A 57,671-nucleotide genomic window follows, 5' to 3' on the forward strand; every position below is an offset into this window, starting at 1 on the left:
AAAATCTAATCTAACTACTAAAAGCTAATCGCTGAATACTAATCATTAAAATGTAACAACCTCTGCCTCGTCAATAGCTTCTTCATTTACCTTATCATAGATGCTCAAAAGAGGCACTGTTGGGTGGAAAGCAAATTTTCTTGTAGTACTTCTATTAAAAATCACATCAAAAAATGTATGATGGCGAGATAACATTACCAATAAATCGGCTCTATGAAACTCCAAAAACTCTTTGATTCCTTTTTCAACATCTTCATTTTTAATATAAAAATCTTCAGTTTCAATATTATCAAAGTAATTATGATACTCAAATTTTGCTAAACCATCCAATTGCTCGGGTGTTTGAGTGTTTTTCAAAACCGTTAAAAAAGTAAGTTTAGCATCCTTACGAGTAAGCAACTCTTTTAGATTTTTAAATACCGCAAACTCGCTCACTTGTCCATAATCAACTGCTAAAACAACATTTTTCACAGTATTTATCATCGCATTTGATGGAATGACAAGTGTATTAGTTTGAACATTTCTTATCACATCAGTAGCCACACTTCCAAAAAACAAGTTATTCCCAATACCGCTGGCACCAATTACAACCAAATCATAATGGTTGGTTTGATTCAAAATTTCAATCGCACTCGCTGGCGAAACAGGCATAAACTCAGTTTTATAAGTATGGATTGATTCATTGTCAAACTGCTTAATTCCTTGCAAAAAACCTTTCATTAAATTTTCTGCATTGACTCTCAGATCATCTAAAACATACAGAGCAATTTCAGGTTGAGCAGTGGTGCCGTAAGTATTAAGAAATGTAAATTCACAAGCTGTATCACTAAATAATGCTAAAGCATAATGAATCGCTTTTTCAGATGCTTTAGAAAAATCGGTCGGAAGCAGAATCTTTTTCATTGGAAATGTTTGATTAATTAATGAAACAAATGTAGAAACCCCAATGCCAAGAAAGAATGACAAACGATTGATTACAATATGAGAGAAGTCAGATTATTGATAAACAGTGTTCGAGGTGTGGTAAAAAATAGGCAATTATTTAAAAATACGCTTAGCTATTTCGGGTTTTAAGGTAGGTAAGATTTCTTCAGCGGAAAATTCAAGTTTTAGACCTTTATTTACACCAACTACATCTTCAAGTAAATAAACAACCAGATATAAAATACCACTTTGTTTTCGCTCCAATCCAATTTGTCGGTCGAATGCTTTCCAATCTGGCACAAGTTTTAAGTGTTTTTGTTCAACTCTATTTGCAATTAAGCTAAATAATGTATTTTGAGATTTTGTATCTTGTTTGAAAATATCCGCTTCTAATAAAAATCTTTTTTGTTTCAAGTCATATAATTCCCAGTCTTGATTTTCGCAACATGGCTTGTCATCATTTTTACAATTACCTGTTTTCAGAAAAAAGCCGAATAAATCGTTCTGAACATAGGTTACATAAGTCATTTTATAAAAATAATGAAATGAAGCAATATCAAAACATTCTTTATCACCATCACAAGTACCAAAAAAGGTCATTCCTGATAACCAATCATTGATATAGTTTTGTGCAGTTGTATCTTTTATACCACCTACGACTGCGTGAGTTGTTTCCCATTTGCAATCATATTCTTTATAATACTCTGTATATTTTACATTTTTGACTGTGATGATGTCATTTTTATTCTTAAAAAATTGAATTTCAGGGACATTCAAAAATGCACTTGGTTGAGCTTGAGTTCTACTTGAAAAAAGAAAATTAGAAAGAATTAATATTACAGATGTTTTAAGTATAAGACATCTTTTCTTCGTTTGTTTCATAAAATTGGCTTAATTTTGAAACAAAGTAAATTTAAATGGCAAGAAATTTATCTGACTGTGAGCAATTCAAAACATGATTTTAAACATCTTTTGAGCCAACTTCTTTTTCCTTTGGCGTATGATCAAATAACATTCTAACAGATGGTGTGTATGTATCATCATATTGACCATCCTTTGTTGCCCAAATAAACGCTCCTAAAAAACCTCCTGCTACAGTTATGGCAGCTATGGCTAAAAACAATATGATATTCATAAATTATTTGTTTTGTAGAACAAGTTTCCAACTTGTTCACTATATTGAAAAAATATATACTGATTATGGAACAAGTTTGAAATCGGACCGCCGACTCTGTTGTTCTACTATTATAATTTTCTAAAATAAGCAAATAAATGCGTTAAACCAACAGCAAAAAGTACTACTGAAAGCGAACTCAAAGGCATAAAAATGGCAGCTAAAACAGGTGAGAGTTGCCCCGTGACTGCCCACCCAATACCGATAAAATTATAAACTAAAGACAAAATAAAACTGGCTTTTACTATATTGAGTGAGGTTTTGCTAAATTTCAAAAAATCTGATAATTGACTAAATTTTGAAGCATCCAAAATAGCATCGCAAGCAGGTGAAAATACTTTAATATCTTCACTAATAGCAATCCCAACATCACTTTGTCGTAAAGCTCCAGCATCATTCAAGCCATCGCCAATCATCAAAACATGGTTTCCTGCTTTCTGTTCTTTGCTAATAAAATTAAGTTTATCTTGTGGTTTTTGCTTAAAGAATAGGGAGTTTTTTTGAAAATAAGGAGCCAATTTTTCTCTATCTGCATCATTATCTCCAGATAGTAAAAACAATCGAAATTGTTTATTCAATTTTGTCAAGGTATTTTGCCAATTCGTGCGGTAAGCAGTTTGTATAACAAAATATCCAATATAAAGTCCATTAATTTCAATTAAAGCATGCGTATGATTGATTTCTTGCAACTTATTAGCTGATTGAATAAATCCTCTTTTCCCAATTCTAACTAAATTTCCGTCAATACTTGCTTCAATACCTTCTCCTTGAAATTCTTGGAAATAATCAATTCTAAGAGGTGAAAAATCTTGTAAAGTGATAGATTTTGCAATCATTTTACTCAAAGGGTGCATTGATTGAGAGCAAAGTGTTTTTACTAATTTTTGTTCAAATTCACTAAGATTAGCTGTGCCAACGAATTGGATTTTTTCTGAATTACTTTCAGTTAAAGTGCCTGTTTTATCAAAAACAATTTCATTTACTTCATTCAATAATTGAATCACACCTTGATTTTTTACATAAAATTTATTCCTTCCAAAGATTGCCATTGTAGCCGACATTGTAAATGGCATTGAAAGTGTCAATGCACAAGGGCATGCTACCATTAAAACAGCTGTCACCGAATTCCAAAATAGACTTGGTTCAACAAATGCCCAATAAATACCAGCAAATGAAGCAATCAGAAACGTAATGATTGTAAAGTATTTACTAAATAGGTTCGCTAATTCGGTCGTTGGCATTACTTTTTCTTTGAGGAAAGCTTCATTGTTCCAAAGTTGAGTTAAATAACTTTGCGAAACAGGTTTTTGTACCACCAGTTCGATTCCCTCCCCTATTTGTCGTCCACCTGCATAAATCATTTCGCCTACTTTTTTGCTCACAGGATCGGTTTCGCCTGTGACAAAACTGTAGTCAATCATGGCTTTACCTTTACTAATGAGAGCATCTGCAGGAATTAATTCTTGGTGATGGATGAAAATTGTGTCACCTTTTTTAAGCTCCATTACATTCAAAAAACGCTCAGATTGGTCTCTCAAAACTTTTACAGCTAAAGGAAAGTATGATTTGTAGTTTCGTTCAAAAGAAAGATAATTATAGGTTATTTGCTGCATCCATTTTCCAACCAAAAGGAAAAAAATTAAACCTGCTAAACTATCATAATAACCAGAAGAATGGTTGATAAAAGTTTCGTAAATGCTTCTTCCATAAAGTGTTATAATAGCTACTGCAATCGGAATATCAACACTAAAAACATTGGTTGTTTTGTTAATGTTTTCACGAATCGAAATGTAAGCTCCATTCAAATAGTCATAAGCTCCATAGAAAAAAACTGGTAAGGAAAGAACAAAATTGAAGTATAAAAAGAACTTTTGATACGTTGCGTCTATGTTGTTTTTGAGATCAAGATGAAAATACTCTGGAAAACTCATCATCATGATATTTCCCATACAGAATCCTACAACACCAATTTTTAAAATAAGAGAACGTTGCTGAGCATTAACTTTTTGTGGTTTTGTTGTACTTTCTAAATTAAGTAATGGTTCATATCCAAGCGTTGCCAAAAGTTCAACAATTTCTTGAAGACCGACTTCGGCTGGATTATAACTGAGTGACAATTCTTTTTTCAAAAAATTCAAACGTGAAGTAATAACACCTTTTCTAATTTTATTGAAATTTTCTAATAACCAAACACACGAACTGCAATGTACAGCAGGAATATAAAATGTCACTTTCGATAAGTTATCCGACTGATAATCAAGCAATTGAGAAACAATAACATTATCATTTAGGTAACTATACTTACCTTCAAAGTTCTTTGCTTTTAGGCTTATTCCAGCATTTGAGTTCAGATCATAATAGCCACAAAGGTTATTATCTTGTAAAATTTCATAGACAGTTTGGCAACCATGACAACAAAAATGTTTATCTTCAACCGTAATTGACTCATCGGCACATTCATCGCCACAGTGATAACAAAGTAGTTTTTCTTCAATCTCTATTGTATGATTCATATTACCATTCTTTTAGTCTCAATATTCATAAAATCATTCATTTCTTTACCTAAACCGTTTTGTCTTTCGAGCGACCAATAATTTGTAAAGGATGATTCGAGCCATGTTTTACCAGATTTTCTGAATATTGATATTTGTAAACCCATATTTTCCCAAAACAACTCTTCCACTTGTATTACCTTCATTTCTGGGGTAATAAAAAAATTCTCCACTATTTTTTTATTGACTATATCCTTCAATAGACGTCGGTTATTAACCGCACCCATTTCTTCACCTTTATAATAAATTTCGAGGCGTAAAAATGGATAAATACTATTGAATTGTTTTATCAAGTCTGATGCTGTCATGTTGACATCTACAAATAGTTCCATAGGATATACTTTTAAAAAATCAAACGACAGCTAAAATTGGAATCTCATCATTGAAAGCTAGACGCTCGGTATTACTTTCGGTAAAAATTCTTTCAAAGAAATTGTGCTTTTTAGGAAATGTAATGATCAAATCAGCATGGTTATCTTTGGCAAATTTTAAAGCTAACTTCTTAAAATTATCACCCTCAATTACCGAAAATGTGTGAGGCACATTCTTTAACATTTCTCTCACTTTCAGTCCATTAGCTTTTGCTTCAGCAGATTCTTCAGCAATCGTAATGATATTCACTGCCGCATCAAAATCTCGCAATAAACTGACAGCTTTCTGCAAGCTTTGTGTATTAAGTTCATAGAAAAAATCAAGTCCTAAAACAGCATTACTAAAAAAGGAATACTTAGTTTTGGGTGGTACCAATAAAATTGGGGTTTTGGTTTGATGAATCATTGCAGTGGCAATACTACCAAAATACTTAGCTCCTACAGGAGCATCACCCACACTACCCATTACTAATAAATCAGCTTGGGATTCTTCCAACATTTGCTTCAAAACATCAATGACCAAACCTTCTTTTACTTGTAATTCAATATCTAATTTTTCAGAAAACTTTTTAAGCAATCTTGTTTTCAGACGTTTCATTACAAACAAACTATGTTTTTGTAATTCCTTCGAAGTAATAGATACTTCACTCAACTCAGATTCATAAGGTAAAATGTATCTAAAGGCATGAAAAATTACTAACTTTGCCTTAGCTTTGATAGCAATTTGAGCAGCTGTTAAAGCTGCTTTTCGTGATCCTTTCGAAAAATCAGTTGCAAAGACTATAGTTTTCATTGAAATATTGATTTTTGTGTTCATTTTCAACCGTACAAATTTTGCCTATTTTGAGGTTGATTATTATGACTTTTGTCATATATTGATATGATATTGAACGAGTGAAGCATTTTAAAAATCATATTCACGCTTCTTTATCAACTTATTTTGAAAATCCTGATTAATGTCATATTTTAGCTTATCATCATTTTACTAACTTGCCCAATGATTGTAACCAATATTTCAATTGCTGAAAATGACATGCTGAATCAAGTAGAGGCGATATTTCAATATGCCACTGAAGCTATTCTTATCACCGATAATCAGGGTAAAATTATTAGAGTAAATCCAAGTACAGAAGTGATGTTTGGATATAATGCAAGCGAGTTTATTAATCAAACCATCGAGATGTTGATTCCTAATCGTTTGAAGGAAAGGCATATGAATCATCGAACAAGCTTTCAAAGCAACCCTCACGCTCGATCGATGGGGGCAAATTTTGATTTATTTGCCAAACGAAAAGACAATAGTGAATTCCCGGTTGAAGTGAGTTTAAGTCCATATACCAATAGTCAAGGAAGTTTTGTTATTGCTTTTATCATTGACATTAGTATCAGAAAAAAAGCAGAAAACCAATTGATTGCGTATAAATCAGAGCTTGAAAGAGAAGTTGAGGAACGCACGATGATTTTGAAAGAAGCGATTCAAAAATTAGAACAAACCAAAGATGAACTTGATAATTCATTGAAAAGAGAGCGTGAAGTTAATTCGATGAAATCAAGATTTATTTCGATTGCTTCACATGAGTTTCGCACACCTTTGGCAACGGTATTATCTTCGCTTTCTTTAGTTGAAAAATATTCTGACCTAAAAGAAGACGAAAAACGCAACAAACATATCAATCGAATAAAATCATCGGTTAGAAACCTGACTGAAATTTTGAATGATTTTCTTTCTTTGAATAAACTCGAAGAGGGTAAAGTTATGCTCAATATCGAACAATTTAATTTGCATGACTTGATTGATGGAATCAGGCAAGAATTACAAGGTATTGCCAAAAAGAGTCAAAGAATCGAACTTTCATGTGCCGATAATGGCAACTGTATGGTGACTCTTGATAAAACATTAATCCGAAACATTCTCATCAATTTGGTTTCCAATGCCATAAAATTTTCGCCAGAGGAAAGTACCATCAATATTGATGTAAAATTAGACGAAAATACATTAATTATCAGTGTAAAAGATCGAGGGATAGGCATTCCTGAAGCAGATCAAAAACATTTATTTGAACGTTTTTTTAGGTCGAGAAACGCTGGTGAAATTCAAGGAACTGGACTTGGTTTAAGTATTGTTGCACATTATATAAATTTACTCAAAGGTACCATTCAATTTGAAAGTAAGGAAAATGAAGGTACCACATTTTATATCCATTTACACCGAAATTTTTAAGAATAATGAAGAAAATATTACTTATAGAAGATAATACAGAAATTCGTGAAAATACCGCTGAAATACTTGATTTGGCTGATTATGAGGTAATTACTGCCGAAAATGGAAGAGTCGGTGTAGAAAAAGCCCATCTTGAAAAACCTGATTTAATCATTTGCGACATCATGATGCCGATTATGGATGGCTATAGTGTGCTTCATTTGCTCTCAAAAACGCCCGATACTGCCAATATTCCATTTATTTTCCTAACAGCTAAAGCCGACCGTTCTGATTTTAGAAAAGGAATGGAAATGGGAGCAGATGATTATATCACGAAGCCTTTTGATGATGTTGAACTACTCAATGCCATTGAAAGTCGTCTAAAAAAAGTTGAATTATTACAAAAAAACTATTCGAAAGACTTAACTGGTCTTGATGAGCTAATTAGTGATGCAGGTGGTGACCAAGAGCTAAAAAAACTACTTGAAAGCCGTGAAGTAAGAAATTATAAAAAGAAAAGTGAGATTTATCGTGAAGGAGATTATCCACTCTATTTGTTTTGTGTGGTAAAAGGAAAAATCAAAACTTTCAAAACAAATGATGATGGAAAAGAATTGATTATCAATATTTACGATAAAAACGATTATCTTGGATATGTTGATTTATTGCAAGAAAGCAATTATAATGAATCGGCAGCGGCAATGGAAGATTGTGAAATATGCTTGATTCCAAAGAATGATTTTTATAATTTGGTGCTTCGTAATCGCCAAGTTGCACAAAAATTCATTCAATTACTTTCAAAAAATATCAAAACCAACGAAGACCAATTATTAAAGTTAGCATATAATTCGGTAAGAAAACGTATTTCTGAGGCATTACTAAAATTCTATAGCCATTTAACCAAAGAAGGTACGCCTACAAATCAAATGAAGATAAGCCGTGAAGATTTATCGAATGTGGCAGGAACTTCACTCGAAACAGCCATCCGTACCCTTTCTGACTTTAAAGATGAAAAATTAATCGAAATCGAGTCTGGGAAAATTACAATTTTAGATTTGGACAAATTAAAAAGATTGAAGAATTAAATAAAATTGAAGGAATGATGATTTTATTATCTTTCCTTCAAAAGTTTATTGTCTTTTTAAAAGTTTGAAGCCAATCTCACGGCCTTGTCCTTGAAACATTGCCAAGTTAATCCAAAAGAAAGCAAACTGTTCCATCAATTGAAATTTATCATTTCCACCAATGCTATAACAATTGGCAAAGCCTGCATCTAATGCCAATTGTTGGGCAATTTTCTTGCCTTTTTCTGAATCTCCTGCCACAAAAGCATCAATGGCAATATCTCCATAATTGGGTTCGAGCATATTATTGAAACCCGTTGTATTAAAACATTTTACAACATCTCTTGAATTTGTATTTGCCAAAATAGCATCGGTTGTATTTGAAAATCCAAGAGGGCCACGCCCCATCACAATATTCATGCTATCAATAATTACTTTATCAGTGGTGTCGCCCAAAGATTTTACGACTTCCACCGCCAAAGGAGCTGGTGTTGCGATTAAAACCACATCCGATTGAATGACAGCCTCTTGAATTGTATAAACTGAAGTATTCGGATTAATGAGCAATTCCTTGCCCTTAAAGTTTTGTACATCTCGCACTCCCAATAAAATTTGATGACCTGCATTGGCCCATTTAGTTGCCAAAGCTCCGCCTACATTGCCCGTCCCAATAATTGCTATTTTCATTTTCTCATTTGATTGATTCAATACTTCTAAAACGCCTAAAAATGTGCATTAGTTTCTGGCTTAACAAGGAAAGTCATTGAATTAAATAATTATTTTGGCTATTAATGGAAAAAGGATAAATTAATAGATTTGACAATTGGTATCCTGAAATTTTTTGACGGTATTTTGGGAATTCAAAACTTAGTTTAGTCCACATATTGCTAAGTGAATTAAAAAAAATTACTCTTTAACTGTCAATAGAGCATCTAATTGTTTTCTATCCATTAATTTCCCATGTACAACTAAAGCATGAATTTGTTGAGTTGCCGAAATATTGAGAAGTGGATTTTCATTCAAAATCAAAATATCTGCTTTTTTACCAATAGAAATACTTCCGTATTGATCAGATTTATTCAAAAACTCAGGGCCATTAATGATTGAAGCTTGTAATGCTTGCAAAGGTGTAAGTCCATTCTTGACCATTAATTCCAATTCTTGGTGTAATCCTAAACCTGGATAATCAAAACTATTCAAATAACCAGCATCAGTTCCTGCCAAAATTTTCACACCCGAACGCCACAACAATGGCAGTAAAGAAGCTGCTTTTTCGATGGTTCTATGACGAATTTCAATTGCTTCTTTTGTGTCTTTAGCGGCTCTTTGTACTCTCCAATCATAAGTTTTACGTAAACCAGGCCCAATATATTTCAAAAAAGCATCATTTTTATGATCATTTACATCCAAAAATGCAGTAGCATAACTTATTGATAATGTGGGAGTTACGGCAGTTTTGTTTTTGGCTAAAATTTTGAATGTCGCTTCCGCAGTGGCTTCATCAAATTCATTGATTGCTTTTAATGACAATTCACGAGCAGGGAGTATGCCATTAGCAACTTGTTCGGTTAATTCTTTTTCATTTTTTAAACCTGCTCTTAATAAATAAGAAATATGTTCGATGCTACTCAAGCCCGCTTCACTCACCTGTCCAATCGTAAAAACTGGAGGAATATGAGCTGAAGTTTTATAACCTCTTCTACCTGCTTCTTTGATACTTCCCAAATATATTTCGGGCTTGATTGTATTATCGGTAATTTTTACAAAATCAACTTTAATTTTTTGTAATGAATCCAGAGCTTTATTTACTTCATCCATTGTCCCCACTTCAATATCGCCTTGCCAAATAGATTTATAACCCTCCAACTTAGGGCCAGAAGTAAAAATCGTTGGCCCTAAAAGTTTGCCTTCGTTCACTCCTTTTCGCCATTCCAATACACTTGGTGTAATATCGGCCGCAGCATCTCGCACCGCAGTAATTCCATTGGCGATATAAAGATTGAGTAAATCTTTATTTTCTTGAATCAAACTATCTCCTCCACCAAAATGTACGTGCATATCCCATAATGCTGGCATAACAAATTTACCTTTGGCAGAAATCGTTTGTTTTGCTTTATATTTTGATAATGTATTTGCCGTGCCAACATTAATAATTTCTCCATTTTTTACTGCAATTACCTGATTATCAGCAACTTTTCCTGTGCTAATATTGATAATACTTGCATCTTTTATAAGTAAATCAACTGTATTTGTTTGAGCAAATGCGGTAGCTTGTAAAAGCGTTATTATCAGTGCTGTGAATGTATATTTTCTCATAAGACTTTTATTGTAGATTCACAAATATGTATGAAAAATTAGCAAAATCAAACAAAAGATTGCTTACAAATTCCATTCTTTGTATTAAAGTAAAAATTTAGTTGCACCCATTCATTTCAGCAGTGAATACTGCATTATTCTCAACTTTAAAGCCCGGTTCTAATAATATAGATTTACCTCCTTTGTATCTGATATTTATATTCTGGTCAATCCTTGCATTGCTTCTAATTTCATACGCTTTAAATATCCTATTTTCGTTATGTATCAAGCTAAATTGTTTTATTTGAGGACAATTCAAAGTTACATTTAAACTACCTGAAGAACTACCCACACAAAATTTATCACGAATACTACTGATGGAATAACTAAAATCTTGTACGGGTGTAAATACAGTTTGTAATGAGTTGTTCAATAAATTTATGATAGTCTGACCATTATTATAGGTAATATTAAATGGAGGAACTCCTGTTAAGTTTGCATTTAGTGTAACAGTTTCTCCTTCATTAATTCTATATGAACCCAAAAGATGTACATTTGGCCGAGCTTTTACTACTATATTTGAAACACTTGATGCACCATATTCAACAGGTGATGTCGAGCGAAACCTAATCCTATAACCTTCACCTGTTGGTAGATTTTCAGGAAGTATTATTGTAAAATTATTGCCACTTTGGGTATAAGCCAAATCAGTAAAATTTAACCCCGTAGAATCTGACAATTGTGGAATAAATTGATTATCAGGGTAGAAATAACCTTGTGAAGTCAAAGAAACTGGAAGAGTCTCAGCACCTACACATTTTATAGGCAAATTGCCATTATTTATATTAATGTTAGCATAAATTCTATTTGAATATCCTGTCAAATAATTCACTTTTAATTTCCCTTCTAAAATTTGATTTGAGCAGCTTCCCGCAAGCGTTCTTAAAGATGTTATAAATACTTCCGAAGGGGCTTGATTTGACACTAAGCTACCAAGTTTAAAACCATCTTCATTAATTGTTATTTTTCTATAATCATATACTGGGAATGAGATATAGTCAGATATATTGAGTGTAATATCATAAAAATTATATCCGTCTTTAAGTTCAAACGGAACATAAAAGGGGTCGTTATAATATTTATCAATAGTGCCACTAATAATTCTTGCCTTACCTGTATCTCCATATTCAAGACCCCAATATATAGTCTTAGTAAATACCCCATCAGCCGATTCATAACCCAAGCTATATGTCCCAAGCGGAATATTTATAGGCAAAATAGTAGAAAACCAGCCATCAAGTTGATTTACTTGTCCAATGTAATATTTATTTGTACTATTAAAAATATAAAATTTTATGACTGTACCAACTGGAAAAGAATTCAAAACTTCATACGTAAAACTTAGAGGATTCTGATTGTTTTTACACGGAGGGGTATTTATATGTGTTGAAATCAATTGTGGAACAAATTTAACCTTAACGGTATCTGTTACATTGACAAAACCACAGTCTGAATAAGCATTTGTAACTGTGAAAACTTCGTCTTTGTACAATGTCATTGTCTGATTCAATATTCCATAAGGATTATAAAAATTATAAAAAAAATTGGGTGATTCTGGAGTTGTGGTTAAAGTTAAGTAAAAGGGGTATGTAGCTGCCGAAACATTATTACCAAGTGAAGTTGTGAGTCTATAGTTTTCTTCATATTTTTTTATGAGTTCTGTAAAGTTCCTACTCAAAATATCAGTCACTCGATTTTGTTCATCAATTTTTACAAGTCTGATATAACAATACGTACCATTTACACTTGCTGAATTTAACTCGGCCCAAATCTCATCAGAGTATTGAGCCTTTGTCGTAAGAGTTGTCCAAGTACCACTACCTGGATTTGAGAATTGAACCGCTAAATTTATTGGCAATGAATAGTCTCCATAGAAAAAATACTTTAAACGTATCAATGTTTTACCTTTATTACAGCTTGCTTGAATATCATTAACATAACATAAATAGGGTCGATAATTTATTTTGAGTGTTTTATTGAAAACTTGATTAACACAGCCATTAGATACTTGTGCAATAGTGATGACTGTATCCTTTGTGAAAGAGATTGGCACATCTAATGGAATTATTTGATTAGAAGTATTTTTAAAAGTGCCTCCATGTCCATAAAAAACTACAGGAGAATAGCTATTCACAGTTACTGTATCAAACGAAACGTTGTAAGCTCCATATTGCACATTTTTCATGCTTATATTTGCCAAAATAGGTTTTTCTTGAACGCCTAAATCTCTCCATAAAGAATAGATTTCAGGAGAAGTTGATTTTATTCTAATTAGCGGACTATTTATTACCGAACTTAAGGTTGAAATAATAAACCGTTGATTGGCCGAAATTTCTATACTTGGGATGTAAGGCTCAGAAAATTCTATAAAAAACTTATTATTTGCATTAAAAACTCCATTTTTTATCCAATCAAGCCAAATGGTATCTCCAACACAATAATATTTTTTCTTCAATGGAGCAAACAATATTGCTACTCCTGATGGATTGGTATTACTAACATTATAACTTCCTGCCACTGTCCCATTACCACATTGATTCCAAGATTTTATTGGAAAATATGTTCCACTTTGATAAGCCATCGAACGGATAAATCCAACATTTTCTCGGCCAGTTTCAATATTTTCTTCAAGTGGATATGTCCTACCATCTGACATCTCAACCCACCCAATATGTGAATTTGTGGTGTAGTTGGCCACATAAGATGTTGGTGAAATCACATAGGTTGAATTGACAAAACTGACATTGGGAGGTTCTAAAATCCGAATAGGGTTTGGATAGATAATGCCTTCAGTATTGGGGTTATCTATCACAACTGAAATATAATACGCTGGCTTAGTATTTAAAGTTGCATTTACTGGTACTGTGAATTTGATTGTGTTTTCCGACACCCATGTAGCGTTTAATTCCTCAAAAGTTGAATAATAATACTTCCTATTTGAAAATGATTCAGTTGTAGCATATTTCCCCAATCTCACTTTATAATTGTATGATGAAGAAAGTACTTGATTTGAACTTAGCTTCAGAATAAAATCTTGTCCTCTACATAAAACTTCATTTGAAATTGATTCGATTTTTATGCTTGGTTTCACATTTACTTGTATTCCTCCTGTCATTTTGCTTACACATGATGTAGATAAGTCGGCACTAAAAGCACCTGATAAATAATACATCCCAGACTCCTTTGGAAAATTATATTTTAGTTCTCGTTGTTGATTAATTTCTAACTTAACTTTACTGTTTAAGTATAAATTTAAATATTCATAATTAAAATTATTCTGAAATGGGGCATTAAAACCTGTAATCAAGAAACTTTCCCCGTATTTTACGTCATACGTTCCAGTTATAGAATATGTGGGCGTATCTTTAATTTTTATCGGTATGGTTGCTAAAAGTTCACTTTCAACAACTCTTACCTGTAAAGTATAATCACCAGCTTGTTGATACTCAGGAATATCAATAATTAATTGCTGCTTATTTCTTGAAAAATTGAGTCCACTACTTTGCCCATTCGTATTTGTTAAATCTACTAAGAAACTTATCCCTGTTTCGGGCAAGGTATTGTCGGTTTGTAAGTCAACCACAAACTTATTGCCAGTGCACACATATTCTGTTTGTTCAGTTTTGTGAAGTTTAAAACGTTCGCTATTAACTTTTAAGCTATACCCAAATAAAATATTAGTTGTGCCACAAAAATTGGAGGCCTTCTTAATTCCATAAACACCAGTAGTATTCATTATTTCGCGATAGCTGTAAATTCGAGTACCTCCTCCCCCAGCACTTAAAAGCTTCATCCCAGATGTAGTTTCAATATTAACATCTGTATTCGTATAAATCCTAAAGGGTAATTCTACGATATCATTTTTATTAAAAATCCCACTTTCAATCGCTGTTTTTTGCTCATAAAGATAGGCATAACTGGGTTTGCTATAAATCGGCAAATCGCCCACATATCGGGTATTTGCAGGATTTGTTGAACGCATCTTTACAGTCACATAATTATGATATTGATACACACTCATTGGATAGGTAAAACTTATTTTTTTGTTCACGACCTGCACCGCTTGAGAATAAACCAATCTATTGGAGCCATCAATACTGTAAAATTCAATAAAAAACTGATTATCATTGGCAAATTCGCCTTCGATAGTTGTAGAAACTGTTTTAATGGAATCAACACAAGTGGAAAAGATTTCACTACCTAAGTATATATTTTGACTTTGTACTTTTGAAGATAGAAGAGATAAAAAAATAATTAAAAAAGCGTAGTGTATATGTTTTTTCATCGAATAATATAAGTTGTTTGATTCTGCTTTTTTATTTGCTAAAATAATATGACTTTACTTAAATTATTTACTGAGCCACCACTAAAAAACTTTCATTTTTAACCACAATTACTTGATTATCAGCAACTTTATCTTTATAGATATTGATGATACTTGCAACTTTTATAAGTAAATCAACTGATTTTGTTTGTACAAAAAAGATAACTTGTAAAAGCGTAATTAACAGTGCGGTTAATGTAAATTTCTTCATGATCAACTTTCAAGTAGATTCGCAAATATGTATGAAAAAATATAAAAATCAAACAAAAAATTACTTACAAATTGAAATTAGCTTGCTGAATATGGCGTTCATTGTGCATTACCAAAAACTGTAAAGCATCGCCCAAATGTAATTTCAAAAATTGAGCAATTGAAATCGGAATCTTGATTTTTTGAACATCTTTTGATCGAGCAATTCGTAAAATTTTCAATAATCTTTCTTGCTGATTGATAAATTCACTTACCACAGCTTTGGCATCCAAATTACTTGCAGGAATATGTCCTTTGAAAGCTTTAAATTTTTTCTTACTTTTAGATAAGTCCATGGAATCAATGGCTTTTGTACCTAACCATGAACTTTTGATAATTTTATTTCCTAAATTTTCTGAGCTTCCTGCTAAACCACTTTCAAATAAAGGCAAATAATATTGTCCATAAGAATTAAGATGTTCAAGGCATTGAGCAATGCTCCAACCTCCTGACAATGAAGGTTTTAACAAATTTTCATCTGAAAGATTTTGAAAAATTCGAATGGTTATTTGTAAATGTTTTTCTACTTGATTTTCTAAATTTTCAAGTAAGGAGAGTTTATCGATTGTCTGCATTTGTTATATTTTTTTAAGAGTTAAATAACAATTTCGATTGCAAAATTGATCGATAAAATTTTAGAAAATCTTGGTAAAAACCAATCTTTATATCTTGATATTATTTATAAGTTTGCTAAAATTACTTGCATCAATGCCGATATAATTTGCCAAATATTTATGCGGAACAAGTTGCAAAATATGCGGACTACGAAATAACAATTGCTTGAATTTTTCTTCAGAAGAATAGCATTGCAGCTCAATTATTCTTTCTAAAACACCTGAAAATGCACTTGTAAGACCTTTTCTTAACAAAAGTTCGATGGCAGGATTGGTTTGGGTCAAAACCTCAATTTGCTGAAATGAAGCACGCAAAAAATTGGAAGGGCTGAGAGTTTCGTAGTAAAATCTTGAAGGTTTTTGATTCATCATTGAATCTAAAACACCTGCAAAGTTACCTGTATATGAAAACAACAAGGTAGCTTCACGGTTTTGCTCATCTGAATAATACATTCTTTGTAAACCATCAACTACAAAGTATAAATATTTTTCTGTCGTTCCTATGTGAGTCAAAATTTCTTTTCTTTTTGCAGAAAAAGGCTTAAATAAAGCATAAAATGCCTCAAAATCTTTTTCATTTAATGGATGAATGTGATTGATGGTTTTTTGGAGGAGAAGTTTGGAAGCTGTCATATTAAATACCAATTTTCCTCAATAACAATTTAAACATCAAAGAAAATGAACTATCATTATTAGCAAATTGAAGTAATTTCTCTTTTTCGTCAATAGTCAAAGAACTTCTTTTCTGCTTAATTTGTAAGTCTTTAATTTTGAGAAGAACATTGTAAAAATCAGTTAGTTTTCTTGAACGTAATAGGTCTAATTGAATTGTATCTAACTTATATTTCTGAATGGTTTTTGCCCCAATATTACTATTACCTCTCGCCTTTATGCACTCTTTTTCAAAATACAAGTGTTTTTCAATTACTTCATCAGCATCAAAACAAGCATCCAAAGCATCTTTAACTGAAATACTTTTATTGGGTAGTTTATTATTACAATTAGTACAAGAAAGATACAAATTATCCCAATTATAAGCCAATTCTCTTCTTTCGTCAACTTCAATAAAATGGTCAATTTCACTTGGAACACCCTTTAACTTTTGCTCACAATAAAAGCATTTATGAAAACTCATCGAATTTAAAGTAGCGAGTATATCAGGATGCCTGTATTTTGAACTGTCAGGTCTTTTATTGGTAGATGAGAGAAATTGAGAAGTCCAATGCTGCTCCTTCTCTACTAATATTTGTGGTTTTGGTAGCCTATTTATATATCTCATCTTTATCCCGCAATACTTTCCAAGAGTTTATTAACATCAAAATATGAAAAATATTCGGGGTTTATCTCCTTTAATTTTTCTTCAAGTTTATGAGATTTTTCTAAATCCCCAGCTTCAATTGCTATCTTTCTTTCTTCAATTAATTTAGAAATTGTTTCGTTAAATGAAAGTGTTTCAAAAATCGGTGAACTTAGAATTTCTTCAATTGGCATATTTGCATACAAATCAGTTTCATCAACAACTACAGAGTGGTCTTTCATTGATTTACAAACATACACTCTTGCATTTTCAACCGAGGAAACAATAAAGGGAGAGTGAGTTGTAACAATAATTTGCAAATTAGGGAAGATTTCTAATATTGATTTAAGAAAAGTCTTCTGCCATTTCGGGTGTAAATGATTTTCGGCTTCGTCAATTAGGAGTAAACCTGGCGTTATAAGCATTTCTTCTAATTTCAAATTATTCAGTGTGTAAACCGAATACATCTGACCCAAAAGAGTAACTAATCTTTGAATAAGATACAAATTACCACTACTTAATTTATCTAAAGAAACCTCAAATCCATTTTGAGAAACAATTGGCATTAAAGTTTTTCGTTCAACATATCTAAACTCTCCTTCAAATAAACTTAGTTTGATTATCTTTTTGAGTGTTTCAAATAAGAACTCGCCTTCTTTTTTTTCTTTAGGATTATCACTACTTTTTAAATAATCAAAGTAGGTTATTATTTTTAATACTTCAACATTAGATTGTTCTCCATCTAATGAACCTATTAAATAATTCTTAGGGTCTAAAGCTGTTAAACTTTTCAATTCTAATTTTTCATTACTTATTTTTGAAGTCCAATAGTTTGTAATCCAAATATCCTTCCCTTTATTTGTATCACTAAACTTAAATCCAAAATCATCACCAAATATAGTATTCCTATTTCTTCTTGCTGAAATTTCGTTTTGTTTAAATTTTGTATCGTCTGAAGTGATTGTATCTGAAAATAGTCTAATGGGGAGTTGACCATTATTCAAAAATAAATCAATTTGAAAGTCTTCTTTTTCTCTAACAATATTTCTTTGAAGTTTACTAGATAATCCCAATATTATTGCCCTAATAGCATCCAAAACAATAGTCTTTCCAGTCCCATTTTCACCAGTAATAATTGTTACAGGAGTTTTATCACTGCTTCCTATAAAATCAAGATTTGCTTCTAAAAATGGTCCAATATTTTTTAAATAAAGACTTTCTATTCTCATAATTTCAAAATTTTTATAAGCAAAACTAATAATAAATAAGTAAATTAGATTAAAAACAAAAAAATAGTTAGCCCATAATTCATTATGAACTAACCATTTTATGTAAAAGCGAAGTTTTATCTTAAAGCTTCAGCTCCATTCTTAATATCTTCTACTACACTTGGATCAAGAAGCGTTGATGTATCACCTAAGCTTGAAGTTTCGCCTTCGGCAATTTTACGCAATATACGTCGCATGATTTTGCCAGAACGAGTTTTTGGTAGACCAGTAACGAACTGAATTTTATCAGGTTTTGCAATTGGTCCAATTACACGAGATACTGTTGCCAAAATATCTCGGCGAGTCAATTCTTCATCGTGAACAAAACTTTCGCAAATTACGTAGGCATAAATTCCTTGACCTTTGATGTCGTGCGGATAGCCAACTATGGCACTTTCTACCACACCTGTGTGCATATTGATGGCATTTTCAACTTCGGCAGTACCAATTCTATGACCCGAAACATTTAAGACATCATCTACCCGACCAGTGATTCGGTAGAAACCATTTTCATCACGCATGGCACCATCACCTGTGAAATAAAGGTTTGGATATGCTGAAAAATAATTGGTTCTACAACGCTCATGGTCGCCCCAAGTAGTACGCAAAATGGATGGCCAAGGGAATTTGATACAGAGGTTTCCGCTAACATCTCCACCCAAAATCTCATGCCCATTTTCATCTACTAACATCATTTGTACGCCAGGAAGCGGTAATGACGCCCAAGCAGGTTTTAAAGGAGTAATACCCGCCAAAGCTGAAATCATTATTCCACCCGTTTCAGTTTGCCACCATGTATCAACTACTGGGCATTTATCTTTACCGATATTTTTAGAATACCATTGCCAAGCCTCCTCATTGATTGGTTCCCCTACCGAACCTAATACTTTGAGAGAGCTTAGGTCTTTTCCTTCCACATATTCCAAGCCAAAACCCATCAAAGAACGAATGGCTGTTGGAGCAGTGTAAAGAATATTCACTTTATGTTTTTCTACAATATCCCAAAAACGACCCGCATCAGGATAAGTTGGTACACCTTCAAACAATACAGAAATCGCTCCTGAAGCCAGTGGACCATAAACTATATATGAATGTCCAGTTATCCAACCAATATCAGCTGTACAGAAATGTATCATACCAGGCTTATATTGGAATACATTTTGGAATGTGTAGGCAGAATAAACCATATAACCACCGCAAGTTTGAACAACTCCCTTAGGTTTACCAGTTGACCCTGAAGTATAAAGGATAAAAAGTGGATCTTCAGAGTCCATTTCTTCGGCAGGACAATCGCTTGTCACGTGCTTTTCTTCTTCTTCCCACCAAACATCACGACCTTTAATCATACTTACTGCTGTACGAGTACGAGTGGCAACAATTGTTTTTTTCACTGACGGACAGCCAATGAGTGCATCATCCACAGTATCTTTCATCGGAATCGCTTTATTTCCACGTACTGCACCGTCAGTTGTAACCACAGCAACACATTGTGAGTCATTGATACGATCGGCAATAGAAGAAGCAGAAAAGCCACCAAAAACAACTGAATGAATAGCACCAATTCTTGCACATGCCAATACAGCAATTGATAACTCAGGAATCATTGGCATATAGATACAAACTCTTTCGCCCTTTTTAACACCATTACGTTTTAAAACATTGGCAAAACGACAAACACGTTCAAATAATTGACGGTAAGTAAGTGTAATACTTTCTTCATTTGGGTCGTTTGGTTCCCAAATAATGGCAGGTTGATTTGGTTTGTCTTTTACATGACGGTCAAGACAGTTTTCAGTAATATTAAGTTTTCCGCCTACAAACCACTCAATTTTGGGTTCGCTAAAATTCCAGTTTAATACCTTTCTCCATGGTTTTCTCCATTCAAAATTGTTAGCTGCAATTTCGCCCCAAAAATCTTCGGGACTTTCTACACTTTTCTTGTACGCTTCTTCGTATTCTTGGAAAGAGTTGATTTTCATTTGGTTAAATATAATGAGTGAATGAATGAATTTTTGAATGAGTGAATATTATTATAATTCAACTCAAGTGTATTAATAGATTATTGTTTTTACTTATTGAAAAGCATTCCCTACTTTTCGATTGATTAAAGTATGGGTAATTTCTGTTAAAATCATGGGATCGTCAATGGTTGAAGGTATTGTATATTGCTCACCATCAGCTATTTGGCGAATTGTTTTACGTAAAATTTTACCTGAACGAGTTTTTGGTAAACGCTTTACTACAATGGCATTACGAAAAAAAGCGACTGCTCCAATTTGGTCACGAATAAGGCTAACTAATTCACTTTCCATGTCATCTTCGGTGTATGCAATACCATCCTTTAATACAACCAAACCAATGGGTCTCTGTCCACGTAATTCATCAGAAATTCCTACAACTGCACATTCTGCGACTGCTTCATGTGAACCAACAATTTCTTCCATTTCTCCTGTCGAAAGTCGATGTCCTGCAACATTTATTACATCATCAATCCTGCCCATGATAAAAACATAACCATCCTCATCAATGTAGCCTCCATCACCAGTAAGATAATATCCTTCAAACTTGTTGAGATATGAACTTCTAAAACGTTCATCATCATTCCAAAGAGTTGGCAAGCAACTGGGTGGTAAAGGCAATTTTAAGCATACATAACCTTCTTCATTAGCTCCTAATTTTTGACCATTTTCTCCTAATATCTGTACATCAAATCCACAAACTGGCTTAGTTGCAGAACCTGCCTTTACTGTAAACTGCTCCACTCCCATCATATTTGCTACAATTCCCCAGCCACTTTCTGTTTGCCACCAATGGTCGATGATGGGTATTTTTGTAATATTTTGTAACCATTCTAAAGTTGGCGGGTCACATCTTTCGCCTGCCACAAAGATAGATTTCAAACTATTAAGGTCATACTTTTCTTTTAGTTTTGCTTCTGCATCTTCTTTCTTTATGGCTCTAAAAGCTGTCGGAGCAGTAAAGAAAACATTAACTCTATGGTCATCAATTACTCTCCAAAAAGTTCCTGCATCGGGGTTTCTGACGGGTTTTCCTTCAAAAAACACCGTAGTACAACCATAAATCAAAGGGGCATAAACTATATATGAATGTCCAACAACCCAACCAACATCAGAAGCAGCCCAAAAAACATCCGCAGGATTCAAATCATAAATATATTTCATTGAAAAGTTAAGAGCCACCGCATGTCCACCATTATCTCTTACGATTCCTTTGGGCTTACCAGTAGTTCCAGAGGTATAAAGCACATAAAGTGGGTCAGTTGCATCGACATATACACAATCAGCAGGTATGGCATTTTTCACATAAGAAGCAAAATCAATGTCTCTCCCTTCTACCATACTTGCAAGTTTCATTGGACGTTGCAAGAGCAAACAATGCGAGATTTTATGATTAGCCAAATGAATAGCCTCATCGAGCAAAGGTTTATAAGGAATAACTTTATCAAATTCGATTCCACACGAAGCTGAAATGATAACTTGTGGTTTGGCATCATCAATTCTGATCGCCAATTCATGCGGAGCAAATCCACCAAAAACAACCGAATGAACAGCCCCTATTCTGGCACACGCAAGCATTGAAAAAGCAGCTTCTGGCACCATAGGCATATAAATCACCACGGTATCACCTTTATTCACGCCTAAAGATTTCAAAGCACCAGCGATTTTAGATACCTCTTCTTTTATCTCTAAAAATGTATATTTTTTGACTGATTTGGTGGCTGCTGAATCATAAATTAAAGCAGTTTGTTCGCCTCTGCCTTGCTCAATATGGTAATCAACAGCTAAATAGCAAGTATTCATTTTACCACCCTTAAACCAACGATAAAAGCCATTTTCATCTAAAGATAATGCCGTTGAAGGCTTTTCAAACCATGCAATTTTTTCTGCTTGTTCCGCCCAAAATTCTTCTGGATGGTCAATGCTTCGCCTATAAAATGAGTCATAATTCATTGATTTATTATAGTTTTGTTGTACAAGTTCAATCTTTTCGGTGCCATTTAGGCGACAACCCCCGCAGCCATCATGTTTATTTTTTTTACTAAATCACGAGTTGAAAAGGGCTTTGGTATGTATAAATCCGCCCCAACACTATAACCTTTTTCAATATCTACCTCCTTGCTCTTCGCACTCAAAAAAACCACTTTCGTTTGTTTTGTATCATTATTCTGCTTGATAAATTTACAAACTTCATAACCATCCACTTTCGGCATCATGATATCCAATAAAACAATTTTTGGATGCTCTCGTTTAATTATATCAAATGCTTCTTCTCCATCACGGGCAATAAAAACGATAAAGCCTTCTTTTTTCATTAAAAACTCTAATGAAAGCAATATATTTGGCTCATCATCAACGATGAGTACTTTAATGTTTTTTTGAATATTCATGGTCTTAATTATTTGTTGTAATAGATTTTATGCCAATTAGTTCTATTTTTTAATTAATTAAAAGGAATTAAAAATGAAAATTCAGAACCTTTCCCTACTTCGCTTTCTACCCAAATTTTTCCTTGATGTAACTCAATTATTCGTTTTGAAATTGCCAGCCCAAGGCCACTCCCTTTTGGTTTTTTAATCGTTTGATCATGGGCTTGATAGAATTTATCAAATATCAATTCTTGGTACTCTTTTGCAATGCCTGCCCCATCGTCTTTCACACTAACGCATAAATAATTGTCATTTTTAATTGCTGAAACAACAATCATTCCTCTGTCTATTTCAGTAAATTTGAGTGCGTTTGAAAGTAAATTCACCATCACTTGCATCATTCGGTCTCTATCGCCTTGAAAAGTTGGTAGTTTTTTCTCAATATGCTTCTTAATTTTAATTCCTTTCTCTTTTGCCAATTGCTCTATTGTTTCAATCGCATCTTCAATGATTTCTTCAATTACAATTGTTTCAGTCATAATCCGCACTTTGCCAGATTCAAATTTCTCTAAATCTAATACTTGATTGATGAGTCGAGTCAATCGGTCAGATTCTTTGATAATTGTATTCAAAAAATGTTGCCTTTCTGTATGTTCAATATCTTCATTATCAAATAATATTTCGGACAAAGCCTTGATTGATGTCAAAGGCGTACGAATTTCATGTGTTACAGTTGACAAAAAATCATCTTTTAGTTTATCTGTTAATAATAATTGCTCATTAGCTGCCTGTAATTGCTCTGTGAGTAATTTCAATTCTTGCGATTTTTGCTCCAATTCTTTATTGACAGCCATCAACTCTTGTGATTTTTTCAGAATTTCAACTACTTCATCTAATGAAATCTCCTCTTCTTTGGCAACAGATGAAACCATCATACGAGCCGAGGCGGTTCCCACAATACCAGCCAAAAGCTTTTCAGAATAATTCACAAAACGAGGGTCAGCATAACGTGTTTGAATATTAACATTATTCCTGGCAGCAAACATCCTGATGATTCTTTCAGTACGATTGATCCCTAAAAAGCTTTCTAAAAGAGATTTTATATCGCTAACCAATGCTTTTCCTCTCCAAACAACTGAGTTTTCGATTGCTTTTGAATACTGAAAAACATCGACAAAAAGAACTGCTTGGTTATGCTCAATCGAAGTTTGTTTGGTACACAATGAACCCAAAAAATAGAGCGTTGTATTAAAAAACAAAGACCAAAATGTCGCATGGGAAATATTATCCATTCCTGTCATGCCAAATAATTCATAAGGTTTTAATAGCTCATTTCCCCATAAACCTTTAAGCATAATTGACTCATCGAGTACTCCCGAACTAACCAAAGAAGGAATGATTAGCGTAAAAAACCAAATGATTGTTCCACCAAGCAAGCCAGCCATTGCTCCTTTTTGCGTGCCTCTTTTCCAAAAAATTCCACATAAAGCCGAAGGAGCAAATTGTGCAACTACTACGAATGCTGTCATTCCAATCGAAACCAATGAATATTTTTCAGTGATAAATTTGAAATAAAAATACCCCAAGAAAATAATAATTGCGATGGCCAATCGTCGTATATTTTGAACAAAAGCACTCGGATTTCTATTAATGATTGATTTTGATTGGGAAATTCCTAAAAAAATGGGCATTAATAAATTATTACTTACCATCACACTAATGGCGATTGTTTCAACGATAATCATTCCTGTTGCCGCAGAAAATCCTCCGATATAGGTAATAATGGCCAACAATTCATTGGAAAAATGCAATGGAATTGACAAAACAAACATGTCAGAATTATACGTTTTTCCACTAAAAATTATTTCTCCAGCAAGCGTAATTGGCAAAACAAAAATATTGATGAGCAGCATATATAATGGAAACAACCACATTGCTCGATTTATATATTTTTCATCAACATTTTCGACTACTGCCACCTGAAACTGTCGAGGAAGAAATATAAATGCCATCATCGCCAAAAAAGTGTGCCAAAACCACATCGACATACCATTAATAGGCTCTATCTTAAAGTTTTTATTGATAGATTCAAGAACATTAGCTTTTGAAAAAATATCTTGAAATCCATCAAAAAGCCAATAGGTCACAAAAATTCCAATGGCAAAAAATGCAATTAATTTAATGATAGACTCAGTGGCAATTGCTGCTACCATTCCCTCATGCCGTTCGGTTGCTTCTACATTGCGGGTACCAAAAAGTATCGTAAAAACTATCAATAATATAACAATATAGAAGGTATGATCGGTTAATACATTAGGGTTTCTAAGACTATTTGTCAAAATACCAAAGCTATTTGAAATCGCCTTTAATTGCAAAGCAATGTACGGAATGCCCGAAAGCAAACAGATGATTGTCACTAAAACGCCCAAAGAACGATTTTTTCCATACCTCGATGAAATAAAGTCTGCGATACTTGTCAAACGTTGCGTTTTGCAAATTCGGATAATCTTTAAAAGTATCGGAAATGCCAAAAACATCACTAATGTTGGCCCAATATAGACAGCCAAAAAATCTATGCCATCAGTAGTCGCTCGTCCTACACTCCCGTAAAAAGTCCATGCTGTACAATAAACTGCCAATGAAAGCGAATAAATATTGGCATTGCTTACCACACTTTTATCTGCTTTGGTTCTTTGCTCAGCTTGATAAGCCACAAAAAACAAAAAAGCCAGATAATAAATTGAAATAATGCCCAATATTATGCTATTCATGCTCGGTTGTATCTTCTACATTCTTAGATTCAGCAATGACTGCCACAACAATAATTCCAACCAACCAAACCGTAAATACATAGACGTAAATTATCGGAATCCCTAAAATAAAATTGGCCTTATTAAATAACGATAAGATTGGAAAATTGAACAAGCAGGTCAAAAATATCGTAATGGCTATCAGTCTTTGTTGTTTCATAGTTGATTTACAATCATTGCACTAAGCTACGGCAAGTATGGTATTTTTCCAAGACAATATTAGCTATTTTTGCTAATTAAATATAGACAATTCAACCTATAAACTAAGAATGTATGCCAGTGGGCATTTTGCCTCTCCTGACATACATTGCTCTTAAACCCTAAGCCTTAATTATGATATTTTAATCTTATCTTTGATAAAACTGGCTTTTTGATAGTTGAATCAAAATAAGCCAATCATTAGTCTAAAGAGTCAAACTCTCCTTGCAGGGCGTATTTCCCAAAAATAATCATTCCTAAAGTAATAATTGGAGCCAAAACAAAAGTATAGATAATGGCAGGTACTAAATCATTTCCACCTTTCACCCACAACGGAACTGCTTGATTAATGATCAAATAATATCCAGCAGCAATGCCAATCAAAATTGCTAACAGTCCGATAACTTTTTTTAATATATTCATTTTCTTAATAATTGAAGATTAATAATTGATAATTAACTGATTGTTAGTCATTTACGCTTTTATCCTTACCATTGATAAATACTAAACCAATCACAAAACAAACTCCTGCGATGAGCATTGGGTAATTTAAACCTTCCAAATAAGGCTTAGCATAAGTAGCAGCTTGACCTAATTCTTCAGCTTTCTTGTTTGCATCACCTGCTTGTGTCACCAAAAATGTAGCAATAGCTGGGAGCAATCCACCAAAGATACCGTTACCTACGTGGTAAGGTAATGACATTGATGTATATCGGATTTTGGTTGGGAACATTTCAACCAAGAAAGCTGCAATTGGACCATAGGCCATTGTTACAAACACTACCAAGCAAAAAACCATCAATACTAAAGTCCATTTATCGCTATCGGTAATGGTAATCGTTTTCTTTACGTCAGGTTTCGGCGATTCTTTTGATTTATCGGCCAAAGTTGTTACTTTTTTAACTTCCTTGAATTTTGTACCATCAGCATATTCACGAGTTGTTGTGGTGGTTGTAAGCGAATCTACCGTTGAATTTGGTACTAAGCTTTTGGCAATATCAATTTTTTCTGAACCCGCCACTACTTCTTTATTTTTCACATTGACGGTTTGGTAAATTTTATCAAAAATTGGTCGATAACAGATAACTGCCAATAACATACCTGCCAACATAATACCTTTTCTACCAATTTTATCAGAAAGTGAACCAAAAATTATAAATAATGGTGTACCTAACAATAAACCCCACATCATAATGGTATTGGCTTGGATGTCATCAATATTACAAATTTTCAGTAAAAATGTTTGTGCATAAAACTGCCCAGTGTACCATACAACTCCTTGTCCCATTGTTGCACCGAAGAGTGCTAATAACACAAATTTAAAGTTGTATTTATTTCCAAATGATTCTTTTAGAGGGTTAGAAGAAGTTTTTCCTTCGGCTTTTGCTTTGGCAAAAAGAGGCGATTCTGCCATATTTCTACGAATCAAGAAAGAGACAAAAACCATGACACTTGATAACAAAAATGGAATTCTCCAACCATATTCATCAAATGCTTCTTTGCTCATTGATGCACGAGTAAGCATGATTACGCCAAGTGAAATAAACAAACCTACCGTAGCTGTTGTCTGAATCCATGAGGTCCAATAACCTCTTTTTTCGGCTGGTGAATGTTCTGCAACATAAGTTGCTGCACCACCGTATTCTCCACCCAAAGCCAAGCCTTGCAATAAACGCAATATCAAAACCAAGAGAGGTGCTAAATAACCAATTGTCTCATAACTCGGAATCAAACCAATGGCGAATGTTGCTCCACCCATTAGCATTAGTGTTACCATGAAGGTATATTTACGGCCAATTAAGTCACCTAATCGTCCAAAGAATAATGCTCCAAATGGACGAACGACAAAACCTGCGGCGAAAGTTGCCAATGTATTTAAAAATGCGGCTGCTTGATTATCACTTGGAAAAAACTTAGTTGCTAAAACTGTAGCCAAACTTCCAAAGATGTAAAAATCGTACCATTCGATAAGCGTACCAACCGAAGATGCTCCGATGATATAACCAAGACTTTGTTTTTTTTCAGACATAAACTTTAATTGTTAGAAGGTTGTAAAATAAATTTTAGGGTTGATAATTTTAATGAATATTTGATAAATGATTCGTTTTATTAAAAGTTAAAAGCGGTTGAAAATAAAAATCTCACATTGCCTACATTTGTCAGTGTACCTGTTACTTTACCCGATTTGTCAGATGTACCCCAATTGGCTCCTGTGTATTCCAATTCTGGAGAGAATCTCATCTTTCCTGATTTAAAATCAATTCTACCAGCTGCCCTGACAACATCTTTAACTGTGCGTTTTTCTACAGTCAATCCTCTTGCATACGGCGTTTTTCCTTGCACATCAGCACCGTTATTGATCGTATATCCTACAAATAAAGCAGGAGCAACTTTTGCATGATTGCTCATTATTTCAAACCAAAAGGCATTTGTTTTGGTAGGTTTGTATATTTCTGTAACCGGGTCAGTTGTTGAATTATAACCTAAATAACCTCCCAACATCACCAAGTGTGTAACATTTTGCCCTAAAATACCATAAACTTTCAAAGTTGCTTTTTTACCAGTATATTTAGCATAAGCATTAATAGTAACACTATTTACTTTTCCTGGATTTTCAACTGTCACTGCTGGTGTACCAGTTGAAATTGTCATTCTTGGTCTGAGTGAACGGTATTCAGCTCCAATCCCCATCAATATTTTTGCATTTTTGAATTGTAAATTTCCATGAATGGTTGGTAAGACACTATTTGATGAAGCCTCATTGTTTATACCAGTAGCTGAGACTGCTCCAAATTCCCGGTCTTTGTAAATTGAAAGAGCAAAACTTGTGTTGTTACTAAGCGAGCGAGTCAAACGTGCTTGGGTAGCCCAACCAAATGGATTAAATAAAATACCTGTACTAAAATTAGCAACTCCTGGAAAACATTCAGGAATAAATTGTGGATACCAAGTTTGTCCTAAAGTAAGTTTTGTTTTCGCCCAATCTAAACTTGCATTGGCATGTCTTAAACGAAATAAAGCGATACTTCCTTCAAAATTCCCAAAAAAATCTCCTTCTAAAAAAGCTGAAGTTTTTGCTCCAAAAGCATCAGGACCAGTGATTTTCAAATTCATTCTAGTGGTTATCGACAAAAAATTTGATTGAGGCACTGCGTTCAAATCTTTTCCACTGGCATCTTTTGCAACATCAAGTGGATAAAGATTTAAGTTATCCTCTCTTACTTGAGCACTTTTTCTTGAATCCCAAATGTAGTCTGTTCTGACAAATCCACCAATTACTGCACCAAAAGCTGGTTGTGGTTTTGCTACTGGAGCAGTTGTTTCCGATTTTTTTTCTTCTACTTTTTTCTCTTGTGCAATCGCTTGATTGAGCAACAAGCCACTCAGCATTAAAGGGTAAATTACTTTTTTCATGTCAATAGGTCTTTTATTATGGTTTTGTTGTACGTTTTACGACACAAAACTTTTAATAAATCCTATGCTAAACTAATTCTTGATATAGCTTTGGTAAAAACCGATAGATATAATTGCACTTTAAATTTTCTTAAAAAATAGAACATAAGTAAACATATTGCACAAAAATAAAAACAATATTTTGTTATTTTATTAAATTCAAAATTATATTTTGAATTTAATAACTACATGATTGCTATTACAGTATTTCTTCCAATAGATAGAATTGATAGAGTATTTTGCTATTAGATTGTACTTTTCCAATATTTATCCTACTTTCCCAGCTAAAAAAGTAAAATTTTGATTTACTTTTTAAATCTTTCCCATTTGATAAGCATAAATTTATCTCCCAGCTCCGTGACTATCATTCCAGCACCTTTTAGGTTCTCACGATTGGCATAAAATTCGGCCAATTCTTTATGATTCATGACTTTATAAGTCGGATGATAAAGTGTTTGCTTTGGAATCTTAACTTGATACTTTTTGACCCAATTCATCACTGAAACGTGGCTAACACCTAATATTCGCTCGATTTCACGATAACTTACACCCTCAATATACAGTTGTAAAGCTTTTATCACATAATAACTTTCAATACTTTTACCAATTTTTTCAACCGTAAAATTATAGCCACAATCTTTACACTTGAAGCGTTGACGCTCTTTGATTATACCGTTTCTGGAGATGTTATCAGAGTTGCATTGAGGGCAGTTTGGTAGGTTCATGTTATCTATATTTTTTTAGCAAAGATATACTTTCTTAGCAAAGATAGATTATTTCAAGATTTTTTTTTATTTTTTCTTGAAATAAATTTGATATTTTGAAACAAAATGGCTTTAGTTTTTTTCAAATAAAAGTTTGAATTTTTGAATAGCTTAAACAAAAAAAGCTATCAAAACTTAGATGTTTGATAGCTTTTTTTTATTTATGAAAATAAATCAGTGCATTACTTCTGAAAGTTCTTTTTTAGGTAAATCATACCTATAAACTTCTTCGATTGCATTCAAATCATCAGGCAAAATCTCCATGATGGTCTTGATAAGACCCGTGTTCAAGTCAAGAACCCAACCGTGTAGATGTGGATAATCTCCAGCCGCCCATGCTTTCTGAATAATGGTTGTTTTTGCCAAGTTCCTTACTTGTTCTGTCACATTTAGTTCTACCAATCGGTCAAATTTCTGATGCTCATCACTAATCGTATCAAGCTCAGATTGATGCTTTACATACACATCTTTGATATTTCTAAGCCATTTATTGATCAATCCATAATCTTTATTATCCATTGAAGCCTTTACACCACCACAATTATAATGACCTACCACCAATACATGCTTAACTTTCAGTACCTCAACGGCATATTGCAGCACACTCAACATATTAATATCGGTATGCACTACTAAATTGGCTACATTGCGATGCACAAATATCTCGCCTGGTTGTGTACCTGTCACTTGGTCGGCAGGTACACGGCTATCTGCACAGCCAATCCATAAAAATTCAGGATTTTGATGCGAGGCTAAATCCTCAAAATAAGATTCATCAATTCTTAATTTTTCAGCAGCCCAAGCTTTATTTGCTAACAGGAGCTTTTGATACGATTGCATTATTTTTTTCATAATTTAGTTGTTTACGTGAAATTCCTTTAAATTCTACATCAATATTTCTTGCTTTTACCTCACGTTGAAATTCCTCTAACGTGATATAAATATCATGGTCGATAAATGAGGCTTTTACCCCATCAATAAATACATTATCTCCTTCTTGTAAAGAGGCTAACTTTTGCTTCAATTCTGATTTATTGAAGTAAAAAATATCTTTATTAAATTGAATCAATACATTGTTGCCATCTCTCATAAATGACATTGACCCTTTATAATTGGTATAAAGAATATAAATCATAGCCACAAAAACACCGATACCAATGCCTTTTAGTAAATCAGTAAACACAACAGCAACAACAGTTATGGCAAACGGAACAAATTGATCTTGTCCTTCTTTAAAAACTTGTTTAAAAATGCTGGGTTTTGCTAATTTATACCCTACCATAATCAATACAATTGCCAGTGAAGCCAACGGAATTTGATTGAGTATGCTTGGAATCGCCAAAGTACAAATCAGTAAGATAAATCCATGAAATACAGTAGCAAGATTTGTTTTTCCGCCAGCTTGGATATTTGCAGAACTTCTCACAATAACCTGTGTTAATGGTAAACCACCAAAAAGTCCTGAAACAATATTACCAGTCCCTTGTGCAAGCAATTCTCGATTGGTCGGCGTAATTCTTGAATCTGGGTCAAGTTTATCAGTAGCTTCAACACTAAGCAATGTTTCAAGGCTTGCAATTATAGCTATTACACCCGCCGTTTTCCAAATAATTGGATTTGAAATGGCCGAAAAATTAGGTAATTGAATTAAATTTGAAAAGTCTGAAAGTGAATTGGTTATGGGTAAAGTTACCAAATGGCTACTTTCGAGATGAAAGAATGAAGGCAAGATTGTAAGTCCGTTATTCAGAATAATACCAATAACAACCACCAACAAAGGAGCGGGAATCATATTTAAGACCTTATTTTTTTTAACAAATGATTGTTCCCATAAAATCATAATTCCTAAGGAAACCAATCCAATAATTAAAGCTCCTTCATTAAAAAGTTCACGCACACGCATTAATTCGGTAAATGTATTTTGACCATCTTTTTGAAAAAAATCTTCATCTCCTTCATAGTCTAAATCTATGCCCATTGCATGGGGTATTTGTTTCAAAATAATAATAATCCCGATAGCTGTTAGCATTCCTTTGATTACTGAAGAGGGGAAATAGTAGCCTATTACTCCAGCTTTTACAGCCCCTAAAACTATTTGAAAAAAGCCAGCCAAAACAACCGCTAATAAGAACGAGTCGTAAGCTCCAATTTCGGTAATGGCATTTAGCACGATTACAGTAAGGCCTGCCGCTGGGCCACTAACACCTAGCTGTGAACCACTGAGAGTTCCAACTAAAATACCACCTACCACGCCAGCAATGACACCAGAAATAAGTGGAGCTCCAGAAGCCAATGCTACACCTAAACAAAGTGGCAAAGCGACCAAAAAGACTACTAAACCAGAGGGTAAGTCCGATTTAATATGTTTAAAATTCAATAAGGATTTCATGATTATCTTTTAGTTTTTAATAGCAAAACTTTCCATATTGGTTGAATAAACAATATGGCTTACAGCAAAACTTATATAATGCCGTAAGTAAAGTTTAGAGAATAATGGAAATCGAGTGTTTGACACACCAATCCATGATTGCCTGTTTTTAAACAAAAAGAATTTGAGGAGGTGGAGAGTCTATCGACTTAAAGGGATTGGATATGATTGAAATCACATCATCACATACAGTATTTTTAATCATTACTTCCATTATAGAAAAATGGAATATGGTTTTTTCAACAAAAAACTTATCTATGATTTCTTTTGAAAAATCTTCGCTTTCATTCTGATCTTCAATATCATTTACTTCAACATTTTCTTTAAAGTCACTAAAATATTCTTTGATAGTCGAAAATTCGACTGACATCAATAGAATAATGACTAAGATGCGTTGAAGCATAGAGGAAGGATGAAAAGAAATAATATTAAGACGAAATTTATTAAACGATAATTAAAAATAAAAGGTTTCACATTGATAATTTTACTTGGATTGTATTAAAGTCCATTAACCATTGATTTTCTTGATAGCATACCTATATCAAACTTACAATTATAAATAATATTGTAGATTATATGTGTATTTGAATTTCTTTTGCTAATTTTTCTGCCAAAGTTGGAGCCAAAGCTACACCCATACCATTCATTCTTACACTCAATGAAATTTGTGGGTTGAGGCATTTACTTATTGGTGTTTTTGTTTGGTCAAAGGCCATGATTCCACTCCAGCGTTGGTCAATTTTTATACTTTTATATTTAGGAATAATATTTTCATATAATAATTTCTCAAGCATATTTTGAACCAAATCTGTCAAGCCAAACTCATTTGTATTTTCTATTTCAAAATTAAGATTTCTTCCTCCTCCGAATAAAACACGATTTTGATAATTTCTGAAATAATAATAACCCTTATCAAAATGAAATGTACCTTTCCAGTTTAAACCATCAATAGGTTCGGTAATAAAAACCTGCCCACGACCTGGATATAAATCTACTTCGGGCAACAATTTCTTGGTGAAAGCATTAGTAGCAATAGATAAATGTCGTGCTTTAAATTCAAGTCCATTCTCAGCAAAAACTCTCACACTATCATTGACAACTTCATAATTTTTGACAGCTACTCCAAAGAAAATTCTCACTTTCATCGCATAAAGAGTTTCCTGCAAAGCATTGATCAATTTCCCACTATGAATAGAACCCTCAGCAGTATTTGAAATAGCGTTGGAGAAACCTTGAAACCCACATGAGCTAATGACTTCATCGTTTTCATAAAAATGCTCTGTCTTACCAGTAATTTCTTTCAAATGATGATTTAATATAGAAATTTGGTCTTTTGTTTCTTTAAATATTGCTTGGTCATCAAAAAGCTCTGTTCCACCACATGGCTCATAATCAATTTCTGAGCCAAAATGTTGATGAATTATACCAATACCTTTGAATCGCTCTTCAGCCCAAAACATTGCTGCATCATTGCCCATTGTTTTAATATTTTCAAGTAATTCAGTCGGGCTTCCAAAACAGGAAAAACCTGCATTTTTAGTACTAGCCCCAGTAGGTAAAATACCCGAATCAAGGATACATATTTCGAGGTTGGGCTTTGCTTTTTTCAAAAAATAGGCTAGCCACAGTCCCGAAAATCCAGCACCGATGATAATTATGTCGTATTTCTTTAAAAAAATATCTTTTTCCCAAAAACTTAGCATAATTTTGAATTGATGAAATGCAAATTTATACAAATTAATTAAAGAAATGTGCCACATCTTTGAGATGTGACACATTTGAATTTAAAAATCTCAATGGATTTAGAAAGGCTTATTAAAGCAAGTCAAATTGCGAAAGACATACAAACAACTAATATTCAAGCATTTATTTTAAAAAATCAAAAAAAATATGATGCTTCGCTACTTCCATTAATTGCCGACCAGTGGCTCGCCAAACAAAAATCAAAAGACAAATTGCCGACTTGGTCTGTTAATGAAAATGTCATCTTCCCCCCTATTCTTTCAGTTGAACAAGCTTCTTCCGAAACGACTTCAAACTACAAAGCAAAGGTATTCTTTAATTTTATTAATGAAGTAAAAGCTAAAAAATGTATCGACCTTACAGGTGGAATGGGCTTGGATTCGTATGCTTTAGCACAAGTTTTCGAATCAGTAACTTATATTGAACAAAACTCACTCTTGGCTCAAATTGCTGAGTACAATTTTGAGGTTTTAGGTCAAAAAAACATTGAAACTATTAATGAAAATTCGGTTTCATTCACTCATTCAAATAGTCATTCATTCACAAATTATTACCTTGATCCCCATCGCCGAGATGCTTCAAAAAATAAAGTTTTCAAGATTGAAGAATGCGAACCTAATATACTGCAAATCAAGCACTTATTTGAAAATTACATGGTAAAATTTTCACCCATGCTTGATATAAAATTGGCTTTAGAGCAATTACAAAATATTTCAGAAGTACATATTGTTGCCGTTGAAAATGAAGTGAAAGAATTGCTGTTTCTTGGAAAAAAAACGATTGAAAAAGTATCTATTCATTGCATCAATTTTCTTTCAAATGGTCAAAAACAAGTATTTGAATTGGATTATGATTCTGAACAAAACGCCAAAATCATTTACTCAAAACCACAAAAATACATTTATGAGCCAAATGCGTCAATTCTGAAAGCAGGAGCTTTTAAAAGCATTGCTAACAAGCTCAATATCAACAAATTAGCACCAAGTAGCCATCTTTATACATCTGAAACTTTGCTTGAAAACTTCCCAGGTAGGAGTTTTATTTGCGAAGCCATAAGCAAGTTTGATAAAAAAGAAATTTTAGCAAAATTAACTGATAATAAGGCAAATATCAGTACCCGAAATTTCCCCATGAAGCCTGAAGAGATAAAAAAGAAATTGGGCTTACGAGATGGCGGAGATTATTATTTGTTTGCTACAGAGAACCACGAAAAACAGAAAATCGTTTTGATTTGTAAGAAAATAGTCATTGAAAATTAAAATTTTGTGTAAATGCAAAATATTAAATCATAAATTTTTTAAGTATATTACGTTACAAATAAAAATTCTAACCGTCCAATATTATAAAAAACATTACATCTTATGAAAAAATCATTTATTTTGATTGCTCTACTCATTTTCTGTCAGTGTAGCTTTGCCCAAACCATACTAAGTGGTTCGGAAGTTTTTGGAAAAGACCGTAAAGAAGGTTTTTATATGACCCTCAGCATTGATAAAAAATATATAGAAAAAGACTGGTCGCTATTTATTTCAAAATTTGGTGGTGTTTCACAGAGCCGTGAGGTATATAATATTGCTGCGGCCAATCTTCCTGAGATTTCAGCTGATCCCATTAATTTAATGACCAAGGTTACATCGGAGCAAAAACAAAAAACTAAAGTATTTGCCTCATTTGATACTGGTGGAGGCAATATGGTATCTCAAAACAGCAAAAATTATGATGGAGTAGAAAAACTTTTAAAGGATTTTTATGCGTTTGCCATGCAAAATGAAGATGTTCGTTTGGCAGACCGTGATGCAGAAGAATCACAAAAAAATCTTGACCGAGTTAACAAAACGGGAGATAAGATTGCTCGTGATATTGAGAAAAATAAGCGAGAAAAAGAAAAATTATTAAAAGAAATTGAAGAAAATAGAGTTGAACTTGAAAAACTCCTAAAAGACCAAATTTCTAACAAACAAGACCAAGAAAATGCAAAAATAGCCCTTGAGGAAAAAATTAAAGCAGCAAGTGTAGTAAAAACAAGAATAAAATAGAGATTCAAAGTTTGTTAAATATTTTATGTAAAATAGATAATGTAATAAATTATATCGTCTATCTTTTTTTAGAACTATTTCAACAACTTTTATCACTATTATAAGTGATTCGTGTTTATGCCTTTTCTCCTTTATATTTTTTTATATTTTTGCAAATACCACAATAAATAATTGAGGAAATGACGGAAATACAAGAGAAAATTCGGTTAAACCAAAGAAAAGACAACAAAGGCTGGAAAAAATGGGGACCTTACCTATCAGAACGGCAGTGGGGAACAGTAAGAGAAGACTATAGCGTTTATGGCAATGCGTGGGATTATATTCCTCATGATATGGCTCGCTCACGTGCTTATCGTTGGGGAGAAGATGGCATTGGCGGGATTTCGGATAATAAACAACATATTTGCTTGGCATTTTCATTTTGGAATCACCAAGATAAAATATTAAAAGAACGTTTATATGGATTAGCAGGTTCAGAAGGAAATCATGGCGAGGATGTGAAAGAATTGTACTATTATTTGGATAGTACTCCTACACACTCATACATGAAAATGCTATATAAATACCCTCAAAATGAATTTCCATATAAACAAATCATTGAAGAGAATCAAAAGCGTAATAGAAAAGACCCTGAATTTGAAATCAATGAGACGGGAATTTTTGATAATAATGAGTATTTTGATATTTTCATCGAATATGCAAAAGCTGATGAAAATGACATTCTCATAAAAATAACTGCTCATAATCGTCATAAAAAAGCAGCCCCGCTTACTATTTTACCAACATTATGGTTTCGTAATACTTGGTCTTGGGGTTATGATGCCTATAAAAAAAGCCCAATGTTGACAGGTATTGCCAAAAGCCAAATAGAAGTCAATCATCAACTTTTGGGTAAATACAAACTGTATGTTGAAGGGGCTGATGAATTGCTTTTTTGCGAAAATGAAACGAATATAGAGCGAGTATTTGGCAAGCCAAATACATCTATGTATGTAAAAGATGGAATTAATAATTATATAGTTGGTGGCAAGCAAAATGTATTGAATCCTAATAGAATTGGTACAAAAGCTGCTGCTAAATATACTAAAAAAATTGCAGGTGGTGAGAGTTTTACTATTCGCTTGAGATTTAGTCAAAATACTCATAATAATAATCCTTTTGTTGATTTTGATGACATATTTGCACTTAGACTAAAGGAAGCAGATGATTTTTATACAGATTTACAAAAAGAAATAAAAACTGAAGAATTAAAAAACATCCAAAGGCAAGCATTTGCTGGAATGATGTGGAACAAGCAGTTTTATTATTATAATATCAATGAATGGCTCAAAGGAGACCCAAAAATGCCTTTTGAGTTTAAAGGCAGGGCTTTCCCAAGAAATAGCACATGGAGACATGCCTACATGGCCAATATCCTTTCAATGCCTGATAAGTGGGAATACCCTTGGTTTGCTGCTTGGGATTTGGCTTTTCATACCCTTACTTTAGCACGCATTGACGCTGATTTTGCCAAAAGACAATTGGCTGTAGTTTTGCGTGAATATTATATGCACCCCAATGGTCAAATTCCTGCCTATGAATGGAATTTCTCAGATGTAAATCCTCCTGTACACGCTTGGGCCACTTGGAAAGTGTATGAAATTGATAAAAATGCAAATAATGGTAAAGGTGATTTAGCTTTTTTAGAGAAAGTTTTTCATAAACTTTTGATCAATTTTACATGGTGGGTCAATCAGAAAGATGAAGAAGGAAATAATATTTTTGGCGGTGGATTTTTAGGATTGGATAATATAGGCGTTTTTGATAGAAATGCCCAAATTCCTGGAGTAAAACTTGAACAAGCCGATGCCACAGGTTGGATGGCAATGTACACACTCAATATGCTACGTATTGCGTGTGAAATTTCTCTCGAAAAACCTGTTTACCAAGACATGGCTTCTAAGTTTTTTGAGCATTTCTTGCATATTGCCGCCGCCATAAACAAACCAATTAAAGGAAATGATTTGGGGCTTTGGGACGAAGCAGACCAGTTTTATTATGACAAGCTACACGCTCCAAATGGTGAAACGATTTTTATGAAAATTCGCTCTTACGTGGGCTTAATTCCTTTGTTTGCGGTAGAAATTATTGATGATGAAATGTTATCAAAACTACCTGATTTTAAACGAAGGTTAGAATGGGTATTAAATAATAGACCTGATTTGGCTTCATTAATTTCACGATGGAATGAACCAGGTAAAGGTGAAACCCATCTTTTATCACTTCTTCGTGGACATCGTATGAAAATGGTGGTGAAAAGGATGTTTGATGAAGCTGAGTTTCTATCGGATTATGGTATTCGTTCTTTATCAAAATTCCATAAAGATAATCCTTATAGATTTAATCTTCACGGCGAAATATTGAGTGTAAATTATACACCTGCCGAGTCTGATTTGAGCATTATGGGTGGTAATTCCAATTGGCGTGGACCAATCTGGTTTCCAATCAACTTTTTATTGATTGATTCTTTATTAAAATTTTATGCCTATTACGGTGATGATTTTGAAATAGAATATCCAACCGATTCAGGTCATATTATGTCTATCAAAGAAGCTGCTTTATTGGTGGCTGAAAGGCTTATTAATATTTTCAAGTTAAATGAAGCTAACAAACGACCAGTGATGAGTAATATTGAAAAGTTTGATGCTGACCCTCATTTCAAAGATTTGCATTTATTCTACGAATATTTCAATGGTGATACAGGTGGAGGCATGGGTGCAGCACATCAATGTGGCTGGACTGGATTAGTTGCAGACTTGATAGGATACATAAGTGAGAAATAGATCTCAATTTTGAGTTCTGAGTAAAAACTTTGAAATGGAAAAGAAATTAGCATTTATCAAAAAACTTAGAACTCAAAACTATCTTAACCCTTTCCATCTTTTACGCTGTTGGTGTTTAATGAAAATATTCCTTAAATTTTGTCTTAATGAAGTTTTTTGTTCTACATAGCAGTCGTTCGGCGAATCAGGTAGTTTTCTAAAAATAGGTAGAAATAATCCAAAATAAGTACTAATTCCTTTCGGATTTGCAATATTTAATACACCGCCTAAATTATCTGTTCCGATAAATAAAGGGCCAAATCTACCCATTAATCCAACCGTAAAATTTCGATAATTATTAATTAAAGCAATTGGAAGTGATACTTCTAAATGTTTTGATTCAAAACGAGGAGTAATAGCCAATAGCGATGGTTGTGACATCCCGATGGTTTTTGAATTCCGTAAACCCTGAACCAAAATTGCATTCACATATATTTTTTCCTTCAATTTATAATCAATATTTACCGAAAAAGCCATAGGTAATGATGAAACAAAAGAATTGTGGTAATTTGATTCGGTTAATCCAAATGCAGCGTTCATTTGATTATAGAGTCTATTTTGTGAATCTATTTTATTAAATGTACCTGGAGCAACCAAAGTATTACTGGCTGCAATGTTTGTTTCATAAACGTATTTCGGATTTACAAAATTCATTTGACCAATATCTAACAAAGAAACACCAATTCGATACAGGTATTTATTTTTAGACCCATCCGTTAACCATTTTCCTTTGAATCTTACATCATATTTATCAAAATCAGGGCGAAATTCATAGACTGCTCCAATGTCAAATCCATAGCCTGTACCCGCAGCCAAGTCTCCAAAAAGCCATTGGGTTGAAAATTTAGCACTCCTCAATGCTTCAATTTTTGTTATCCCAAAAATACCCTCTGCATTCTTTAAAAACACATCTTGGCGGTTTGGCCTTTGAGTATTTTGGGTAATCGTAAAATCAATATCATTAGCTAATGCGTGAATATTGATTAAAGCATTGACTCGTTTCACAGTCAAGCCTACTTTCAAAAAAGTTTGGTCTTGTTCTCTAATGACCGCACCTAATGTTAATCCTAATTCAGAATATGCATTCAAATTCAATGCAAAATGATTATTATTTTGCTCCTGTCCATACAAATTAGGCAAAACAGTACCACTTACAATTACATGAGCAATATCGGCAGAAACATTGTTTAAATTGGCTAGAGTCCGCACTCTTGAACTCAGCCCTATAGCCAACTTTGCCTTTTCAAAGGTATAAATCATTGACGGACCTCGAATATCTGCACCTGCGAAAGCACTTGAATTTGGCTTACCTAAATTTTCTTGGAAATAGCTATTTTTAAAAATTATTAAACCGCTTGTTCCTCTATATTTATCCGCAACTGTATTGGACGAAAGAGCTAAAAATGAATATGGAGCTGCCCACGAAGCATAGTTATTTATCATTTCAGCATTTACACCTGCAATGTTTAAGAAAAACTTGTATCGGGAATCAGCAACGTTTGCAGGATTGGAATAAATGGAATAAGTTCCTGCATAATTGCTTGATGAAATGCCAAGCCATTGCTGAGCATAAGTAGCATAAGTAAGAAGAAAAAGGCAAAAAAATAATCGCATTTTTGAGTTTTAAAACTAAATTCACTCACCTTAAATTAGATTGTTGAACTTAGTAAGTTTGGACAAAATTAAATATTTATAAATAAATACCTTTGAATTTTAGCAGAATAATAATATTTTGGACTTTCATTTACACAAATACCAAAGAAACCTTATGAATTACGATTTCAACAACTACAAAACCGAGAAGTTTTTCGATGAAATGGTTACTGAGAACGGTACGCCTCGTGCAGGGAATCAGTTTTTGAAAGATAAAATTGAACACCTCGCTTTTAACGAACTTGCAAAAAAGCAAAAAGCTGCCGAACGCTCAATGGTTTCAGCTGGCATCACTTTTAATGTTTATTCGGAAGAAGGTGGCACAGAACGAATCATTCCCATTGATGTTATACCAAGAATTATCGATTCTTCCGAATGGGACAATTTAGAAAAAGGTTTAGTACAGCGAATAACTGCTTTAAATCTTTTTTTGCAAGACATTTATAATGAGCAGAAAATTATCAAAGATGGCATTATTCCTCGTGAAATAATCGAATCAAGTAAAGGTTTCTTACCTGAATGTATAGGTCTTACACCACCCAAGAAAGTTTGGATTCATATTACAGGGACTGATTTAATTAGAGACAATAATGGCGTATTTACAGTCTTAGAAGATAATTTACGTTGTCCCTCAGGTGTTTCTTATATGCTCGAAAACCGTGAGTTATCGAAACAAACTTTTCCTGATGTACTCTCACAATCAAATGTCCGTTCAATTTCTGAATATCCTGCCAAGTTACTTGAAGTTTTAAGTTATATCTCTGGTCGTCCTGATCCAACTGTGGCTGTTTTGACTCCAGGGATTTATAATTCTGCTTATTTTGAACATTCATATTTAGCTCAACAAATGGGTGTAGAATTGGTAGATTACAGAGATTTAGTCGTTGTTGGAGATTACTTAAAAATGCGAACAACCACAGGGTTCAAAACCGTTGATGTACTTTATCGCAGAATAGATGATACTTTCTTAGACCCACTCACATTTAATCCTCATTCATTAATAGGTATTCCTGGTTTATTTGATGTGTATAAAAAAGGGAATATTGGATTAGCCAATGCTCCAGGCACAGGCGTTGCTGATGACAAAGTGGTTTATGCTTATGTTCCACGCATCATTAAATATTATCTTGGAGAAGATGCTCTTATTCCAAATGTGGACACATATCTTTGTGGTGAGCCCGATTCAATGAAATATGTCTTAGAGAATATCGAAAAATTGGTTGTGAAAGAAGCCAATGAGGCCGGTGGATATGGCATGTTGATTGGACCAAAAGCTGACAAAGCTGAACATGATCTATTTAGAGAACGAATCAAGGCAAATCCAAGAAATTATATTGCACAACCTACCATTTCACTCTCCCGTAGCCCTTGTTTAGTGGAAGATGGTTTAGAAGGTCGTCATATTGACTTACGACCTTATATTTTATATGGCAATGGTATTCATGTAACACCTGGTGGATTGACAAGAGTTGCCTTAAAAAAAGGTTCTTTGGTAGTAAACTCTTCACAAGGTGGAGGCAGTAAGGATACTTGGGTACTAAAATAGTTATATGTTATGAGCTTTTTTTAGTCCTGAATTATGAGTTCTGAGTTCTGAGTTGTATTTTTGTATCACTGAAACAAGTTTGTTTTCAATTCAGAACTCAGAACTTAGAATTCAGAACTCTTTCACATGAATATTACACGATTTTCGACATTAGTGGCAATCATTGTTTTGGCAGCATTGTCAAGATTTTTGCCACATCCGTTTAATTTTACGCCTATCGCAGCAATCGCACTATTTGGTGGAGCATATTTTACCAATCGTTGGCAAGCGATAATGTTACCAATGGCAGCAATGCTTTTAAGTGATACCATTCTTGAAATTACAACTGGTTACGGATTTCATTCAGGCATGCTTATAATTTATGCAGCTTTTACTTTGGTTGCTGTTCTTGGAATGAATTTACTGAAAACAGTTAACCCTGTTCGAGTAATTTCGGCTTCAGTGGCAAGTTCATTGATTTTCTTTTTGATTACAAACTTTGCATTTTTATATCCAGAAGCGGCAATTCCTGACCCAAATTTGGGAAATTACCCACATAATTTAACAGGAATCATTGCTTCTTACACAGCAGGAATTCCTTTCTTGAAAAATCAAATCTTAGGAGATTTATTCTTTTCAAGTATCCTTTTTGGTGGATTTGCTTTGTTACAACGCCGTTTTGAAGTTTTGAAAACGGCTTAGAATTTTGTTATAATTTAGACAATAAAAAAAGAGAGTTATGATCATAACTCTCTTTTTTTGTACACTTTAAAGATATTTCATCAATCATAATTCAATACAGGAGCAAGCCATCGCTCAATTTCCTCCAATTCCATATTTTTACGTTTGGCATAATCTACAACTTGGTCTTTACCAATTTTTCCGATAGTAAAATATTTGCTTTCTGGATGAGAAAAATACCAACCACTCACCGAACTTGCTGGATACATAGCAAAACTTTCAGTCAATTCGATACCTATTCTATTGGCTTGTAGTAATTCAAATAAAGCTGTTTTTTCGGTATGGTCTGGGCAAGCAGGATAACCTGGTGCTGGACGAATACCTTGGTATTTTTCAGAAATTAATTCTTCATTCGTGAAAGTTTCATTTGAAACATAGCCCCAAAATTCGGTACGCACTCGCTCGTGCATCAATTCGGTAAATGCTTCTGCCAAACGGTCAGCAATGGCTTTGAGCATAATAGAATTGTAATCATCATTATCTTTTTCGTATTGTTCAAGCAGAGCCTCAATTCCTAAACCAGCAGTAACAGCAAATCCGCCAATGTAATCATCACTACCAGCTCCTAAAGGTGAGATATAATCACTCAAACACAAATTGGGTAAGTTTTGAGCTTTTAAGTTTTGTTGGCGAAGTTGGTGTAAGATTGCTAAGGGTGAATTTTCAATCAAATCACCATTTTCTGAAACTGCTGTTTCACCCAAAACTCTATAACCTGTACCTTTTAATGCACCTTGACCTGCAGCATTATACTCATACGATTCAAAATTGTGCAATATAATATCATCACCTACTGAATTGGCAGGATAAAAACCAATCACCGCTTTTGCTTGCAAAGATTTTTCATTAATAACTTTTTTGAGCATTGCTTGAGCATCATTATAAAGTTTCTTTGCTTCATTTCCCACTACCGCATCATCAAAAATCTTAGGATATTTTCCAGATAATTGCCATGTTTGAAAAAATGGTGTCCAGTCTATATACTTTGCAATTTCAGCCAAATCATAATCTTCAAAAACTTTCGTTCCTAAAAACTTAGGTTTTGTGGCTTTATAATTTGACCAATCAATTTTCACATGATTCTCTCTTGCTTTTTCAATCGAAATAAAGTTTTTATCTTTTTGACGACTGGCGTGGTCAACTCTCAATTGTGCATATTGTGTCTTGATTTCATCAAAAATTTCTTGATTAGTTTGCTCATTTTGCATCAAACGTCCAGCCACAGGTACACTTTTCGAAGCATCCAACACATGAATTACAGGACCAGAATAGTGAGGGTCTATTTTCACTGCGGTATGAATACGTGAGGTGGTTGCTCCTCCAATCAACAAAGGGACTTTGAAACCTTGACGCTCCATTTCTTTGGCAACCCCAACCATTTCATCCAAACTTGGTGTAATCAAACCACTTAAACCAATGATGTCAACATTGTGTTTTTTGGCTTCTTCCAAAATTTTATTGGTAGGAACCATTACACCCAAATCTATGATTTCATAATTATTACAAGCCAATACTACCCCAACAATGTTTTTACCAATATCATGTACATCACCTTTTACTGTTGCGAGCAAAATTTTACCTGCATTTGATGAAGTTTCAGCTTCACCTTCCACCTTATTTAGTAATTTTTCTTCTTCAATAAACGGCAATAAATAAGCGACAGCTTTTTTCATTACCCTTGCCGATTTTACTACTTGCGGTAAGAACATTTTCCCTTCACCAAACAAATCACCAACCACATTCATTCCATCCATTAATGGCCCTTCGATTACATGAAGTGGTTTCTCACAACCTTGACGTGCTTCTTCAACATCTTCATCAATAAATTCGGTCAAGCCTTTAATCAAAGCATGTTCTAAGCGTTTACCAACTGGTAATTCTCGCCAAGCATTGTCAACAACTTGCTCTTTCCCTTTAGATTTGACAGTTTCTGCAAAAGTTACCAATCGCTCGGTAGCATCAGGGCGACGGTTCAAAAGTACATCTTCACAAAGTTCCAACATATCTTTCGGAATATCGTCATAAACGCCCAATTGACCTGCATTCACAATTCCCATATCCATTCCTGCTTTGATAGCATGGTATAAAAATATGGTGTGCATGGCTTCACGAACGGGTTCATTTCCTCTAAAACTGAACGAAATATTAGAAACTCCGCCAGAAACTTTAGCATAAGGCAGATTTTCTTTTATCCAACGAGTTGCATTGATAAAGTCAACGGCATAATTATTATGTTCTTCCAAACCAGTGGCAACTGTCAAAATATTTGGATCGAAAATAATATCTTGCGGAGGAAAATTAACTTGATTGACCAAAATATCGTAAGCTCTTTTACAAATTTCAATGCGTCGCTCATACGAATCTGCTTGTCCATCTTCATCAAAAGCCATTACGACTGTTGATGCTCCATAACGTTTCACTTTTTGAGCAGATTCTATAAATTTTGCTTCACCCTCTTTCAAAGAAATCGAATTTACAATTGATTTTCCTTGTACACATTTCAAACCTGCTTCTATCACTTCCCATTTAGATGAGTCAATCATCAAAGGTAATCTTGAAATATCAGGTTCGGCAGCAATCAAATTCAAGAAAGTTGTCATTGCCTCTACCCCATCAATCATTCCTTCATCAAGGTTTACATCAATGATTTGAGCTCCATTTTCAGCTTGATTTCTTGCAACTGAAAGAGCATCATCATATTTTCCTTCTCGAATCAATCTTGCGAAAGCCTTTGAACCAGTTACATTACAACGCTCACCAACATTCACAAAATTAGTTTCCTTCGTCATTTTCAAAGGTTCTAATCCTGATACTTTTTGAATTGGTTCAAAAGTTGGTACAACACGTGGCTTGTATTTTGCCGAAACTTCGGCAATGGCTTTTATGTGAGCAGGCGTTGTTCCGCAACAGCCTCCGATGATATTCATAAAACTATTTTGCAAGAAATCTTCCACGATCACTGCCATTTCTGCTGGCGATTGGTCGTATTCTCCCATTTCGTTTGGCAAGCCTGCATTTGGGTGAGCCGATACCATGAATGGTGCTTCATTAGCCAAAATCTGTACATAAGGACGCATTAAATCTGCTCCTAAAGCACAGTTTAAACCAATAGACAATAAATCTATGTGTGAAACCGAAGTCAAAAATGCCTCGGTTGTTTGTCCAGAAAGTGTTCGTCCAGAAGCATCGGTGATAGTTCCTGAAACCATTACTGGAATATTACTTTCGACGAAATTTAACAAATTTTCTCTTGTTTGCTTTGCCATTGACCCACTTTTCAATGGTTTCACTGTATTGTGTTTTACATCAAAAGCAAATAAATCAATGGCAAAAAGAGCAGCTTTAGCATTGAGCGTATCAAAGATAGTTTCGACTAAAAGTACATCAGCACCTCCATCAACCAAACCTTGAATTTGCTCATAGTAAGCCTCAACCAATTCATCAAATGTGATAGCACGAAAACCTGGGTCATTCACATCAGGTGATAACGAAAGCGTACGATTCGTTGGGCCAATCGAACCTGCTACAAAACGAGGCTTATTGGGATTTTTTGCAGTAAATTCGTCAGCTACCTCACGAGCAATTTTGGCAGATTGATAATTCAATTCATACACATAATCTTCCATGTGATAATCGGCCATTGCGATTGACGTTCCCGAAAAAGTATTTGTTTCGGCAATGTCAGCACCTGCTTCAAAGTATTTTGCATGAATTTCTTTAATAACTTCTGGTTTCGTGATTGAAAGCATATCGTTATTACCTTTTACTTCATGCGGGAAATCTTTGAAACGTTCACCTCTATAATCTGCATCAGATAATTTGTATTCTTGAATCAAAGAACCCATCGCACCATCAAGCACAAGGATTCTATCTTTTAGTATTTCTCGGATGTTAGCCACTTCTTACCTTATTTTTAATTAAAAAGAGTAATCACAATTTTGAAAATTGTGTTACAGGATAATAACAAAATTTATCTTACAAAAGTACGATTTAAAGATTGATTATTTGAATAATTTACAAAAAATAGATAAATTATCTAAAATTCAATTGTTTGCTACGGTTTTTATTTTTAATTTTGACCTAAATATTTGTAAAAAACGACATTTTATCTATGCAAAAATTAGATAGTACCGACCGTGAGATTTTGAAGTCACTTCAAGAAAATGCACATTTGACAACTAAAGAATTAGCTTCTCGATTGAATCTTTCACCAACGCCTGTTTATGAGCGTGTAAGAAGGCTAGAAAATGAAGGCGTAATTAAAAAATATGTTGCGGTGATTGACCGTGAAAAAGTAGGTAAAGACTTAATGGTTTTTTGTAATATTCGCTTAAAAGAACATGCTCAAGAGGCTGGTAAAAAGTTTGTTTTGGAAATTGTCAAACTGAATGAAGTAATCGAATGCCATAATATTTCGGGAGAATATGACTTTATGCTGAAAGTGGTGGTGGAAGATATGCGTGAATACCAAAGTTTTTTGATGAATAAATTGGCATCACTCGAAAATATTGGAAGTACACATAGCACATTTGTGATGAGTGAGATTAAAAATGAGACTAAGTTGGAGATTTAGATTCAAGATACTGGACAAGAGATTCGAGAAAAGTTTTAAAGAAAAAAATCTCGAATCTCATATCTAAAATCTCATATCTCAACTACAAATCAAACTTAATCCCTTGAGCCAAAGGCAGTTGTGTACTATAATTGATAGTATTTGTTTGTCTTCTCATATAATTTCTCCAAGCATCTGAACCACTTTCACGCCCGCCACCAGTTTCTTTTTCTCCACCAAAAGCTCCGCCAATTTCAGCTCCAGAAGTTCCAATATTCACATTAGCAATGCCACAATCTGAACCAGCATAAGACAAAAACTGCTCAGATTCACGCATATTTAATGTAAATATGGATGATGAAAGTCCTTGTGGAACAGCATTTTGTAATGCAATCGCTTCATCAAGTGTTTTGAATTTCATTAAATACAAAATAGGGGCAAATGTTTCGTGACAAACCGTTGGTGTTTGGCTTTCAACTTCAACGATGGTTGGTTTTACATAACACCCTGATTCGTAGCCTTCTCCTGATAAAACTTCATTGCCACAAAGCACTTTTCCACCCTCATTCTGAATATTTGTAATAGCTGTTTTATAATTATTTACGGCATCAACATCAATCAAGGGGCCAACATGGTTGTGCATGTCCAAAGGGTTACCGATACGTATTTGGGCATAGATTTTTACTAAGCGATTTTTTACTTCTTCAAACAAACTTTCTTGCAAAAATAAACGGCGAGTGGTTGTGCAACGTTGCCCAGCCGTGCCAACCGCACCAAAAACAACCGCAGGGATAACTACTTCTAAATCAGCATTTTGAGTAACAATAATGGCATTATTTCCACCCAATTCTAATAAACTTTTTCCAAAACGAGCTGCTACTGCTTGACCAACAGCTTTGCCCATGCGAGTAGAACCGGTTGCTGAAATCAAGGCTACACTTGAGTCGTTTGAAAGCCACTCACCTACTTTTCTATCACCAATAATGATACTCGAAACACCTTCAGGAATATCATTTTTGCGTAAAACTTCTTGAATAATATTTTGACAAGCAATGGCTGTCAAAGGTGTTTTTTCGGAAGGTTTCCAGACACAAACATCTCCACAAATCCATGCCAACATGGTATTCCAAGACCAAACTGCCACTGGAAAATTGAAAGCCGAAATGATTCCAACTATGCCAAGCGGGTGCCATTGCTCATACATTCGGTGTTGCGGACGTTCTGAGTGCATCGTAAGTCCATAAAGTTGACGAGAAAGTCCAACAGCAAAATCGCAAATATCAATCATTTCTTGTACTTCTCCCCAGCCTTCTTGCAAACTTTTGCCCATTTCGTAACTTACTAAACGCCCTAAAGCATCTCTATTTTCACGCAAAGCATCTCCCATTTGTCGCACAATTTCGCCACGTTTTGGAGCAGGAACTGTTCGCCAAACTTTAAATGCTTCTTTGGCTTTTTCGATAACTTTGTCGTAATCTTCCTTATTGGCTTGATTTACTTGTCCAATCAATTCACCATCTACTGGGGAATAAGAACTCAGTAAACTTCCACCACCTGCCCAACTTTCTACGCCAGTGCTAATCCCATTGTTGAGTGATTCGATTTTAAGTGTTTTTAATACTTGTTTCATTAGTTTTGTTGTTTTTTGAAGTGTTTTTTTTTCAAATGATTAAAAAGGGCACAAAAGTTCCATATATATTCTTTTCTTTATGATGAGGAAGAAACCAAATTCTCTTTAACTCAAAATTTGAAGTTATCAAAATATATTTATGCAAAACCCCACAAAGATAAAGAAACCAACCCAAGCCACAAACTTGATGCAATATATCATGATATTTATCTATATTTATGTTTCAAATCTATTCAATCTATAAAAATGAACGCTACCGAACTATCTTGGAAAACCTCCGACGGAATTAATATTTATGGCAAAAAATGGGAGTCCGCAATGCCCATCAAAGCCGTAATTTGCCTCATGCATGGCATGGGCGAACATATCAATCGCTACAACCATGTCGCTGAAATGTTTAATAACAACGGCTACGCTGTCATTGGCTGCGACCAACGTGGGCATGGTAAATCAGAAGGTAAACGTGGTCACTTCCCAGATTTTGAAACTTTCTTAAATGATGTTGATAGTTTATTGATGCAGGCTTCCATAAATTTTCCAGATGCCAAACAGATTCTTTATGGGCATAGCATGGGTGGAAATTTAGTAGCAAATTATTTACTCCGTCGTCAGCCCAAAATTACTGGGGCAATTCTGTCATCACCATATTTCCAATTAGCATTTCAGCCTTCAAAAGTCACGCTGGCAATCGGAAAATTAATGAAAGGGATTTTACCCGCATTATCATTAAGTAGCGGTTTAGATTCTTCGGCCATTTCAAGAGATACAGAGGAGGTAAATAAATACAATAATGACCCATTAGTACATGATAAGGTTTCGGCAAAAATGGGAATTGAAATGATAGAAACTGGTCAATGGGCGATTGATAATGCTGAAAAATTGACTATCCCAACTTTGGTTTATCATGGAACTGCCGACCAACTTACTTCACATCATGGCAGTGAACTTTTTGCCGAAAAAGCTGGTAAACTCGTTACTTTTATTTCACTTGAAGGGCTATATCATGAAACTCATAACGAACCTGAAAAACTTGTGGTTTTCAAAAAAATCATCCTATGGCTTGATCATTTAATTGGTATTTAGTTATTCAAAACTACTTGATTCAATTATTTCAAAATGACATTCAATTAAAAAGGCGTATTTCGATACGCCTTTTTTCGTTTTCTTTCTTCAAAAAAACCATTTAACGCAATTTAATACTATCAAATAAAAAAATATTTATATTTTAATTGTCATAACAAATAATTTTTATAATTTTGTACGCACAACAATATTTAGTATAACAATTAATAGTGATTATAAAGTAATTATCCTTTCTACATTATCAATTATTCATTAATATAAAATGCCTATTTACCATAAACTTGGAAAAATTCCAGCAAAGCGACATACACAATTTGAAAAGCCAGAGAATGGAGGATTGTATTATGAACAACTTTTTGGAACAATTGGCTTTGACGGTATGGCATCGTTGATGTATCATATTCATCGACCTACGCAAGTCATGCAAATACTTGATAGCAAAGATATTACACCAAAAATTGGAGATACTCATAACATGATGATGCGGAAATTTATTGGTTTTAATGTTATTCCTACGGATGATTTTCTCGAAAGTCGAGTACCAATGATGACCAATGCGGCTTGTACAATTGGTTTAGCGGCTCCGACACAATCTTTGCGTGACTATTTCTATAAAAATGCTGATTCCGACGAGCTACTTTTCATTCACAAAGGTTCAGGCACACTTCGCACACAACTCGGCAATATTACTTTTGAATATGGTGATTATCTGCTTATTCCTCGGGGGATGATTTATCAAATTGATTTTAACACAAGCGATAATCGTATTTTTTATGTAGAATCTCACTCACCTATTTATACGCCAAAACGATACCGTAATCATTTTGGGCAACTTTTGGAAAGTTCGCCTTATTGTGAAAGGGATTATAAACTCCCTGAAATTTTAGAAACTTATGACCAAAAAGGTGAATTTTTAATCAAAATCAAGAAACAAAATAAATTACATCAATTAGTTTATCAATATCATCCTTTTGATGTGGTTGGGTTTGATGGTTACAATTTTCCTTGGGGATTTTCGATTCATAATTTTGAACCAATTACAGGCCGCATTCATCAACCACCACCAGTGCATCAAACTTTCCAAAGTGATGCTTTTGTCGTTTGCTCATTTTGCCCAAGACTTTATGATTATCATCCAAAGGCCATTCCAGCACCTTATAATCACTCAAATATTGACTCTGACGAGGTAATTTACTATGTAGATGGAGATTTTATGAGCCGAAATGACATTGCACAAGGACATATAACATTGCACCCAGGAGGAATTCCGCATGGCCCACACCCAGGGGCGATGGAACGAAGCATCGGAAAGACTCAGACCAAAGAATTAGCTGTAATGATTGATACTTTTCATCCTTTAATGATTACCGAAAATGCTTTAAAATATGATGATGGAAAGTATTTTCAGAGTTGGGGAGAAGATTAAATAAAATTTACCACATAAGCAAGGCGAACACAGATTTACACAAAGAGTAAAACAATCATCAAACTAAAAGGAAATAATATGTTACTTCAAGAAACAAACAATATTATCGAACAAAAAAGTGATTTCCTACCAATTAACGGTACAGATTATATTGAGTTGTATGTAGGCAATTGCAAGCAAGCAGCTCATTATTATCAAACTGCTTTTGGTTTTCAGCCTTTGGCTTATGCAGGACTTGAAACAGGACTTCGTGACCGAGAAAGCTATGTTTTACAACAAGGGAAAATTCGTTTGATGCTTACCTCTCCCCTTCATGGAGGAACTGAAATTGGCCGACACATCGATCAGCACGGTGATGGTGTGAAGGTTGTTGCACTCTGGGTAGATGATGCAAGAGATGCCTATTATGAAACTATTTCTCGTGGAGCAAAACCTTATTTTGAACCAATCGAAGAAGCAGATGAATTTGGAAAAGTGGTACGTTCGGGTATTCATACTTATGGTGATACTGTACATATTTTTGTAGAAAGAAACCAATATAAAGGTGTTTTTCTACCAAACTTTCGTTCGTGGAAACCAAGCTATCACCCTTCTCCAGTTGGATTAAAATACATAGATCATATAGTTGGAAATGTTGGTTGGAATGGCATGAATGAATGGGTAAATTTCTACGGAAAAGTAATGGGATTTAATCAATTAGTTAGTTTTGATGATAAAGATATTTCGACTGAATATACTGCTTTGATGAGCAAAGTAATGTCGAATGGCAATGGCCGCATCAAGTTTCCAATCAATGAACCTGCAGAAGGGAAAAAACGCTCGCAAGTGGAAGAGTATCTCGACTTTTATGGTGGTGCTGGGGTTCAACACTTAGCAGTTGCTACTGATGACATCATCACAACTGTTACACATTTGAGAGAACATGGTGTTGAATTTCTGCAAGTTCCTGATAGCTATTACGAAGACTTAAAAGGTAGAATAGGTGATATTGAAGAAGAAATAGAGCAATTAAGTCAACTCGGTATTTTAGTTGACCGAGATGAAGAAGGCTATTTACTCCAAATTTTCACTAAGCCAATAGAACCTCGTCCGACAATGTTTTTTGAAATTATTCAAAGAAAAGGAGCTAAATCCTTCGGAAAAGGCAATTTTAAAGCACTTTTTGAAGCAATTGAGCGTGAGCAGATTTTGCGGGGGACTTTGTAAAATTTAGTGATTGGGTGATTTGCGAATGAGTAATTATGAAAAATTTCTCCAATAAAGAATAGTTATTCACCAATTTACAAATCACTCATTCTCAAATTACTCAATCACCAATTCACTCAATCACTCATTAAAATGAACCAAGATTATAACAAATATACCCCTGCCGACCATGAAGTTTGGCAATTGCTATACGAAAGGCAAATGCAAAAATTACCTTCAATAGCCAGTGTAGCTTATCTTGAAGGAATTGAAAAAGCAGGTTTTGTATCACACCATATACCTGATTTTGAAAATGAAACCAATCCTCGATTACAAGCACTGACAGGTTGGTCGGTGGTGGCAGTCGAAGGATTAGTACCAATCAAAGAGTTTTTCGAACTTTTGGCAAACAAAAAGTTTCCTGCCTCTACTTGGCTTCGTAAAATAGAGCAATTAGACTATTTGGAAGAACCTGATATGTTTCATGATACTTTTGGTCATGTTCCACTGCTAACCAATCAAGCATTTTGTGATTTTTTGGCTGAGTTTAGCAAAATTTCTTTGAAATACATCAATGATGATTATGCAGTAAAACTCATGCAAAAACTCTATTGGTTTACTGTCGAATTTGGACTAATTAAAGAAACCAACGTATTGAAAATTTATGGTGGAGGCATTATTTCTTCGAGCGGTGAAAGCATTTATAGTTTAAATAGCGGTGTACCTATGAGAGTCCCTTACTCAATTGAAGAGATTTTAGAAACAGAAGTAAAAATCGATGCGTACCAGAAAAAGTATTTTGTGATAGATTCTTATGAACAATTGTTTCAATCATTACCAAAATTTGAAGAAATTTTAGAACTACAATTATTAGTGTATCAATAATTGAAGGTTTTTTCTACTTTTGTAATAAAAAAGGCTTTTAGCTGTTATTTTATAATACTAAAAGAAAATTACTAAAAACCAACAAAGTAGATTAAGACTGAAATTAAATAAATGACGCACTCAGACAAACGTTCGTACTATTTCAAAATTGATACAACCATCAAAAGGATTCGCAGTTTTATGCAAAAAGGCCTTACTGATGGTGGAATTGATTTAACTGTTGACCAATGGGTTGTAATCGACCACATCAAACCCAAAGCAGGAATTAGTCAAAATGATTTGGCAGTTGATACAGCTAAAGATGCACCAACAATTACCAGAATATTAGATTTATTAGTTGAAAAAGGCTTGGTCAGACGCCAAATGGCTGATGATGATCGAAGGAAATTCAATATTTATTTAACTGAAGAAGGTGAAAAATTACATGAAAATGCTTTAGGTGTAATTGGTGAAATTCGTAGGAAATCGTGGGGAAATCTAACAGACGAAGACTACGAACATCTTGTTAGAATCATGGACAAGATTCATGAAAATGTAAGTGAAAAATAATTTAAGTTTTACAAATTCGGTTTGCAAAACTGTTTTTTGTAAACTGACTTTGTAAATATATTTTATAATGATCTCTTGGCTCGATATATCGTCAGATAGCGATTTTTCAATCTATAATCTTCCTTTTGGGATTTTTAGTACCCATAAAAAAAAACCTCAAGTAGGCATCCGAATTAGTGATTATGTAATTGATTTAGAACAATTACGCAAACTTGGCTTACTCGAAATTCCCCGTAATATTTGTAATCAATCAAGTTTAAATTCTTTTATTGGACTTGGCAAAAAACGAACAAATGCCATAAGGATTCAAATACAAGAATGGCTTTGTGATGAAAAATCTCCTCTAAAAAGGCATTTCAATCATGCTTTTCATAAAATTGATGATGTAAAAATGCACTTACCAGTGAAAATTGGTGATTATACTGATTTTTATTCAAGCATCGAGCATGCCACCAATGCTGGCAAAATATTTCGACCTGACAATCCCCTTTTCCCGAATTGGAAACATATACCGATTGCTTATCACGGTCGAGCAAGTTCGATAGTCATTTCTGGAACCCCTATTCATCGCCCCAACGGACAGTATAAACCAGCCAATGCTACTACGCCTATTTTTGAAGCAACAAAAGAACTGGATTTTGAGTTGGAAATTGGGGCAATTATAGGCAAAAACTCTGAACAGGGAAAAAGTATAAATACTTCAGAATCAGAAGATTATGTATTTGGATTAGTACTTTTTAATGATTGGTCAGCAAGAGACATTCAGCGTTGGGAAACACAACCTTTAGGGCCTTTTTTAGGTAAAAATTTTGCATCTTCCATCTCCCCTTGGGTAGTTACATTAGAAGCATTAGCACCTTTTAGAGTGTATTCTCCTCTACAAGAACCTGCACCATTGCCTTATTTAGCAGTAGAAGGTAAGCGGAATTTTGATATAAATTTAGAAGTTAGTTTAAATAGAAATACAATCACTCGAACAAATTTCAAGCAGATGTATTGGAATATTGCTCAACAAGTAGCTCATCATACAGTAAATGGATGTAATCTAAAAATTGGCGATTTATTGGCCTCTGGCACTGTAAGTGGCTCAGAATCTGGCACTTACGGTTCGTTACTTGAACTTACTTGGGCGGGAAAAAATGCCATAACATTAACAAATGGTGAAACTCGCACCTATCTTGAAGATGGCGATGAATTGACGTTAAGTGGTTTCTCTGAAAAAGATGGAATAAGAGTTGGTTTTGGGGAAGTCAGTGGGAAGATTTCATAAATTTGATTAAACTTTTTTTTGATTTATTGATTGTTACAAGGCTGATTTTTCTTGTAATTATCTATTTTACACTTTTCATTCTACATTAATTTAATGCTTACATTCAATCCAAAAGAATTAGATTCAAGAGTTTTTTATAGCTATCTCACAGGAACAGTTGCTCCTCGTCCGATAGCTTTTGCGAGTACGATTGATAAATCTGGGAATGTTAATTTGAGTCCATTTAGCTTTTTTAATATCATGGGTATCAATCCTCCAATTTTAGTTTTTGCCCCCAATAACCGTGGCCGAGATGGTTCGAAAAAAGATACCATTCTAAACCTTGAGGAAGTTCCCGAAGTTGTCATCAACATGGTTGATTATAACATGGTTCAGCAAATGTCATTGTCAAGTGTTGAGTTTCCAAGAGATACAAATGAATTTGTAAAATCAGGATTTACTGAAGAAAAATCAATTCTTATTAAGCCGCCAAGAGTAAAGGAATCAAAAGCTCATTTTGAATGTAAAATATTGGAAATCAAGCAGATTGGTACAATGAATTTGGTCATTTGTGAGATTATTCTAGCTCATTTTTCAGAACTGATTATTGGAAAAAATGGCAAAATTGACCAGCAAAAAACCGATTGGGTAGCACGAATGGGAGGAGATTGGTACGCAAGAGCTAACGAATCAGCAATATTTGAAGTTGAAAAACCGACAAGCAAAATCGGCATTGGCTATGATGCCATTCCAGAAAAAATCCGTTTGTCTAAAATCCTGACTGGCAATCATTTAGGACAATTGGGTAATGTTGAAACTTTACCAAGTCAAGAAGAGATTATGGCTTTCCGAGATACACAAATCATGCAAGAAATCATCGAGCAAGTGCTTTACGGCTGTGCATTTTTAGACAATCTATTGCATAGTGAAGCATCAAAATTATTGAATGAAAATAAAGTAAAAGAGGCTTGGCTATTTCTTTTACAAGCTCACCCATCAATCCTCTAAAAAGAACTTTGAAAATGCGTGATTCACTCAATGATTCATTATCCATTAGTTTTCAGGCGTTGGTCGCCATTTAAATGATTGATTATCAATGGCTCGCATGGTGCAAAGGACTCCATCAAGATGGTCATATTCATGTTGAAGAAGTTCTGAAATGGCATCTTCAACTTGCCAAGTTTGTGGCTGCCAGTTTTCGTCTAAATAATTGATAGTTAACACTTTATGACGTTTAACTTTTACCAATAGATTAGGAAAAGACATACAATCGTCCCATAATTCAAACATCTCTTCACTTAAATTTTCAAAAACTGGATTGATAATCACAATAGGGCGGTCAAGATTCAAATAAATCAATCTTTTCATAACTCCGAGTTGCGGAGCTGCAATACCTCTTCCGAATTGGTACTTTGCCCGAATTTCTTCCATCACATTGTGCAAGTCAGCTATCCATACTTTTACCAAAGGCAGTTCGTGTTCGTAAACTGGCTCGCATACTTCATATAATCTTGGGTCGCCGAGTTGGAGAAGGTCATTTATATGTTTCATAGAATTAACAAAAATTAACAACCACAAATAAACTAAAAAATAACTACATTCGTTTTTTGGGTGCAATAAATTTAGATTTTAAATACTATGAAAAAACTACTCATAACTCTCTTTACATTATCATTTTTGAATAGTTTTGGTCAATTAATAACCAAAATGCCCGAAATTGACGACCAAACAAGTTATGAAACTGATATAACAAAAGTCGAAATTCGGGGAAATTATACTATCATATCTTTCAGTTATCAAGTTTCTGAAAGAAAAAACAATGCTTTGCAATTCCAATTTCCTTTTCCAAATCAAAGTCAACCAGCCTCCACTTATACCATTTCATTTAATCCAAAAAGTTACTTGAATGGCAATGGGAAGCGATTCAAATATATCAAATCAACAGGTATTCCTGAAATTCCTGAGGAAATGAATGTTTATCCTAAAGAAAAATATCGTTTTACGGTTTACTTTGAAAAGTTAGATGCTGGCATCGAAACTTTCAATTTGATTGAAGGCAAAAATCGCCCAGAAGAACGTCACCAATATTGGAATTTTTATGGTGTTCATGTCAATAATCCT

The 57,671-nt window shown here is 33.9% G+C and carries 47 protein-coding genes (1 of these 47 cut by a window edge); 16 read left to right on the forward strand and 31 right to left on the reverse strand.

The window, feature by feature from the left end:
* Positions 1–45: 45 nt before the first annotated feature.
* The 6 genes from ACQUQZ_RS14110 to ACQUQZ_RS14135 all read right to left on the reverse strand — a co-directional run bounded on the left by ACQUQZ_RS14110 (position 46) and on the right by ACQUQZ_RS14135 (position 5,814).
* Entirely contained in the window at positions 46–903 is an 858-nt protein-coding gene (locus ACQUQZ_RS14110) for a universal stress protein (protein ID WP_435355644.1), read from the reverse strand.
* 135 nt (positions 904–1,038) lie between these two features.
* Complete coding sequence (locus ACQUQZ_RS14115; RefSeq protein ID WP_435355645.1) at positions 1,039–1,806, reverse strand: hypothetical protein; 768 nt, start codon at positions 1,804–1,806, stop codon at positions 1,039–1,041.
* Positions 1,807–1,885: 79 nt separating this feature from the next.
* Positions 1,886–2,059 carry a cbb3-type cytochrome oxidase assembly protein CcoS gene (ccoS, locus tag ACQUQZ_RS14120; protein WP_435355646.1) on the reverse strand — a complete coding sequence of 58 codons (174 nt, stop codon included), beginning with the start codon at positions 2,057–2,059 and terminating at the stop codon, positions 1,886–1,888.
* Between the two features lie 110 nt (positions 2,060–2,169).
* Positions 2,170–4,611 carry a heavy metal translocating P-type ATPase gene (locus ACQUQZ_RS14125; protein WP_435355647.1) on the reverse strand — a complete coding sequence of 814 codons (2,442 nt, stop codon included), beginning with the start codon at positions 4,609–4,611 and terminating at the stop codon, positions 2,170–2,172.
* A complete protein-coding gene (locus ACQUQZ_RS14130; protein ID WP_435355648.1) occupies positions 4,608–4,982 on the reverse strand; it encodes a hypothetical protein in 375 nt (124 codons plus the stop codon). Before ACQUQZ_RS14130 ends, ACQUQZ_RS14125 begins: the two co-directional genes overlap by 4 nt.
* A 19-nt stretch (positions 4,983–5,001) precedes the next feature.
* Complete coding sequence (locus tag ACQUQZ_RS14135; RefSeq protein ID WP_435355649.1) at positions 5,002–5,814, reverse strand: universal stress protein; 813 nt, start codon at positions 5,812–5,814, stop codon at positions 5,002–5,004.
* A 204-nt stretch (positions 5,815–6,018) separates the two neighbouring features.
* Here ACQUQZ_RS14135 and ACQUQZ_RS14140 point away from each other — a divergent pair, with 204 nt between their 5' ends.
* Positions 6,019–7,242, forward strand: a complete 1,224-nt coding sequence (locus tag ACQUQZ_RS14140) for an ATP-binding protein (protein WP_435355650.1) — start codon at positions 6,019–6,021, stop codon at positions 7,240–7,242.
* A gap of 5 nt (positions 7,243–7,247) precedes the next feature.
* Entirely contained in the window at positions 7,248–8,306 is a 1,059-nt protein-coding gene (locus ACQUQZ_RS14145) for a response regulator (protein ID WP_435355651.1), read from the forward strand.
* Positions 8,307–8,351: 45 nt separating this feature from the next.
* On the opposite strand, the gene ACQUQZ_RS14150 is transcribed toward ACQUQZ_RS14145, so the two are convergent.
* The 21 genes from ACQUQZ_RS14150 to ACQUQZ_RS14250 all read right to left on the reverse strand — a co-directional run bounded on the left by ACQUQZ_RS14150 (position 8,352) and on the right by ACQUQZ_RS14250 (position 34,135).
* Positions 8,352–8,972 carry an NADPH-dependent F420 reductase gene (locus ACQUQZ_RS14150; RefSeq protein WP_435355652.1) on the reverse strand — a complete coding sequence of 207 codons (621 nt, stop codon included), beginning with the start codon at positions 8,970–8,972 and terminating at the stop codon, positions 8,352–8,354.
* 219 nt (positions 8,973–9,191) lie between these two features.
* Positions 9,192–10,601 (reverse strand): amidohydrolase family protein, encoded by a 1,410-nt coding sequence (locus ACQUQZ_RS14155; protein ID WP_435355653.1) that lies wholly within the window; start codon positions 10,599–10,601, stop codon positions 9,192–9,194.
* Between the two features lie 97 nt (positions 10,602–10,698).
* Positions 10,699–14,925, reverse strand: a complete 4,227-nt coding sequence (locus ACQUQZ_RS14160; protein WP_435355654.1) for a 3-coathanger stack domain-containing protein — start codon at positions 14,923–14,925, stop codon at positions 10,699–10,701.
* 67 nt (positions 14,926–14,992) lie between these two features.
* The gene (locus tag ACQUQZ_RS14165; RefSeq protein WP_435355655.1) at positions 14,993–15,175 is read right to left on the reverse strand and encodes a hypothetical protein; all 183 of its coding nucleotides are present in this window, start codon (positions 15,173–15,175) and stop codon (positions 14,993–14,995) included.
* A 64-nt stretch (positions 15,176–15,239) separates the two neighbouring features.
* Complete coding sequence (locus ACQUQZ_RS14170) at positions 15,240–15,788, reverse strand: DinB family protein (protein ID WP_435355656.1); 549 nt, start codon at positions 15,786–15,788, stop codon at positions 15,240–15,242.
* Positions 15,789–15,875: 87 nt separating this feature from the next.
* A complete protein-coding gene (locus ACQUQZ_RS14175; RefSeq protein ID WP_435355657.1) occupies positions 15,876–16,460 on the reverse strand; it encodes a Crp/Fnr family transcriptional regulator in 585 nt (194 codons plus the stop codon).
* 1 nt (position 16,461) lies between these two features.
* The gene (locus tag ACQUQZ_RS14180) at positions 16,462–17,106 is read right to left on the reverse strand and encodes an HNH endonuclease (RefSeq protein ID WP_435355658.1); all 645 of its coding nucleotides are present in this window, start codon (positions 17,104–17,106) and stop codon (positions 16,462–16,464) included.
* Positions 17,107–17,108: 2 nt separating this feature from the next.
* Positions 17,109–18,353: an AAA family ATPase gene (locus ACQUQZ_RS14185; RefSeq protein WP_435355659.1), complete on the reverse strand. Its 1,245-nt coding sequence runs from the start codon at positions 18,351–18,353 to the stop codon at positions 17,109–17,111.
* Between the two features lie 116 nt (positions 18,354–18,469).
* Complete coding sequence (gene acs, locus ACQUQZ_RS14190; RefSeq protein ID WP_435355660.1) at positions 18,470–20,371, reverse strand: acetate--CoA ligase; 1,902 nt, start codon at positions 20,369–20,371, stop codon at positions 18,470–18,472.
* Positions 20,372–20,464: 93 nt separating this feature from the next.
* Positions 20,465–22,396 carry a propionyl-CoA synthetase gene (locus ACQUQZ_RS14195; protein ID WP_435357656.1) on the reverse strand — a complete coding sequence of 644 codons (1,932 nt, stop codon included), beginning with the start codon at positions 22,394–22,396 and terminating at the stop codon, positions 20,465–20,467.
* 14 nt (positions 22,397–22,410) lie between these two features.
* On the reverse strand, positions 22,411–22,800 hold the full coding sequence (locus ACQUQZ_RS14200) for a response regulator (RefSeq protein WP_435355661.1): 390 nt from the start codon (positions 22,798–22,800) through the stop codon (positions 22,411–22,413).
* Between the two features lie 53 nt (positions 22,801–22,853).
* Complete coding sequence (locus ACQUQZ_RS14205; protein WP_435355662.1) at positions 22,854–25,550, reverse strand: sodium:solute symporter family transporter; 2,697 nt, start codon at positions 25,548–25,550, stop codon at positions 22,854–22,856.
* Positions 25,543–25,749: a hypothetical protein gene (locus ACQUQZ_RS14210; protein ID WP_435355663.1), complete on the reverse strand. Its 207-nt coding sequence runs from the start codon at positions 25,747–25,749 to the stop codon at positions 25,543–25,545. The genes ACQUQZ_RS14205 and ACQUQZ_RS14210 overlap by 8 nt, the downstream gene beginning before the upstream one ends.
* Before the next feature lie 239 nt (positions 25,750–25,988).
* Positions 25,989–26,210 (reverse strand): DUF6814 family protein, encoded by a 222-nt coding sequence (locus ACQUQZ_RS14215; RefSeq protein WP_435355664.1) that lies wholly within the window; start codon positions 26,208–26,210, stop codon positions 25,989–25,991.
* Positions 26,211–26,253: 43 nt separating this feature from the next.
* Positions 26,254–27,816: an MFS transporter gene (locus ACQUQZ_RS14220; RefSeq protein WP_435355665.1), complete on the reverse strand. Its 1,563-nt coding sequence runs from the start codon at positions 27,814–27,816 to the stop codon at positions 26,254–26,256.
* Between the two features lie 80 nt (positions 27,817–27,896).
* Positions 27,897–29,201 carry a hypothetical protein gene (locus ACQUQZ_RS14225; RefSeq protein ID WP_435355666.1) on the reverse strand — a complete coding sequence of 435 codons (1,305 nt, stop codon included), beginning with the start codon at positions 29,199–29,201 and terminating at the stop codon, positions 27,897–27,899.
* A 344-nt stretch (positions 29,202–29,545) separates the two neighbouring features.
* Entirely contained in the window at positions 29,546–29,965 is a 420-nt protein-coding gene (locus ACQUQZ_RS14230; RefSeq protein WP_435355667.1) for a transposase, read from the reverse strand.
* A 213-nt stretch (positions 29,966–30,178) separates the two neighbouring features.
* Positions 30,179–30,844: a carbonic anhydrase gene (locus ACQUQZ_RS14235; RefSeq protein ID WP_435357657.1), complete on the reverse strand. Its 666-nt coding sequence runs from the start codon at positions 30,842–30,844 to the stop codon at positions 30,179–30,181.
* The gene (locus ACQUQZ_RS14240; RefSeq protein WP_435355668.1) at positions 30,810–32,393 is read right to left on the reverse strand and encodes a SulP family inorganic anion transporter; all 1,584 of its coding nucleotides are present in this window, start codon (positions 32,391–32,393) and stop codon (positions 30,810–30,812) included. The genes ACQUQZ_RS14235 and ACQUQZ_RS14240 overlap by 35 nt, the downstream gene beginning before the upstream one ends.
* 148 nt (positions 32,394–32,541) lie before the next feature.
* Positions 32,542–32,835 carry a hypothetical protein gene (locus ACQUQZ_RS14245; protein ID WP_435355669.1) on the reverse strand — a complete coding sequence of 98 codons (294 nt, stop codon included), beginning with the start codon at positions 32,833–32,835 and terminating at the stop codon, positions 32,542–32,544.
* Positions 32,836–33,004: 169 nt separating this feature from the next.
* Positions 33,005–34,135 (reverse strand): NAD(P)/FAD-dependent oxidoreductase, encoded by a 1,131-nt coding sequence (locus ACQUQZ_RS14250; protein ID WP_435355670.1) that lies wholly within the window; start codon positions 34,133–34,135, stop codon positions 33,005–33,007.
* Positions 34,136–34,228: 93 nt separating this feature from the next.
* Between ACQUQZ_RS14250 and ACQUQZ_RS14255 the strand changes: the two genes are divergently transcribed.
* The 3 genes from ACQUQZ_RS14255 (at position 34,229) to ACQUQZ_RS14265 (ending at position 39,033) form a co-directional block, all read left to right on the forward strand.
* Positions 34,229–35,434: a THUMP-like domain-containing protein gene (locus ACQUQZ_RS14255; protein ID WP_435355671.1), complete on the forward strand. Its 1,206-nt coding sequence runs from the start codon at positions 34,229–34,231 to the stop codon at positions 35,432–35,434.
* A 102-nt stretch (positions 35,435–35,536) separates the two neighbouring features.
* The gene (locus ACQUQZ_RS14260; RefSeq protein ID WP_435355672.1) at positions 35,537–36,211 is read left to right on the forward strand and encodes a hypothetical protein; all 675 of its coding nucleotides are present in this window, start codon (positions 35,537–35,539) and stop codon (positions 36,209–36,211) included.
* A gap of 179 nt (positions 36,212–36,390) precedes the next feature.
* A complete protein-coding gene (locus ACQUQZ_RS14265) occupies positions 36,391–39,033 on the forward strand; it encodes an MGH1-like glycoside hydrolase domain-containing protein (protein ID WP_435355673.1) in 2,643 nt (880 codons plus the stop codon).
* A 78-nt stretch (positions 39,034–39,111) separates the two neighbouring features.
* Here the strand turns inward: ACQUQZ_RS14265 and ACQUQZ_RS14270 are convergent, their stop codons facing one another.
* Positions 39,112–40,686 (reverse strand): DUF5723 family protein, encoded by a 1,575-nt coding sequence (locus ACQUQZ_RS14270; protein ID WP_435355674.1) that lies wholly within the window; start codon positions 40,684–40,686, stop codon positions 39,112–39,114.
* A gap of 154 nt (positions 40,687–40,840) precedes the next feature.
* Between ACQUQZ_RS14270 and ACQUQZ_RS14275 the strand changes: the two genes are divergently transcribed.
* Complete coding sequence (locus tag ACQUQZ_RS14275; RefSeq protein WP_435355675.1) at positions 40,841–42,271, forward strand: circularly permuted type 2 ATP-grasp protein; 1,431 nt, start codon at positions 40,841–40,843, stop codon at positions 42,269–42,271.
* A gap of 126 nt (positions 42,272–42,397) precedes the next feature.
* On the forward strand, positions 42,398–42,952 hold the full coding sequence (locus tag ACQUQZ_RS14280; protein ID WP_435355676.1) for a DUF6580 family putative transport protein: 555 nt from the start codon (positions 42,398–42,400) through the stop codon (positions 42,950–42,952).
* Positions 42,953–43,032: 80 nt separating this feature from the next.
* Here the strand turns inward: ACQUQZ_RS14280 and metH are convergent, their stop codons facing one another.
* Positions 43,033–46,836, reverse strand: coding sequence for a methionine synthase (gene metH, locus ACQUQZ_RS14285; RefSeq protein ID WP_435357658.1), 3,804 nt, complete (start codon positions 46,834–46,836; stop codon positions 43,033–43,035).
* A gap of 266 nt (positions 46,837–47,102) precedes the next feature.
* On the opposite strand from metH, the gene ACQUQZ_RS14290 reads away from it, so the two are divergent.
* Positions 47,103–47,564 (forward strand): Lrp/AsnC family transcriptional regulator, encoded by a 462-nt coding sequence (locus ACQUQZ_RS14290; protein ID WP_435355677.1) that lies wholly within the window; start codon positions 47,103–47,105, stop codon positions 47,562–47,564.
* An 82-nt stretch (positions 47,565–47,646) separates the two neighbouring features.
* Here the strand turns inward: ACQUQZ_RS14290 and amaB are convergent, their stop codons facing one another.
* The gene (gene amaB, locus ACQUQZ_RS14295) at positions 47,647–49,173 is read right to left on the reverse strand and encodes an L-piperidine-6-carboxylate dehydrogenase (protein WP_435355678.1); all 1,527 of its coding nucleotides are present in this window, start codon (positions 49,171–49,173) and stop codon (positions 47,647–47,649) included.
* A 246-nt stretch (positions 49,174–49,419) separates the two neighbouring features.
* Between amaB and ACQUQZ_RS14300 the strand changes: the two genes are divergently transcribed.
* From ACQUQZ_RS14300 to ACQUQZ_RS14330, 7 genes are all read left to right on the forward strand, one after another.
* Positions 49,420–50,256 carry an alpha/beta hydrolase gene (locus ACQUQZ_RS14300; protein WP_435355679.1) on the forward strand — a complete coding sequence of 279 codons (837 nt, stop codon included), beginning with the start codon at positions 49,420–49,422 and terminating at the stop codon, positions 50,254–50,256.
* Between the two features lie 262 nt (positions 50,257–50,518).
* Positions 50,519–51,682, forward strand: coding sequence for a homogentisate 1,2-dioxygenase (locus tag ACQUQZ_RS14305; RefSeq protein WP_435355680.1), 1,164 nt, complete (start codon positions 50,519–50,521; stop codon positions 51,680–51,682).
* A 78-nt stretch (positions 51,683–51,760) separates the two neighbouring features.
* On the forward strand, positions 51,761–52,888 hold the full coding sequence (gene hppD / locus ACQUQZ_RS14310) for a 4-hydroxyphenylpyruvate dioxygenase (RefSeq protein WP_435355681.1): 1,128 nt from the start codon (positions 51,761–51,763) through the stop codon (positions 52,886–52,888).
* Between the two features lie 132 nt (positions 52,889–53,020).
* Entirely contained in the window at positions 53,021–53,752 is a 732-nt protein-coding gene (gene phhA / locus ACQUQZ_RS14315; protein WP_435355682.1) for a phenylalanine 4-monooxygenase, read from the forward strand.
* 111 nt (positions 53,753–53,863) lie between these two features.
* Positions 53,864–54,301 (forward strand): MarR family winged helix-turn-helix transcriptional regulator, encoded by a 438-nt coding sequence (locus tag ACQUQZ_RS14320; RefSeq protein WP_435355683.1) that lies wholly within the window; start codon positions 53,864–53,866, stop codon positions 54,299–54,301.
* Between the two features lie 67 nt (positions 54,302–54,368).
* Positions 54,369–55,571 (forward strand): fumarylacetoacetase, encoded by a 1,203-nt coding sequence (gene fahA, locus ACQUQZ_RS14325; protein WP_435355684.1) that lies wholly within the window; start codon positions 54,369–54,371, stop codon positions 55,569–55,571.
* Positions 55,572–55,664: 93 nt separating this feature from the next.
* Positions 55,665–56,558 (forward strand): flavin reductase family protein, encoded by an 894-nt coding sequence (locus ACQUQZ_RS14330; RefSeq protein ID WP_435355685.1) that lies wholly within the window; start codon positions 55,665–55,667, stop codon positions 56,556–56,558.
* A 45-nt stretch (positions 56,559–56,603) separates the two neighbouring features.
* Here ACQUQZ_RS14330 and ACQUQZ_RS14335 read toward each other — a convergent pair whose 3' ends face one another.
* Positions 56,604–57,101, reverse strand: coding sequence for a peptide deformylase (locus ACQUQZ_RS14335; RefSeq protein WP_435355686.1), 498 nt, complete (start codon positions 57,099–57,101; stop codon positions 56,604–56,606).
* Positions 57,102–57,188: 87 nt separating this feature from the next.
* On the opposite strand from ACQUQZ_RS14335, the gene ACQUQZ_RS14340 reads away from it, so the two are divergent.
* Positions 57,189–57,671, forward strand: partial view of an OmpA family protein gene (locus tag ACQUQZ_RS14340; RefSeq protein ID WP_435355687.1) — the 5' end (the start) only. It continues 753 nt past the right edge of the window; the window shows 483 of its 1,236 coding nt (coding positions 1–483); it begins with the start codon at positions 57,189–57,191; its stop codon lies beyond the right edge, outside the window.

The sequence above is a fragment of the Emticicia sp. SJ17W-69 genome (genome assembly GCF_051209875.1).
Lineage (GTDB): Bacteria > Bacteroidota > Bacteroidia > Cytophagales > Spirosomataceae > Emticicia.

Excerpts from the sequence above, each read along its gene's own strand:
- ACQUQZ_RS14110 (WP_435355644.1), bottom strand. The coding sequence starts at position 903 with ATGAAAAAGATTCTGCTTCCGACCGATTTTTCTAAAGCATCTGAAAAA.
- ACQUQZ_RS14115 (WP_435355645.1), bottom strand. The coding sequence starts at position 1,806 with ATGAAACAAACGAAGAAAAGATGTCTTATACTTAAAACATCTGTAATA.
- ccoS (WP_435355646.1), bottom strand. The coding sequence starts at position 2,059 with ATGAATATCATATTGTTTTTAGCCATAGCTGCCATAACTGTAGCAGGA.
- ACQUQZ_RS14125 (WP_435355647.1), bottom strand. The coding sequence starts at position 4,611 with ATGAATCATACAATAGAGATTGAAGAAAAACTACTTTGTTATCACTGT.
- ACQUQZ_RS14130 (WP_435355648.1), bottom strand. The coding sequence starts at position 4,982 with ATGGAACTATTTGTAGATGTCAACATGACAGCATCAGACTTGATAAAA.
- ACQUQZ_RS14135 (WP_435355649.1), bottom strand. The coding sequence starts at position 5,814 with ATGAAAACTATAGTCTTTGCAACTGATTTTTCGAAAGGATCACGAAAA.
- ACQUQZ_RS14140 (WP_435355650.1), top strand. The coding sequence starts at position 6,019 with ATGATTGTAACCAATATTTCAATTGCTGAAAATGACATGCTGAATCAA.
- ACQUQZ_RS14145 (WP_435355651.1), top strand. The coding sequence starts at position 7,248 with ATGAAGAAAATATTACTTATAGAAGATAATACAGAAATTCGTGAAAAT.
- ACQUQZ_RS14150 (WP_435355652.1), bottom strand. The coding sequence starts at position 8,972 with ATGAAAATAGCAATTATTGGGACGGGCAATGTAGGCGGAGCTTTGGCA.
- ACQUQZ_RS14155 (WP_435355653.1), bottom strand. The coding sequence starts at position 10,601 with ATGAGAAAATATACATTCACAGCACTGATAATAACGCTTTTACAAGCT.
- ACQUQZ_RS14160 (WP_435355654.1), bottom strand. The coding sequence starts at position 14,925 with ATGAAAAAACATATACACTACGCTTTTTTAATTATTTTTTTATCTCTT.
- ACQUQZ_RS14165 (WP_435355655.1), bottom strand. The coding sequence starts at position 15,175 with ATGAAGAAATTTACATTAACCGCACTGTTAATTACGCTTTTACAAGTT.
- ACQUQZ_RS14170 (WP_435355656.1), bottom strand. The coding sequence starts at position 15,788 with ATGCAGACAATCGATAAACTCTCCTTACTTGAAAATTTAGAAAATCAA.
- ACQUQZ_RS14175 (WP_435355657.1), bottom strand. The coding sequence starts at position 16,460 with ATGACAGCTTCCAAACTTCTCCTCCAAAAAACCATCAATCACATTCAT.
- ACQUQZ_RS14180 (WP_435355658.1), bottom strand. The coding sequence starts at position 17,106 with ATGAGATATATAAATAGGCTACCAAAACCACAAATATTAGTAGAGAAG.
- ACQUQZ_RS14185 (WP_435355659.1), bottom strand. The coding sequence starts at position 18,353 with ATGAGAATAGAAAGTCTTTATTTAAAAAATATTGGACCATTTTTAGAA.
- acs (WP_435355660.1), bottom strand. The coding sequence starts at position 20,371 with ATGAAAATCAACTCTTTCCAAGAATACGAAGAAGCGTACAAGAAAAGT.
- ACQUQZ_RS14200 (WP_435355661.1), bottom strand. The coding sequence starts at position 22,800 with ATGAATATTCAAAAAAACATTAAAGTACTCATCGTTGATGATGAGCCA.
- ACQUQZ_RS14205 (WP_435355662.1), bottom strand. The coding sequence starts at position 25,550 with ATGAATAGCATAATATTGGGCATTATTTCAATTTATTATCTGGCTTTT.
- ACQUQZ_RS14210 (WP_435355663.1), bottom strand. The coding sequence starts at position 25,749 with ATGAAACAACAAAGACTGATAGCCATTACGATATTTTTGACCTGCTTG.
- ACQUQZ_RS14215 (WP_435355664.1), bottom strand. The coding sequence starts at position 26,210 with ATGAATATATTAAAAAAAGTTATCGGACTGTTAGCAATTTTGATTGGC.
- ACQUQZ_RS14220 (WP_435355665.1), bottom strand. The coding sequence starts at position 27,816 with ATGTCTGAAAAAAAACAAAGTCTTGGTTATATCATCGGAGCATCTTCG.
- ACQUQZ_RS14225 (WP_435355666.1), bottom strand. The coding sequence starts at position 29,201 with ATGAAAAAAGTAATTTACCCTTTAATGCTGAGTGGCTTGTTGCTCAAT.
- ACQUQZ_RS14230 (WP_435355667.1), bottom strand. The coding sequence starts at position 29,965 with ATGAACCTACCAAACTGCCCTCAATGCAACTCTGATAACATCTCCAGA.
- ACQUQZ_RS14235 (WP_435357657.1), bottom strand. The coding sequence starts at position 30,844 with ATGCAATCGTATCAAAAGCTCCTGTTAGCAAATAAAGCTTGGGCTGCT.
- ACQUQZ_RS14240 (WP_435355668.1), bottom strand. The coding sequence starts at position 32,393 with ATGAAATCCTTATTGAATTTTAAACATATTAAATCGGACTTACCCTCT.
- ACQUQZ_RS14245 (WP_435355669.1), bottom strand. The coding sequence starts at position 32,835 with ATGCTTCAACGCATCTTAGTCATTATTCTATTGATGTCAGTCGAATTT.
- ACQUQZ_RS14250 (WP_435355670.1), bottom strand. The coding sequence starts at position 34,135 with ATGCTAAGTTTTTGGGAAAAAGATATTTTTTTAAAGAAATACGACATA.
- ACQUQZ_RS14255 (WP_435355671.1), top strand. The coding sequence starts at position 34,229 with ATGGATTTAGAAAGGCTTATTAAAGCAAGTCAAATTGCGAAAGACATA.
- ACQUQZ_RS14260 (WP_435355672.1), top strand. The coding sequence starts at position 35,537 with ATGAAAAAATCATTTATTTTGATTGCTCTACTCATTTTCTGTCAGTGT.
- ACQUQZ_RS14265 (WP_435355673.1), top strand. The coding sequence starts at position 36,391 with ATGACGGAAATACAAGAGAAAATTCGGTTAAACCAAAGAAAAGACAAC.
- ACQUQZ_RS14270 (WP_435355674.1), bottom strand. The coding sequence starts at position 40,686 with ATGCGATTATTTTTTTGCCTTTTTCTTCTTACTTATGCTACTTATGCT.
- ACQUQZ_RS14275 (WP_435355675.1), top strand. The coding sequence starts at position 40,841 with ATGAATTACGATTTCAACAACTACAAAACCGAGAAGTTTTTCGATGAA.
- ACQUQZ_RS14280 (WP_435355676.1), top strand. The coding sequence starts at position 42,398 with ATGAATATTACACGATTTTCGACATTAGTGGCAATCATTGTTTTGGCA.
- metH (WP_435357658.1), bottom strand. The coding sequence starts at position 46,836 with ATGGGTTCTTTGATTCAAGAATACAAATTATCTGATGCAGATTATAGA.
- ACQUQZ_RS14290 (WP_435355677.1), top strand. The coding sequence starts at position 47,103 with ATGCAAAAATTAGATAGTACCGACCGTGAGATTTTGAAGTCACTTCAA.
- amaB (WP_435355678.1), bottom strand. The coding sequence starts at position 49,173 with ATGAAACAAGTATTAAAAACACTTAAAATCGAATCACTCAACAATGGG.
- ACQUQZ_RS14300 (WP_435355679.1), top strand. The coding sequence starts at position 49,420 with ATGAACGCTACCGAACTATCTTGGAAAACCTCCGACGGAATTAATATT.
- ACQUQZ_RS14305 (WP_435355680.1), top strand. The coding sequence starts at position 50,519 with ATGCCTATTTACCATAAACTTGGAAAAATTCCAGCAAAGCGACATACA.
- hppD (WP_435355681.1), top strand. The coding sequence starts at position 51,761 with ATGTTACTTCAAGAAACAAACAATATTATCGAACAAAAAAGTGATTTC.
- phhA (WP_435355682.1), top strand. The coding sequence starts at position 53,021 with ATGAACCAAGATTATAACAAATATACCCCTGCCGACCATGAAGTTTGG.
- ACQUQZ_RS14320 (WP_435355683.1), top strand. The coding sequence starts at position 53,864 with ATGACGCACTCAGACAAACGTTCGTACTATTTCAAAATTGATACAACC.
- fahA (WP_435355684.1), top strand. The coding sequence starts at position 54,369 with ATGATCTCTTGGCTCGATATATCGTCAGATAGCGATTTTTCAATCTAT.
- ACQUQZ_RS14330 (WP_435355685.1), top strand. The coding sequence starts at position 55,665 with ATGCTTACATTCAATCCAAAAGAATTAGATTCAAGAGTTTTTTATAGC.
- ACQUQZ_RS14335 (WP_435355686.1), bottom strand. The coding sequence starts at position 57,101 with ATGAAACATATAAATGACCTTCTCCAACTCGGCGACCCAAGATTATAT.